General features: G+C 57.1%; 48 protein-coding genes, 1 pseudogene and 1 riboswitch (1 of these 50 running past the window's edge). Of the genes and pseudogenes, 18 read left to right on the top strand and 31 right to left on the bottom strand.

Going from position 1 to position 57,671, the window contains the following annotated elements; all coding sequences use genetic code 11:
- The 5 genes in view from QCD69_RS11615 to QCD69_RS11595 are tightly spaced (at most 28 nt apart) and all read right to left on the bottom strand, a layout consistent with a single transcriptional unit that may run on beyond the window.
- Positions 1 to 610 carry the beginning of a phospholipase D-like domain-containing protein gene (locus QCD69_RS11615; protein ID WP_301252113.1) on the bottom strand. The gene continues 653 nt to the left of window position 1, outside the view, so only the first 610 of its 1,263 coding nucleotides appear in the window; the start codon lies at positions 608 to 610; its stop codon lies beyond the left edge, outside the window.
- Positions 603 to 1,235 (bottom strand): MotA/TolQ/ExbB proton channel family protein, encoded by a 633-nt coding sequence (locus QCD69_RS11610; RefSeq protein WP_301252111.1) that lies wholly within the window; start codon positions 1,233 to 1,235, stop codon positions 603 to 605. The genes QCD69_RS11615 and QCD69_RS11610 overlap by 8 nt, the downstream gene beginning before the upstream one ends.
- A gap of 17 nt (positions 1,236 to 1,252) precedes the next feature.
- Positions 1,253 to 3,496 carry a TonB-dependent receptor family protein gene (locus QCD69_RS11605; RefSeq protein ID WP_301252109.1) on the bottom strand — a complete coding sequence of 748 codons (2,244 nt, stop codon included), beginning with the start codon at positions 3,494 to 3,496 and terminating at the stop codon, positions 1,253 to 1,255.
- A 28-nt stretch (positions 3,497 to 3,524) separates the two neighbouring features.
- On the bottom strand, positions 3,525 to 4,277 hold the full coding sequence (locus QCD69_RS11600; protein ID WP_301252108.1) for an energy transducer TonB family protein: 753 nt from the start codon (positions 4,275 to 4,277) through the stop codon (positions 3,525 to 3,527).
- Between the two features lies 1 nt (position 4,278).
- A complete protein-coding gene (locus QCD69_RS11595) occupies positions 4,279 to 4,686 on the bottom strand; it encodes an ExbD/TolR family protein (protein ID WP_301252107.1) in 408 nt (135 codons plus the stop codon).
- Between the two features lie 359 nt (positions 4,687 to 5,045).
- On the opposite strand from QCD69_RS11595, the gene gstA reads away from it, so the two are divergent.
- The 7 genes and pseudogenes from gstA (at position 5,046) to QCD69_RS11560 (ending at position 9,421) form a co-directional block, all read left to right on the top strand.
- The gene (gene gstA, locus QCD69_RS11590) at positions 5,046 to 5,648 is read left to right on the top strand and encodes a glutathione transferase GstA (protein WP_301252106.1); all 603 of its coding nucleotides are present in this window, start codon (positions 5,046 to 5,048) and stop codon (positions 5,646 to 5,648) included.
- Positions 5,649 to 5,851: 203 nt separating this feature from the next.
- Entirely contained in the window at positions 5,852 to 6,769 is a 918-nt protein-coding gene (locus QCD69_RS11585) for a pyridoxal-phosphate dependent enzyme (RefSeq protein ID WP_301252105.1), read from the top strand.
- Positions 6,770 to 6,848: 79 nt separating this feature from the next.
- Positions 6,849 to 7,316, top strand: a complete 468-nt coding sequence (locus tag QCD69_RS11580) for an OsmC family protein (protein WP_253456158.1) — start codon at positions 6,849 to 6,851, stop codon at positions 7,314 to 7,316.
- A gap of 33 nt (positions 7,317 to 7,349) precedes the next feature.
- Entirely contained in the window at positions 7,350 to 7,730 is a 381-nt protein-coding gene (locus tag QCD69_RS11575; protein WP_253456161.1) for a DUF4440 domain-containing protein, read from the top strand.
- Between the two features lie 53 nt (positions 7,731 to 7,783).
- Positions 7,784 to 8,191 (top strand): annotated as a pseudogene (locus QCD69_RS11570) (class I SAM-dependent methyltransferase); the annotation flags it as partial.
- 238 nt (positions 8,192 to 8,429) lie between these two features.
- Complete coding sequence (locus QCD69_RS11565; protein ID WP_301252103.1) at positions 8,430 to 8,963, top strand: hypothetical protein; 534 nt, start codon at positions 8,430 to 8,432, stop codon at positions 8,961 to 8,963.
- Positions 8,964 to 9,031: 68 nt separating this feature from the next.
- On the top strand, positions 9,032 to 9,421 hold the full coding sequence (locus QCD69_RS11560) for a hypothetical protein (protein WP_301252102.1): 390 nt from the start codon (positions 9,032 to 9,034) through the stop codon (positions 9,419 to 9,421).
- A 120-nt stretch (positions 9,422 to 9,541) separates the two neighbouring features.
- Here QCD69_RS11560 and cspE read toward each other — a convergent pair whose 3' ends face one another.
- Complete coding sequence (cspE, locus tag QCD69_RS11555) at positions 9,542 to 9,754, bottom strand: transcription antiterminator/RNA stability regulator CspE (protein WP_125290184.1); 213 nt, start codon at positions 9,752 to 9,754, stop codon at positions 9,542 to 9,544.
- A 382-nt stretch (positions 9,755 to 10,136) separates the two neighbouring features.
- Between cspE and QCD69_RS11550 the strand changes: the two genes are divergently transcribed.
- On the top strand, positions 10,137 to 10,895 hold the full coding sequence (locus QCD69_RS11550) for an SDR family NAD(P)-dependent oxidoreductase (protein WP_253456167.1): 759 nt from the start codon (positions 10,137 to 10,139) through the stop codon (positions 10,893 to 10,895).
- Positions 10,896 to 11,080: 185 nt separating this feature from the next.
- On the opposite strand, the gene QCD69_RS11545 is transcribed toward QCD69_RS11550, so the two are convergent.
- Positions 11,081 to 12,010 carry an alpha/beta fold hydrolase gene (locus QCD69_RS11545; RefSeq protein ID WP_301252101.1) on the bottom strand — a complete coding sequence of 310 codons (930 nt, stop codon included), beginning with the start codon at positions 12,008 to 12,010 and terminating at the stop codon, positions 11,081 to 11,083.
- 414 nt (positions 12,011 to 12,424) lie between these two features.
- Between QCD69_RS11545 and QCD69_RS11540 the strand changes: the two genes are divergently transcribed.
- On the top strand, positions 12,425 to 16,228 hold the full coding sequence (locus tag QCD69_RS11540) for an NAD(P)-binding protein (RefSeq protein WP_301252100.1): 3,804 nt from the start codon (positions 12,425 to 12,427) through the stop codon (positions 16,226 to 16,228).
- A gap of 95 nt (positions 16,229 to 16,323) precedes the next feature.
- Here the strand turns inward: QCD69_RS11540 and QCD69_RS11535 are convergent, their stop codons facing one another.
- Positions 16,324 to 16,866, bottom strand: coding sequence for a single-stranded DNA-binding protein (locus QCD69_RS11535; RefSeq protein WP_253456176.1), 543 nt, complete (start codon positions 16,864 to 16,866; stop codon positions 16,324 to 16,326).
- Positions 16,867 to 17,176: 310 nt separating this feature from the next.
- On the opposite strand from QCD69_RS11535, the gene uvrA reads away from it, so the two are divergent.
- Entirely contained in the window at positions 17,177 to 20,008 is a 2,832-nt protein-coding gene (uvrA, locus tag QCD69_RS11530; RefSeq protein WP_253456179.1) for an excinuclease ABC subunit UvrA, read from the top strand.
- 248 nt (positions 20,009 to 20,256) lie between these two features.
- On the top strand, positions 20,257 to 21,309 hold the full coding sequence (locus QCD69_RS11525; protein ID WP_125290177.1) for an NAD(P)-dependent alcohol dehydrogenase: 1,053 nt from the start codon (positions 20,257 to 20,259) through the stop codon (positions 21,307 to 21,309).
- Between the two features lie 62 nt (positions 21,310 to 21,371).
- Here QCD69_RS11525 and QCD69_RS11520 read toward each other — a convergent pair whose 3' ends face one another.
- The 6 genes from QCD69_RS11520 to dnaB form a co-directional block, all read right to left on the bottom strand.
- A complete protein-coding gene (locus QCD69_RS11520) occupies positions 21,372 to 21,701 on the bottom strand; it encodes an MmcQ/YjbR family DNA-binding protein (RefSeq protein ID WP_301252097.1) in 330 nt (109 codons plus the stop codon).
- A gap of 1 nt (position 21,702) precedes the next feature.
- Complete coding sequence (locus QCD69_RS11515) at positions 21,703 to 22,119, bottom strand: secondary thiamine-phosphate synthase enzyme YjbQ (protein WP_301252096.1); 417 nt, start codon at positions 22,117 to 22,119, stop codon at positions 21,703 to 21,705.
- Positions 22,120 to 22,234: 115 nt separating this feature from the next.
- Positions 22,235 to 23,428, bottom strand: coding sequence for an amino acid aminotransferase (locus QCD69_RS11510; RefSeq protein WP_253456185.1), 1,194 nt, complete (start codon positions 23,426 to 23,428; stop codon positions 22,235 to 22,237).
- Positions 23,429 to 23,506: 78 nt separating this feature from the next.
- Entirely contained in the window at positions 23,507 to 24,121 is a 615-nt protein-coding gene (locus QCD69_RS11505; RefSeq protein ID WP_125290174.1) for a YitT family protein, read from the bottom strand.
- A gap of 232 nt (positions 24,122 to 24,353) precedes the next feature.
- Positions 24,354 to 24,818 (bottom strand): Lrp/AsnC family transcriptional regulator, encoded by a 465-nt coding sequence (locus tag QCD69_RS11500; protein ID WP_253456188.1) that lies wholly within the window; start codon positions 24,816 to 24,818, stop codon positions 24,354 to 24,356.
- A 268-nt stretch (positions 24,819 to 25,086) separates the two neighbouring features.
- Positions 25,087 to 26,502, bottom strand: coding sequence for a replicative DNA helicase (dnaB, locus tag QCD69_RS11495; RefSeq protein ID WP_125290172.1), 1,416 nt, complete (start codon positions 26,500 to 26,502; stop codon positions 25,087 to 25,089).
- 92 nt (positions 26,503 to 26,594) lie between these two features.
- Between dnaB and QCD69_RS11490 the strand changes: the two genes are divergently transcribed.
- On the top strand, positions 26,595 to 27,575 hold the full coding sequence (locus QCD69_RS11490) for a quinone oxidoreductase (protein WP_253456191.1): 981 nt from the start codon (positions 26,595 to 26,597) through the stop codon (positions 27,573 to 27,575).
- 240 nt (positions 27,576 to 27,815) lie between these two features.
- Here QCD69_RS11490 and pspG read toward each other — a convergent pair whose 3' ends face one another.
- The 3 genes from pspG to QCD69_RS11475 all read right to left on the bottom strand — a co-directional run bounded on the left by pspG (position 27,816) and on the right by QCD69_RS11475 (position 30,642).
- Positions 27,816 to 28,046, bottom strand: coding sequence for an envelope stress response protein PspG (pspG, locus tag QCD69_RS11485; protein WP_253456194.1), 231 nt, complete (start codon positions 28,044 to 28,046; stop codon positions 27,816 to 27,818).
- A 248-nt stretch (positions 28,047 to 28,294) separates the two neighbouring features.
- Positions 28,295 to 29,290 carry a tRNA dihydrouridine(20/20a) synthase DusA gene (gene dusA / locus QCD69_RS11480; protein WP_253456197.1) on the bottom strand — a complete coding sequence of 332 codons (996 nt, stop codon included), beginning with the start codon at positions 29,288 to 29,290 and terminating at the stop codon, positions 28,295 to 28,297.
- 113 nt (positions 29,291 to 29,403) lie between these two features.
- Positions 29,404 to 30,642 (bottom strand): conjugal transfer protein TraF, encoded by a 1,239-nt coding sequence (locus tag QCD69_RS11475; protein WP_253456200.1) that lies wholly within the window; start codon positions 30,640 to 30,642, stop codon positions 29,404 to 29,406.
- A 438-nt stretch (positions 30,643 to 31,080) separates the two neighbouring features.
- Here QCD69_RS11475 and zur point away from each other — a divergent pair, with 438 nt between their 5' ends.
- The gene (gene zur / locus QCD69_RS11470) at positions 31,081 to 31,596 is read left to right on the top strand and encodes a zinc uptake transcriptional repressor Zur (protein WP_253456203.1); all 516 of its coding nucleotides are present in this window, start codon (positions 31,081 to 31,083) and stop codon (positions 31,594 to 31,596) included.
- Between the two features lie 147 nt (positions 31,597 to 31,743).
- Here zur and QCD69_RS11465 read toward each other — a convergent pair whose 3' ends face one another.
- From QCD69_RS11465 to QCD69_RS11455, 3 genes are all read right to left on the bottom strand, one after another.
- Positions 31,744 to 31,953: a CsbD family protein gene (locus QCD69_RS11465; protein WP_125290167.1), complete on the bottom strand. Its 210-nt coding sequence runs from the start codon at positions 31,951 to 31,953 to the stop codon at positions 31,744 to 31,746.
- Positions 31,954 to 32,602: 649 nt separating this feature from the next.
- Positions 32,603 to 33,211, bottom strand: a complete 609-nt coding sequence (lexA, locus tag QCD69_RS11460; protein WP_253456205.1) for a transcriptional repressor LexA — start codon at positions 33,209 to 33,211, stop codon at positions 32,603 to 32,605.
- Positions 33,212 to 33,308: 97 nt separating this feature from the next.
- On the bottom strand, positions 33,309 to 33,683 hold the full coding sequence (locus tag QCD69_RS11455) for a diacylglycerol kinase (RefSeq protein WP_301252092.1): 375 nt from the start codon (positions 33,681 to 33,683) through the stop codon (positions 33,309 to 33,311).
- Between the two features lie 128 nt (positions 33,684 to 33,811).
- Here QCD69_RS11455 and plsB point away from each other — a divergent pair, with 128 nt between their 5' ends.
- Positions 33,812 to 36,241 (top strand): glycerol-3-phosphate 1-O-acyltransferase PlsB, encoded by a 2,430-nt coding sequence (plsB, locus tag QCD69_RS11450; RefSeq protein WP_253461154.1) that lies wholly within the window; start codon positions 33,812 to 33,814, stop codon positions 36,239 to 36,241.
- Between the two features lie 60 nt (positions 36,242 to 36,301).
- Here plsB and ubiA read toward each other — a convergent pair whose 3' ends face one another.
- The 8 genes from ubiA to pgi all read right to left on the bottom strand — a co-directional run bounded on the left by ubiA (position 36,302) and on the right by pgi (position 44,953).
- A complete protein-coding gene (ubiA, locus tag QCD69_RS11445) occupies positions 36,302 to 37,180 on the bottom strand; it encodes a 4-hydroxybenzoate octaprenyltransferase (RefSeq protein WP_301252090.1) in 879 nt (292 codons plus the stop codon).
- On the bottom strand, positions 37,181 to 37,708 hold the full coding sequence (ubiC, locus tag QCD69_RS11440) for a chorismate lyase (RefSeq protein WP_253456214.1): 528 nt from the start codon (positions 37,706 to 37,708) through the stop codon (positions 37,181 to 37,183).
- A gap of 602 nt (positions 37,709 to 38,310) precedes the next feature.
- On the bottom strand, positions 38,311 to 38,709 hold the full coding sequence (gene psiE / locus QCD69_RS11435; protein WP_253456218.1) for a phosphate-starvation-inducible protein PsiE: 399 nt from the start codon (positions 38,707 to 38,709) through the stop codon (positions 38,311 to 38,313).
- Positions 38,710 to 38,857: 148 nt separating this feature from the next.
- Positions 38,858 to 40,945, bottom strand: a complete 2,088-nt coding sequence (locus QCD69_RS11430) for a YjbH domain-containing protein (protein WP_253456221.1) — start codon at positions 40,943 to 40,945, stop codon at positions 38,858 to 38,860.
- On the bottom strand, positions 40,945 to 41,694 hold the full coding sequence (locus QCD69_RS11425) for a capsule biosynthesis GfcC D2 domain-containing protein (RefSeq protein ID WP_253456224.1): 750 nt from the start codon (positions 41,692 to 41,694) through the stop codon (positions 40,945 to 40,947). Before QCD69_RS11425 ends, QCD69_RS11430 begins: the two co-directional genes overlap by 1 nt.
- Positions 41,691 to 42,332: a YjbF family lipoprotein gene (locus tag QCD69_RS11420; protein ID WP_253456227.1), complete on the bottom strand. Its 642-nt coding sequence runs from the start codon at positions 42,330 to 42,332 to the stop codon at positions 41,691 to 41,693. Before QCD69_RS11420 ends, QCD69_RS11425 begins: the two co-directional genes overlap by 4 nt.
- 79 nt (positions 42,333 to 42,411) lie before the next feature.
- A complete protein-coding gene (gene yjbE, locus QCD69_RS11415; protein WP_125290158.1) occupies positions 42,412 to 42,660 on the bottom strand; it encodes an exopolysaccharide production protein YjbE in 249 nt (82 codons plus the stop codon).
- A gap of 643 nt (positions 42,661 to 43,303) precedes the next feature.
- Complete coding sequence (gene pgi / locus QCD69_RS11410) at positions 43,304 to 44,953, bottom strand: glucose-6-phosphate isomerase (protein WP_301252087.1); 1,650 nt, start codon at positions 44,951 to 44,953, stop codon at positions 43,304 to 43,306.
- A 213-nt stretch (positions 44,954 to 45,166) separates the two neighbouring features.
- On the opposite strand from pgi, the gene QCD69_RS11405 reads away from it, so the two are divergent.
- The 4 genes from QCD69_RS11405 to panS all read left to right on the top strand — a co-directional run bounded on the left by QCD69_RS11405 (position 45,167) and on the right by panS (position 50,767).
- On the top strand, positions 45,167 to 46,969 hold the full coding sequence (locus tag QCD69_RS11405) for a cation:proton antiporter (RefSeq protein ID WP_253456233.1): 1,803 nt from the start codon (positions 45,167 to 45,169) through the stop codon (positions 46,967 to 46,969).
- Positions 46,970 to 47,021: 52 nt separating this feature from the next.
- Positions 47,022 to 47,215, top strand: a riboswitch (Lysine riboswitch).
- 94 nt (positions 47,216 to 47,309) lie between these two features.
- On the top strand, positions 47,310 to 48,662 hold the full coding sequence (gene lysC / locus QCD69_RS11400) for a lysine-sensitive aspartokinase 3 (protein ID WP_253456236.1): 1,353 nt from the start codon (positions 47,310 to 47,312) through the stop codon (positions 48,660 to 48,662).
- Positions 48,663 to 48,989: 327 nt separating this feature from the next.
- The gene (gene aqpZ, locus QCD69_RS11395) at positions 48,990 to 49,682 is read left to right on the top strand and encodes an aquaporin Z (RefSeq protein ID WP_253456239.1); all 693 of its coding nucleotides are present in this window, start codon (positions 48,990 to 48,992) and stop codon (positions 49,680 to 49,682) included.
- Between the two features lie 167 nt (positions 49,683 to 49,849).
- Positions 49,850 to 50,767 (top strand): ketopantoate/pantoate/pantothenate transporter PanS, encoded by a 918-nt coding sequence (gene panS / locus QCD69_RS11390; RefSeq protein ID WP_253456247.1) that lies wholly within the window; start codon positions 49,850 to 49,852, stop codon positions 50,765 to 50,767.
- Positions 50,768 to 50,800: 33 nt separating this feature from the next.
- On the opposite strand, the gene QCD69_RS11385 is transcribed toward panS, so the two are convergent.
- From QCD69_RS11385 to metA, 3 genes are all read right to left on the bottom strand, one after another.
- Positions 50,801 to 52,426 (bottom strand): Na/Pi cotransporter family protein, encoded by a 1,626-nt coding sequence (locus QCD69_RS11385; protein WP_253461156.1) that lies wholly within the window; start codon positions 52,424 to 52,426, stop codon positions 50,801 to 50,803.
- Between the two features lie 196 nt (positions 52,427 to 52,622).
- A complete protein-coding gene (metH, locus tag QCD69_RS11380) occupies positions 52,623 to 56,303 on the bottom strand; it encodes a methionine synthase (RefSeq protein ID WP_301252086.1) in 3,681 nt (1,226 codons plus the stop codon).
- 106 nt (positions 56,304 to 56,409) lie between these two features.
- Positions 56,410 to 57,339: a homoserine O-acetyltransferase MetA gene (metA, locus tag QCD69_RS11375; RefSeq protein WP_253456254.1), complete on the bottom strand. Its 930-nt coding sequence runs from the start codon at positions 57,337 to 57,339 to the stop codon at positions 56,410 to 56,412.
- Positions 57,340 to 57,671: the final 332 nt, after the last annotated feature.

The raw sequence follows: 57,671 nt of genomic DNA, 5'->3' as shown, positions 1-57,671 counted from the left end.
GCACCTTTTCGCCCGCCTCCAGCAACGGCTGCGCGGCCCAGTCGTGATTAAAGATGGCGGCAATTTGCGCTACAACAGGTGCGTCGTTAATCAGCAGACCGGTTTCCTGGATATGCTCCAGCGCCCGCCAGTCGAAGTTCTGGCTGCCGACAAAGCTCTGCTTACCATCCACCAGCAGGTATTTTGCATGAATAATACCGCCAGCCAGGCGGGCGAAAGGCATAATGCGCAAGGTCAGTCCCGGAATGGCTTTCAGCTGCGCCAGCGTTTCCGGCGTGCTGAGCTTCAGCCCCTTTTGATCCATTAAAAAACGAATTTTTACGCCGCGTTCGCCAGCCTGCCGCAGCGTCTGGATCACCTTATCCAATCGCGAACCCGGCTCGTTGGCCACATAGAATTGTGCAATATCGATCTGCGTACGGGCGCTGGCGAACATCTCTTGCCACACCACGGCACTGCTGCGCAGATCTGACGCCGTCAGGGTGGTTTCGGCGGGCGCATCATAAACCAGTTCATAACCCGCGATGGCGAACTTTGCCTCACCGAGCGGGCTGAACAGCAGCAGCCCGCCGCACAGCAGCCGTTTGCACCGCTGCGCAAGATCACGCATAGCGGCGCACGCCATTGTCCTGCGGCCCGGCAACAGGCTCGGCCCACTGTACGGGCGTAGCCGCCCGCAACAGCAGCACCTTAAGTAATTCATTAATGCGCTCCATACGGTTCTGCAAAAAGTTATTGCTAACCAGGCAAACCAGCGCGATAGCGATGCCTAATCCGGTGGCGTACAGCGCGGTGCCCATCCCGGCGGAAACCTGGCTGGCGTCCGACACGCCTGCCGCCGCCAGCGCTTTAAACGTGTCGATAATTCCCATTACCGTGCCCAGCAGCCCCAGCAGCGGCGCGGCGGTCACCACCGTTTCCAGCAGCCACAGGCCGCGCGTCATGGCCGCTTTGCTCAGCAGATACTGCGCGTCGACCTCGTCGCTGAGCGCCTCGGCGGAAGCCTGCGCTTTACGTGCCAGTACGGGCTGCACTGCGCGCAGCGGCACGCTGCTGCGTCGGGTTACGCTTTCCGGCAGCGCGTGCGTTTCCGTCGTCAGTACCGCCGCCAGCTGGCTGGCCTGCCGCCGCGTCCACGCAAACCAGATAGATCGTTCAATAATAATCACCAGCGCTGCCGCCAGCGAGAAGTACATGACATAAAAGATTGCATCGTGCATCAGGGTTGCATTCATCTTCTTCTCTCTTTCGGTTAAAAAGTGGCTTCCAGCGAAACGCTGTAGGTACGCTCTACGCCAACATTGTAATAAGGCGTGGCGGCGCTAAGACCGTTACGCGCATCGGCGTTAAATACCGTAGTGCGCGCCGACGTCAGGTATTCCTTATCGAGCAGGTTGAGGATGCCGAACCGCAGCGCGGCGCTTTTGACGATCTTTTTATCCACTGGCAAATAAACGCCTGCCGCCAGATCGAACACCGTTCTGCCGCCCACTTTTTCATCGTTGGTCATATCGCCGTAAAACGCGCCGACATATTTTCCGCTGACGCTGCTGTAGTAGCGGCCATCATCGTAGCCCAGCGTCAGGTTCAACAGATTTTTGGGCGAGTTGGGCAGCTGCTTGCCGCTGGTCGGCAGAGAGATATCTTCCCGCGTGACGTTATCTTTCTGCTCGGAGTCGGTATAGGTGTAAGACGTGTAGTAGTTGAAGTTATAGGGCAGCTTGCCGCTCCACTCGACCTCCAGCCCCCGGTTTTCCACCTTGCCGACGTTCATCATCTCGTAGTCGCCATCCGGGTTGGTGGTGGAAATCTGACGGTCGGTATAGCGCAAATAGAACAGCGTGGCGCTGAGCAGCATATCGTCTTGCTGAAAGCGCCAGCCCAGCTCATGGTTCCAGCTCAGCTCCGGTTTAGTATTAATCGAATCGCCGACGTTATAGAGCACGTAGTTTTGCGGCGTACGCATATTGCGCGTCAGGTTGTAAAACACCTGATTCTGCTGATCGAGCCGATAGCTGGCGCTGAAGTTCGGCAGGAACTTGTGATAGGTGGCGTGGCGATGCTCCGGCGCGTTTTCCAGGCTGCCTTTGTTTTCGCCGCGACGATCGACGTGCTGCCAGGCCAGACCGCCGACCAGCGTCCAGTCGGGCGTGATGAACCAGCTATCCTGTAGCCAGATTTTTTGCGCGGGCGTGATGGTATACTGGTTGCGGCCCTGCACGGTGTTGCCGTTGGCATCCTTTACCTGTCCGGCACCGTTCGGATCGCCCCACAGATCAGCTGGATTACCGTCGCTCTTGATCGCCACATAAGGCTGCGTTTGTAGCTGGCGAGCGCGTTCATACCAGTAGCCCAGATCCAGACTGTGCTGCTCGTTGATATCCCACTTCAGTTTAGTCGTGATGCCGGGCCGCCAGGTTTGTGTCCACGACGGGCGGTAATAAGTATTGCTGGTCAGATTGCTGAGATCGTACTGGCCCGCCTGATCGGACGTTGGCCCCAGCGTGCTGGCGCTCTGGCCGGTAAAGCTGCCGCCGTTGCCCCAGTAATAGTAAGGCTGCAACGTCAGCGACAGGTTATCCTGCAGCTGGAGTTTCTGCGTAAAGCTGAGGGTGAAATTCTCGAACGGGTTACGGTTCAGCTTGTAGTATCTCGACAGCTGACCACGGCTATTGTACTGCGGCGTAGCGGGATAATCGTTGGCGTAGCGTCCGTCCTGTTCAAACTGCGCCTTGCTTAACGTATTGTAATTGGCGTTTTCCTGACGGTTATACTTCATAATCAGGTTGCTGCTGTTGCCATTTTCCGCCTCGAAGAGCGAGTTCATCTCAAATTTATTGGAATATAAGCGTCCTTCGCCGCGCCATTTTTTCGCTTCGGTATGCGAATAAGAGAGCCAGTTACTGAAGCCGTTATATTCGCCGGTTTCCAGACGGGCGAATGTTTTACTCAGATTGTTACTGCCCAGCGTCTGCTTCACAAAGCCGCCGAAATCTTTTGCGGGTCTTTTGGTCACCAGACCGATATTGCCGCCGCTCGATCCAATATGGGGGCCGTCTGCCTCGGACGAGCCCTGCGTCACAAACACCTCTTCGATATTTTCCGCGTCGCCCACCAGATTAGGGTAAACCGCGTAGTTGCCGGAGTCGTTAATTGGAATGCCGTCGATCGACAGGCCAATCTGATCGGAGTTCATGCCGCGCATGGTGTAATCAACGCCGCTCAAACCGCTGGCGTCGTTGCTGTTAACGTTCAGGCCGGGCGTATATTTCAGTCGATCCAGCGCGTTTCCCGCCATATCCGCCTGCTTCTGCATCGCCTCTTTAGTAATGGTAGAACGTGCTTTCGCCGACTCTTCCTGCACCATCATGCCGCCGCCCAGCGTCTCGCCCTGAACATTAATGGCACCGACATCGGTACTCTCTGCTGCCTGTGCCGCCATTGATAAGGCCGACATCACCGCAAGGCACACCCCGGAACGTATAAAAATGCTCATTATTATTTCCTGTTTTGATGTTGGGCGTTCACGGCGCCCGATAATTCAGCGTGGCGGTAAAGCGCCTGCTGTTTTGTCCGGCGAAGGCGTCGGCCGGGAACGGCTTGACCTGCCTGATATTTTGTAAGCTGCCCAGCGCGGCGCGATTAAGCAGCATATTGCGAGCTTTACTGCTGATGCCGGAAGCCAGTACGCGACCGCTGCGATCGACTTCCAGCCAGATTTCCACGCTGCCTTCCGGGCGTTCCAGCGAGGCCTGACGGCCGGTGGGATAGCGTTTTTGTGCCTCCAGATCGTGACGTAGCTCTGCGATCCAACCGTTTTCGATGGCGCCGCTGTTGACGCGCGGCGCGACGGGTTTGGGCGTGGCGACCGGCGACGCGGCGGGTATCGGCCTTGCAACGGCGGTAGGTTTAACCGAAGTACTGGCTGGCTCGATCGCCTTTTTCGGTTTTGGCTTTGGCTTCGGTTTGGGCTTCGGCGGCGGCGCAACGGGTTCAGGCGAGGAGAGCGTAGGTTCCGGCGGCGTTTCCACTACGGGCTGAGGCTCGGGTTCCGCTGGTGGTTCGGAAGGCGTTTCAACCGGCGGTGTCTCAACCGGCGGTGTCTCAACCGGCGGCGTTTCAGCCGATGGGGGTTCCACCAGCGCCAGTTCCATGGTTGATTCGTCGTAGCGCGGTTCAATTTTCAGCGTGGCGTGCTGGTTCATCAGCACCCAGCCAGCCGCCATCAGCACGGGCAGCCAGCTAAAAGCATGGCGAAAACGATAGACGGCGTACATGTCATAGTTTCCGTGTTGCGATAGAAATAGCGGTAAAGCCGCCCTGCCGCAGGCTGTCCATTACGGCAATCAGCCGCTCGACGGGCACGCTTTTATCGCTGTTAAGCACGATCGCCGTTTTCTGGCTGTCTTCCTGCTGCGCTTTCAGCCGGTTAACAAGCGTTTCTGGCGTCACCGGCTGTCCGTCCAGCTCCAGACGGTTATCCGTGCCCAGCGTAACGATGGCGTGCTGCTGCGGTTTTAACTGCTGCGCGCTGGCCGCGCCCGGCAGCTGGGTTTTCATTCCCTGGGAAGGAATAACGTTCAGGCTGATCAGAACAAAAAACACCAGCAGGAACATCATCACGTCAATCATCGGGATCAGTTCAATATGGGCTTTATTTTTGACAGGTTCATTCCAGCTACGCATCAGGCTCCCCCTCTTTTTGGAAGGCCAATATAGAAGCGGAATGTTTATTTTTAGTTACACTTTTAAGATAAAACGGTGGATCATTACGATTAACTTACATATTAGTGACGGAAGGAAATTAAAAACGGGTGAACGGGGGGTTTTGCGAGGGGCATCTGAAATCGAAAAGAATTATCTCTCAGAATACAGGCTTAAAGAAGTGAACGCAGTGCAAATGTAATAATTAAACTATTGATAATAAAGTTATTAATGAAAAAACCGCGCGTAAAACTTAGCGCTTTGCCAAAGCCGAAAGGCTTGTTATCACTCTCTGGCGGGAGTAACGTCATCAGGCCATTCATTACCATTTAAGGAAGAATATGAAACTCTATTACTCTCCCGGCGCCTGCTCGCTGGCCCCGCATATCGTCCTGCACGAAACTGGCCTGGCGCACGAGCTGGAGACGGTGGATTTAAAAACCAAAACCACCCGCAGCGGCAAAGATTTTCGGGCCATCAACAGCAAAGGCTATGTGCCCGCGCTGGCCCTGGACAACGGTAGGGTGATGACTGAAGGCGCGGTGATTTCACAATACCTGGCGGATTTAAACCCCGAAAGCGGCCTGCTGCCTGCGCAGGGCGAAGCGCGCTACGCCGTGCTGGAGTGGATGAGCTTTATTTCTGCCGAGCTGCATAAGACGCTGGCGGCGCTGTTTAACCCGGCGGTAAAAGGCGAGTGGAAAGATGCGGTGGTCGCGCAGCTGACGCGCCGACTGAACTGGCTGGAAAATGAAATCGACGGTAAAACCACGCTGACCGGCGACCGCTTCACTATTGCCGACGCCTATTTGTTTACCGTGCTCGGCTGGAGCAAAGTGGTTGGATTTAGCCTGGACGACTGGCCTGCGGTGCAGCGTTACCTTGCCAACGTCGCGGAACGGCCCGCCGTGCAGGCCGCGCTGAAGGCGGAAGGCCTGATCTGAATAGCTGCGCGGAGCGAGGTTAACCTGCGCAACCCGCGTTCATCCGGCCTTTTGCGTACGGCAAAAGGCCGGGCGGACAGCGCTACGCAGGTTTCCCGGCCCGTTCGGTCGCAGGCAGCAAGCTGGCCTTCAATCTGGATGTAGAAACAGAAGTCCGGGCCGTATCTGCCGCTGCCTATCTTCGTTAGCCTTCAGGAATAAATATGCACCTACACCAAGCAACGCCGCTTATCCCGTCACGTGCGCTCAGCCTGCTGGCCGGACGTGACGTCTGGCTAAAAATGGAGGCGTTTCAGCCGCCCGGCTCTTTTAAAATCCGCGGTATCGGGCTGTCCTGCCAGCACTATTTACACCAGGGTGCCGAACGCTTTGTCTCTTCTTCCGGCGGCAATGCGGGCATGGCGGTCGCCTGGGCCGGTCGCCAGCTGGGCGTACCCGTTATCGTCGTCGTGCCTGAAACCACTTCCGCGCGCGCCGTTGAGCTGCTGCGTCAGGAGAACGCAGAGGTTATCGTACACGGCGCGTCCTGGCAGGAAGCCAACCACTACGCTCAGTCGCTCTCAGGCAGCAAGGATGCTTTTCTGCACCCGTTTGACGATCCGTTGCTGTGGCAGGGCCATGCCACAATGATCGATGAAGTGGCCGCTGACGGCTGTAAACCTGACGTGGTGATCCTGTCTGTTGGCGGCGGCGGCCTGCTGAACGGCGTGGTGGAAGGGTTGCAGCGCAACGGCTGGCACGATGTCCCCGTGATAGCGGTGGAAACTGAAGGCGCAGCCTCCTTTCATGCGGCTCTGCAGGCCGGTCATACCGTGGAGCTGGCCGCTATTAACAGCGTGGCCGGTTCGCTGGGTGCAAAGCGCGTCAGCGAGCAGTCTCTACGCTGCGCCGCTACGCATCCGATCCACAGCGCGCTGGTTACCGACAGCCAGGCTATCGCCGCGTGCAGCCGCTTCCTGAACGATCATCGCGTGCTGACCGAGCCAGCCTGCGGCGCAAGCCTGGCGGTTATTTACGATAGCCATCCGCTGCTGGCGGCGTTCCGGAAACCGCTGGTGATTGTCTGCGGCGGCGCTACCGTTACGGCGGAACAGCTGTGGCATCTGTCCGAAAAGCGCTAAAGGCTGTAAATGCGTCTGGTAATGCGGGCAGAAAACGCTAATCTTCTGATTTTGTTAATAACAGGACAGAAGAAGCGCTATGGCAGATCGCGAGCATGACTATCAGGTGACCGTGGAGTGGACCGGCAACAAAGGCCAGGGCACCGAAAATTACAAGGCCTACGACCGCCAGTTTAAGGTGGTAGCCGACGCTAAAGCAGAGATAGCCGGCTCCGCCGATCCCGCTTTTCTGGGCGACGCCAGCCGCTGGAATCCCGAAGAGATGCTGCTGGCTTCCGCTTCCGCCTGCCATAAACTTTGGTATCTGCACCTGTGCGCCGAGGCGGGCATTAGCGTGCAAAGCTACTGCGACAGGGCGGAAGGCACCATGCTGGAAGCCAGACGCGGCCGTTTTACCCGAATTGTCCTGAAGCCGCAAATCACGCTACGCGCGGGTGACGATATTACCCTGGCGGCAGCGCTGCACGAAAAAGCACATGAGCAGTGTTTTATCGCCAACTCGCTGAACTTTCCGGTACTTTGCGAGCCGACTATCAAACACGCCTGAGTGAAAAACGACGTTAACCCAACCGGAGAAGTCATGAACCCTTATTTTACGGAAGTTATCGCTGCCCACGTGGCGATTGAAAACTGGCTTGGTCAGGGTAGCGGCGACATACAGGCGCTTTTAAATCGCTTCAGCGCGGACTTTGTGATGATCCCTCCTGCCGGTCGCTGCATGGATATGGCCAGCGTGAGCGACTTTTTTCTGGCGCAGCGCGGCGGCAGGCCGGGGCTGGCTATCGTGCTTGAGGAACTGACGCTGGTGGAAAGCTGGCCCGGCGGCGCGGTAGTACGCTATCTTGAACGGCAGACCCGGCCAGACGCAGCCGCCACCGCGCGCTGGTCAACGGCGGTGTTCCGGCTGATCGACGGCCATCCACAGTGGGTTTCCCTGCACGAAACCTGGCAGGGCGCGTAACCAGCGCGCCTTAGCTCGCGCTTTGGCAGTCCGCGTCCGGGATCGGCATAAATTCCGCGCATCACCGGTACGACGTCGGCCAGGCGCTGCACAAGGTAAAACGCGTCCTGAAGCCGGGCGGTAAATTTATCATGATGGATACCGCCTCGCCCGGTCAGCCGGTACTGGATGTCTGGCTGCAAACGGTGGAGATGCTGCGCGATCCTTCTCACGTACGCAATTACTCGCAGGGTGACTGGCTGAAGATGGCGAACAAAAGCAGGATGATCGTTAACCGGCTGGTGATGGATCGTCTGGATCTGGCGTTCGCTTCGTGGATCGAAAGAATGCAAACGCCGCAGACGCTGACGCAGGCGATCCTTTTGCTGCAGGAAAAAGCGTCCGCCAGCGTGAAGCGCCATTATGCCCTCCAGCCGGACGGATCCTTTAGCACCGATACCCTGATGTTTCAGGCACAATAGCCCTGTTCTGCTTTGTTTATCCTCAGCTTGCTGATGCGTTTGATCGGCATTTTTTCATCTGCCCGCCAAAACGCATTACGCTGCAGCCTTGCAAACGCCGCGTGCCGGTCAGCTTTTGCGCTTTTTATAACCGTAGCAGGCTCATTCAGCCACGGTTTTCATCTTTCACCGCATCGCTCTGGCGGGCCTGGGGTAATCAGGCCATAGTTATCGGACGCTGTCTTCGAGGAAAAATAGAATGAGAATTGCCTGTTTGGGTTGGGGATCGCTTATCTGGAAATCCGGCGTGCTGCCGGTCGAGGGCGAATGGCATAAAGATGGGCCGCCTGTGCCGATAGAATTTTCCCGCATCAGCGACGGCGGCGAGCTGGCGACGGCTATCTGTATCAACGCCGATCCCGTTCCTGCGCTGTGGGCATGGCTGACGGTTGATGACCTCGCGACGGCGTGTGAACTGTTGAAAGCCCGCGAGGCCATTCCGGCACAGCGTAGCGACGGCATCGGCTCGCTGATAGTGACCGACAGGCCAGCAGGCGCGCTGGCTGAATGGGCGCACGACCGGCATATTGATGCGGTGATCTGGACGGCTCTGCCGCCGTGCTGCGATAAGATTGAAAGCCGTACGCCTTCTTTAGAGGCGGCGCTGGCCTATCTGGACAGCCTGACGGGCGAGACGCGGGAACATGCTAAAGATTATATCTGCCGGGTGCCGACGCAGATCGACACCGCTTACCGTCGGGCCATTGTAGAAAGCTTAGGCTGGACTGACTAAACGCCCGTCTTGTTGCACGTTATGCTTTTCCGGTAGCGTGTCGTGAGGTGACTTTACAGGGAGGTACGATGCGCAGGTTCTGGAAGCCCCTTTCTTACTTTATTACGCTTTTATTGGGCGGCGTGCTGACGCTGGCCTGCCTGGCGGCGCTGATGATTTACTCACGCGTTGCGCCTGCCGATGAGGCTTTTCAGCAGGCCTGTCCGCGCTTTACGCCGGAAGAGGTCCGCGAGGAATATATTCGGTCGTGGCTGCGTTCGGCTGGAGAAAATGAGCGGAAAGCGGCTATCGGCCTGGACAGCCTGAGTTTTAATACCGCCCCGACTTTCGGGAACAAGATGTGGTTCGGCAAGCTCCAGGTCAGCGGCAGCAAAGGCAATGATGAAGCTTACGTCATTCTGGACTGCCGTACGGGAATGTTCGATTATTCGGGAACTGAACTCTCCTCCGGACGGTGACTTTCTTTTCCACAGACGTAAAAAAACCCGCACGAGGCGGGTTTTTTGTCACTGTTATTATTTTCCACTTAACTGCTCAGGCTGCTGCCTTCATCGCTATCGTAAGTGTGGTAATAATATTTACAGTGCGACGACGTTTGCAGCTGAAGGGCCTTTAGCACCATTTTCGATGGTGAATTCTACCTTCTGGCCTTCGTCCAGCGTTTTGTAGTCATTACCCTGGATTGCAGAGAAATGTACAAATACGTCTTTGCTGCCGTCCTGCGGAGAAATGAAGCCGAAACCTTTATCCGCGTTAAACCATTTTACTAAACCAGTCATTTTACCAGACATCGATACTTCCTTAATTTTGAGCCACTTAAATTGGCGTGAAGGCCTGTTTCCAGAGCATAACTTATTGGGCACTTAGAAGAAGATCAGGAGGAAGGATATCGTTGGATAACGCTTGCGCTGAGGACTGCTTTACTAAAACTGCTTTCATAAGGTCTGTATTCCAAACCGATGACGCTATTAAGTCATGCCTGACTCAGTTAAGCAACGTTTATTTTTTATATTTTATTCGCGCCGGGTTTTTTGGCCGCCGGTTTAGAAACCAGCCAGCGCCAATACGCTATGATTTTACGCTATTGCGCTGGCCCGCTGCGGCAAAAAAGACGCTGGCGCTTTCGTCTGTTTTCATGCACTTAACTCAAATCCGCCTCCGGAGACGCGTTTAATGTTAAACGAAACTTACACTCGCTATAGCAGCCTGCAAAATAAGACCATCATCATCACCGGCGGCGCAAGCGGGATCGGCGCAGATCTGGTTGCGGCTTTCGCTCAGCAGCAGGGCAAGGTGCATTTTCTGGATATCGATCGCAGCGGCGAAGCGCTGGCAAAGCAGCTCGGCACAACTTTTCACTACTGCGATTTGCGTGACGGCGCGGCGTGTCGGGCGATTATTAACGATATCGCCAGCCAGGAAGGTGCGCTGGACGTGCTGATCAATAATGCCGCCAATGACGATCGCCACGATTTCTTTAGCGTGGAGCCGGCATACTGGCGCGATCGGCTGGCGGTGAATCTGGATCACCAGTTTTTCGCCAGCCAGGCGGCGGCGGAGATTATGCGCCGACAGGGATCGGGGAATATTCTACTGACCAGCTCAACCTCGTTTATGAGAGGCCGCCCCGGGATGGTCGGTTACACCACGGCCAAAGCCGCCGTTATCGGGCTGACCCAGACGCTGGCGCGTGAGCTGGGCCAGTACGGTATCCGGGTCAACTGTCTGGTACCCGGCGCAATCGCCACGCCCAGACAGCAGGCGCTGTGGCGCACGCCGGAAGCGCAGGCGGAAATTCAGGCCGCGCAGGCGCTGAAGATAGTGCTTCAGGGTCGCGACGTGGCCGCAATGGCGCTGTTTGTGGCCTCCGATGAGGCGCGAGGCTGCACCGGCGCGCAGTTTATGATCGACGCGGGTATCCGGCTCGCCTGACCTGGTCGGCGTCGCGGCTTCAGAAGCCGTCGCAGGCAGTCGAGGTTCGGCTACTCGTCTTTCTCAGGCAGGCGGCCACCGATAAACAGACGCGGCTACTCCTCCCTCTCAGGCAGGCGGCCACCGATAAACAGGCGCGGCTACTCTCCCTTCACAAGCAGGTGGGCACCGCTGAGCAGGCGCGGCTATTCCTCATCCTCAGCCAGAAAAGGCAGCAGCGTCGCCAGCACGTTTTCCGGCACCTCCTCCTGAGGCGAATGCCCGCACGGCAACGCCTCGCCGCTGACGCACAGGGCTTTTTCCTGCCATGTGGCGACCACGTCGTAAAGCTGGCCTACCGTGCCCTTCTCGCCCCACAGCAGCAGCAAAGGGCAACGGATACGTTGATCGCTGTCCGCCGCATCGTCTGCCAGGTCGATTGTCGCCGAGGCACGATAATCTTCGCAGACCGCGTGGATCATCGCAGGATCGCGGTAACAGCGCAGATAATCGGCGAAAATTTCCGGCTCCGTGGCGCCAGGCGTTTTCAGCTGTCCTTCAATATGCTTTTGCAGGAAAAAAGCCGGATCGTTGCCGATCATTTTTTCCGGCAGCGGCTCGGGCTGGATCAGGAAAAACCACCAGAAATAGCGGGTTGCAAACGCTTTGTCGGTCTGCGCATACATGGTTGCCGTCGGCGCAATATCGAGAAAAACGCAGCGCTCCACCCGATCAGGATAATCAAGCGCCAGCCGGTGTCCGACGCGGCCGCCGCGATCGTGGCCGACAAAAGCGAAACGGTCATAGCCCAGCGCGTCCATCAGCTGGGCCACATCCTGCGCCATCACTTTTTTGGAATAGCAGCGGTGATCGGCATCGCCTGGCGGTTTATCACTGTCGCCATAGCCGCGCAGATCCGGCATCACCACCGTGTAATGCTGGCTCAGCGCCGGCGCAATCTTCCGCCACGCCAGATGGTTCTGCGGATGTCCGTGCAGCAGCACCAGCGGCTTACCCTGCCCCATAACGGCAACGCGCAGCGTTATCCCGTTTGGCAGCTTTACGTCCTTAAGCGAGCAATCCGCAATAAACGGAGATGCGCCTCTTGCGGTTTCAACCTGTTGATCTGTTGCCATTTCACGCTCCCGTAATATCATCCCCTGTGTATAAGACGGCGTTTCTGTTTTCGGGCCGCCTTCTCGTCGGAAAGTTTAGCGTGCTTTTACAGCGCCAGAACTTTCCTGAAAGAGACGAAAATCACATTGCATTTCCGGATGCTGTCTATAATCAGTACAAAGTTTCGCCGCCTGGCTGAGTATGGCCTGCGGCGCGGCGACTTGTGCGGTTCAGTCTCCAGCCGCCTTTTCTTCTGCTCCTCACTGATTTTACCGCTTTCCCCCGTTCGCCAGCTTACGGCGGATATTGCCTTTTTTACGGCGTGGAAACGGTTTTCGGACCGATCGTAATCGGCCTGCACAGCTGCTATCCAGCCGTCGGCACCCTGACGCTGGCGGGAAAATATTCTCTTTTAAACGGTAAGGGAATTTTGCATGGCGCCATTTCGCAGTTTTTGGCAGGCGGGTTACGAAGGAGCCGATCACATTAATCCGCAGGGCCAGCGCCTGTCGATGAATGCGATTACCGACCACCTGACGCAGGCCCGACAGGATTATGCCCGGCTTAAACATTTTAATATTTCCACCGTGCGCGAAAGCGTCGGCTGGCGGCTCGCTGAAACGGCAAAGGGCTACGATTTTTCTTCCGTCGCGTTGCGAATGCAGGCCGCACGCGAACACGATATACAGATCTCCTGGACTCTGTGCCACTACGGCTGGCCTGAATACCTGAGCCTGTTTTCTTCCGAATTTATCAGCAGTTTCGCTGCATTTTGCGGCGCATTAGCGGAATTTCTGGCGCCGTTCTATGCAGGATCGGAAGCGCCGGTTTACGCGCCGATGAATGAGATTTCTTTCCTCAGTTGGGGTATCTCGGTCGGCCTGTTCGCCTGTGCGGGCGGCCCGGAAAATGACCGCGCGCTTGCCGCCAAGCGCCAGCTGGTGCGCGCCACGCTGGCCGCCTGTGACGCCATTCGCCTTGCCGATCCCCGCGCGCGCTTTCTGCACTGCGATCCCCTGATCCACGTTATCGCCGATGAAGAAAACGAAGCCTGTCGGCAGGCCGCCCGCAGCATAACTGAATCCCAATATCAGGCCTGGGATATGATCGCGGGCCGCTGCGAGCCCGAACTGGGCGGCGCGCCGCACTATCTGGATCTGATTGGCGTTAATTATTATCACGACAATCAGTGGGAAGCGTTTTCCGGCCGTCGGCTCTACTGGCATCTTGGCGACGCACGCCGCAAGCCGCTGCATGCGCTGCTGCATGCGCTGCATAATCGCTACCAGCGGCCGCTGCTGCTGGCCGAAACCAGCCATGTCGGCAGCGGGCGCGGCGCCTGGATCGCGGAGATCGGCTCGCAGCTTGCGCAGGCGCAGCTGGCTGGCGTCACCATCAGCGGCGCTTGCCTTTATCCGATTATCGATCGACCGCTTTGGGAAGACACCGCTTTCTGGACCCGCAGCGGCTTGTGGGATCTCGATCGGCAAGGCCCCGATCCCTGTGCACGCCAGCTCCAACACCCTTATGACCATGCTCTGCTCCTGGCGCAGCGTACGATGCGCCGTTTTCATTCCTTTATCACGTCGGCCAGGGAAGCCCGGGAGAATAATATGAAAATACCAGTCCTGATTGTTTTCAGTCATCTGCGTTGGGGATTCGTTTTTCAACGCCCTCAGCATCTGCTGACCCGCCTCGCGCAGCACTACCGCATCCTGTTTGTCGAAGAGCCGATTTATCAGGCGGGAGCGGAAGAGATCCATACCAGCAGTCCGGCGCCTAACGTGACGGTGGTGCAGCCGCATACCGACGTCAACGCGCCGGGTTTTCACGACAGCCAGATCGCGCCGCTTCAGCTTCTGCTCGCCACGCTGATTGATGAGGATGAGCAGCCGCTGATTTGGTTCTATACGCCTATGGCGCTGCCTCTGCTGACGGGCCTGAAGCCGCGCGCCATTATTTACGACTGCATGGATGAGCTGTCGGCGTTCGATCAGGCACCGCGCCAGCTCCAACAGCGTGAATCCGCGCTGATGAGCCGGGCCGATCTGGTGTTTACCGGTGGCACCAGCCTGTACGAGGCGAAAAAAAGCAAGCATCCCCACGTACACTGTTTCCCCAGCAGCGTAGACGCGGTGCATTTTGAGCAGGCGCTGGATCGCAGCAACGGCCATCCTTTGCAGGAAAATTTGCCGCCGCTGCGCCTGGGCTACTATGGCGTGATCGATGAGCGTCTGGATCTGCCGCTCATTGCGGCGCTGGCCGACAGCCATCCGGACTGGCAGATCGTTATGGTCGGGCCGGTGGTGAAAATCGATCCGGCTACGCTGCCGCAGCGCGGCAATATTCACTGGTTCGGGCAGCAGCCTTATCAGGCGCTGCCGCAGTTTCTCGCGGGCTGGGATGTCTGCCTGATGCCCTTCGCCCTGAACGCCTCCACGCGCTATATCAGCCCAACCAAAGTGCTGGAGTATATGGCGGCTCGTCTGCCTGTCGTCAGCACGGCTATCGCCGACGTGCAGCGACACTACGCGGGGCTGGTCGAAATTGCCGATAGTCACGCGGCCTTTATCCATGCCTGTGAAAAGATGCTGAAACTGACGCCGGACGCTCGCCAGATGCTCGCCGCGAAGATGCGCACCAAAGTGGCGGAGACTTCCTGGGATCGCACTGCAGATCGAATGCACGAGCTGATGACACAGGCTGTCGTCGCCCACTCCGCGCCGTCAGCCGTCGACGCAGCCGTTAAGGCACAGGATGTCGCCTGGCTTAACGTGCAGGCCGAAGAGGCAGAGAAGGTTCCCTGTTTGATTATCGGCGCCGGGCCGACCGGGCTGAGCGCGGGCTACCACTATGGCGAAGGCGCCGTGCTGCTGGAAAAAAACGCTGCGCCCGGCGGCTGGTGCCGCTCGGTCGAACACGCCGGTTTCACCTTCGATTACGCTGGCCATATTATGTTTTCCCAGGATCCCTACGTGCTGCAGCTTTATGAGATGCTGCTGGGCGATAACCTGCACTGGCAGGATCGGGAGGCCTGGGTTTACAGCGAGGGCGTGCACACCCGCTACCCTTTCCAGTCCGCGCTGCATGGGCTGCCGCCGGAGGTGATCAAAGAGTGCATCCTTGGCGCTATCGAAGCGCGCTATGGCGAGGCCGAAGCGCAGGCGGTGCCGCTTAACGCCGCGGCCGCCAGGGATTTGCGCCGCACGGAGAACCGTCTTAGCCACCGCGACTGCTGCGCGGATGGATCGGTGCCCGATGAAGCGTGCGCACTGACCGCCGGCAAACCGGAAAATTTTGAGCAGTTTATCCTGCATACGTGGGGAAAAGGCATCGCGCGTTATTTTGCGCTGCCCTACAACAACAAGCTGTGGAAGCTGCCGCTGAGCGAAATGGAAACCTCATGGCTCGGCGGCCGCGTGCCCTTACCGGATTTGGATCAGATTATCGACGGCGCGCTGAAGCCGCTGGCGAAGCCGGTCGGCCCAAACGCCCGCTTCGGCTATCCGCTGCGCGGCGGTTTTCAGGCGCTGATGTCCGGTTTTTTACCCCATCTGAAATGCAGGCTGGAAACCAATGCTGCTATCGTCAAGATCCTGCCGCAGGCGCGCACCGCGCTGCTGGCCGACGGGCGGGCCTTTCGCTATGAGCAGCTGATCAATACTATGCCGCTGCCGGAACTGATCGTTCTGATGGGCGATGAAGCGCCGCAAAACGTGCAGGCAGCCGCCAGGCATTTGCGTCATGTTTCAGTGCGCTGCGTCAACCTGGGCATCGGCCGCGCTAACCTTAGCGAGAAACACTGGATTTACTATCCGGGCGAGACGATCTTCCACCGCATTTTCCTGCAAGGCAACGCCAGTCCGTTTAATAACCCGAAAGATGGCTTTGGCCTGACCTGCGAGATCAGCTATTGCGCGGAGCACCCTTTGCCGCTGAAAGGCGACGCGCTGATAGCCCGCTGCGTGGAGGATTGTATTCGGGTTGGTATTATCCGCGCTGACGATCCCGTGATTACCGCCAGCGAGGTCGATATGCCTTACGCCTATGTGGTGTACGACCATCACCGCCAGGCGAACGTCGCGTTAATCCGCCAGTGGCTGCTGACCCAGGATATTCATCTGTCGGGTCGCTATAGCGAGTGGGAGTACTACAATTCGGATCACGCGTTCCTGGCCGGTAAACGCACGGCAGAGAACGTAAAAAGCGAGAGCGTCGCCACCAGCACGCTGGGTTAATCCGCTGCGGCTATAAAACTGCGGCCATAAAAAAACCCCGTATAAACGGGGTTTTTGCTGTTTAGTCTGCCCAGGCCTTGGCCCGGCGAGAATAATCAGAACGGGATATCGTCATCGAAATCCATTGGCGGCTCGTTGCCCGCCGGCGCGCTGTTCTGCTGCGGCTGTGGACGAGACTGCTGCTGCTGGCCGCCGCTGAACTGGTTGCCGCCCGCAGGCTGCTGCGGCTGGCCCCAGCCGTTGTTGTTGTTCTGACCCTGGCCGCCGCCAGCCGGTGCGCCGCCGCCCTGACGGCCGCCCAGCATCTGCATGGTGCCGCCAACGTTAACCACAACCTCGGTGGTGTACTTCTCCACGCCCGCCTGGTCGGTCCATTTACGGGTTTGCAGCGCCCCTTCGATATAAACCTGAGAGCCTTTGCGCAGGTATTCGCCCGCCACTTCCGCCAGCTTGCCGAACAGCACTACGCGGTGCCATTCCGTTTTCTCTTTGGTTTCGCCGGTCTGCTTGTCACGCCAGCTTTCGGACGTGGCCAGCGTAATGTTGGCAACGGCGCCGCCATTCGGCATATAGCGGACTTCCGGATCCTGACCCAGATTTCCCACCAGGATTACTTTATTTACGCCTCTGCTGGCCATGTTCGTCTCTCCGATAAATGTTCTTAGCTTAAGGATGAAATTCTAACACGCCCTACCCATAGATTATACCTTCGGATCCGGGTTTCAGAGGCGGATCGCAAAGGGTCGCTTTCAGGCGCAGCCTTTCGGCAGGCGGGGCGGGCAGGATCGCAAAATGCCCTGGCGCCGCCTGGCAATGCCAGGATCCCGTGGCGTATTATACAGCAAAGTACTGTATATCCATTCAGCTTTTTTTGTGCCATACTAACAGGCTTAATTCTGGCCGTGCCGGACAGGCATGGTGACGTCCGTGTTAATCCGGGAATTGTGAATGGATAAGATCGAAGTACGGGGTGCCCGCACCCATAATCTGAAGAATATCAACCTGATCATCCCGCGCGACAAACTGATCGTTGTCACCGGCCTGTCGGGTTCGGGTAAGTCCTCGCTGGCGTTTGATACGCTGTATGCCGAGGGGCAGCGCCGCTACGTGGAATCCCTTTCCGCCTATGCGCGTCAGTTCCTCTCGCTGATGGAAAAGCCGGATGTCGATCATATAGAAGGGCTGTCGCCAGCTATCTCGATCGAACAGAAATCAACCTCGCATAACCCACGCTCTACCGTCGGCACCATTACGGAAATCCACGACTACCTGCGCCTGCTGTTTGCTCGCGTGGGCGAACCGCGCTGCCCGGACCACGACGTCACGCTGGCGGCGCAGACGGTCAGCCAGATGGTGGATAACGTGCTGTCGGAGCCGGAAGGCCGCCGCCTGATGCTGCTCGCGCCTATTGTTAAAGAACGCAAGGGCGAGCACACCAAAACGCTGGAAAACCTGGCTTCACAGGGCTATATCCGCGCGCGCATCGACGGCGAGGTCTGCGATCTCTCCGATCCGCCGAAGCTGGAGCTGCAAAAGAAACACACCATCGAAGTAGTGGTGGATCGCTTCAAGGTGCGGGAAGATCTGAAACAGCGCCTGGCGGAATCTTTTGAGACGGCGCTGGAGCTTTCCGGCGGCACCGCCGTGATCGCCGATATGGACGACGCGCAGGCGGAAGAGCTGATCTTCTCCGCCAATTTCGCCTGTCCAATCTGCGGCTACAGCATGACGGAGCTGGAACCACGCCTGTTCTCGTTCAACAATCCGGCCGGCGCCTGCCCGACCTGCGACGGTCTGGGCGTACAGCAATATTTCGATCCGGATCGCGTGGTGCAAAACCCGGAGCTGTCGCTGGCAGGCGGCGCTATCCGTGGCTGGGATCGCCGTAACTTTTACTACTTCCAGATGCTGCGCTCGCTGGCCGAGCACCTGGATTTCGACATCGAAGCGCCGTTTGATTCGCTGAGCGACAAGGCTCGCAAAATCATCCTGTACGGCTCCGGCAAAGAGAGCATCGAGTTTAAATACATCAACGATCGCGGCGATACCTCCGTGCGTCGTCATCCGTTCGAAGGCGTGCTGCATAATATGGAGCGCCGTTACAAAGAGACGGAGTCCGCCGCAGTGCGCGAGGACCTGGCGAAGTTTATCAGCAACCGCGCCTGTGCGACCTGTGAAGGCACGCGTCTGCGCCGTGAGGCGCGCCACGTCTACGTTGAGAACACCACGCTGCCGACTATTTCGGATATGAGCATCGGCCATGCAATGGCGTTCTTCCAGAACATGAAGCTGAGCGGCCAGCGCGCCAAAATCGCCGAGAAAGTACTGAAAGAGATCGGCGATCGCCTGAAGTTTTTGGTTAACGTCGGCCTGAATTACCTGTCGATGTCCCGCTCTGCTGAAACGCTGTCGGGCGGCGAAGCACAGCGTATCCGTCTGGCGAGCCAGATCGGCGCCGGGCTGGTGGGCGTGATGTACGTGCTGGATGAGCCTTCTATCGGCCTGCACCAGCGCGATAACGAGCGCCTGCTGGAGACGCTGGTACACCTGCGCGATCTGGGCAACACCGTGATTGTGGTAGAGCATGATGAAGATGCGATCCGCGCTGCCGATCACGTGATTGATATCGGGCCGGGCGCGGGCGTGCACGGTGGCCAGGTGGTGGCGGAAGGCACCGTTGACGACATCATGGCGGTGAAGGAGTCGCTGACCGGACAGTACCTGAGCGGCGAGCGCGGTATTCAGGTGCCGGAAGAGCGCGTCAAAGCCGATGCCAGCAAAGTGCTGAAGCTGAGCGGCGCAAAAGGCAACAACCTGAAGGACGTAACGCTGACGCTGCCGGTTGGCCTGTTCAGCTGCATTACCGGCGTGTCCGGTTCCGGTAAGTCGACGCTGATCAACGATACGCTGTTCCCTATCGCGCAGCGCCAGCTGAACGGCGCCACCATCGCCGAGGCGGCGCCCTACCGCGAAATTACCGGCATGGAGCATTTCGATAAGGTTATCGATATCGACCAAAGCCCGATCGGGCGTACGCCGCGCTCCAACCCGGCCACCTATACCGGCATCTTTACGCCGGTGCGCGAACTGTTTGCGGGCGTGCCAGAGTCGCGCACGCGCGGCTATACGCCGGGCCGCTTCAGCTTTAACGTACGCGGCGGACGCTGCGAAGCCTGTCAGGGCGACGGCGTGATTAAGGTGGAAATGCACTTCCTGCCGGATATCTACGTGCCGTGCGACCAGTGTAAGGGCAAGCGCTATAACCGCGAGACGCTGGAGATTAAATACAAAGGCAAAAGCATTCACCAGGTGCTGGAGATGACTATCGAAGAAGCGCGCGAGTTCTTCGATGCGGTGCCTGCGCTGGCGCGTAAGCTACAAACGCTGATGGACGTGGGCCTTTCCTATATCCGTCTGGGGCAGTCGGCCACCACGCTTTCCGGCGGCGAGGCGCAGCGCGTCAAGCTGGCCCGCGAGCTGTCGAAGCGCGGCACCGGTCAGACGCTCTACATCCTGGATGAGCCGACCACCGGCCTGCACTTTGCCGATATCCAGCAGCTGCTGGCCGTGCTGCACCAGCTGCGCGATCAGGGCAATACCATCGTGGTGATTGAGCACAACCTGGACGTGATCAAAACGGCTGACTGGATTGTCGATCTCGGCCCGGAAGGCGGCAGCGGCGGCGGCGAGATCCTGGTCTCCGGCACGCCGGAAACGGTGGCGGAGTGCAAAGAGTCGCATACCGCACGCTTCCTTAAACCGCTACTGGCAAAGAAATAGTTTGCCACGAAGGCGCGAGTCGTTAACGGCTCGCGCCTTTTTTCCCTCTGCACTGCCGTTATCGCTTCCGCCATTTTCTTCCGCGTCTGCAATAAAACTTTCTTATTAGCGCCTGTTTTTTGTCATTTTCCCCTAAAACTTGCAGGATCAGGCAAGATTTAAACAGGTTCCGGCATACCCCTGCGCGGAACGGGCCACTATCCTTAATGAGCCGTGAGGCACACGCCATTCCATTATCAGGAGAGTCCATGAATATTACCCATGCTTATGCCGCTAAAAGCGCCGATGCGAAGCTTGCGCCTTTTGAATTCCAGCCGCGCGAACTGCGTGAGCACGACGTACAGATTGAAATTCTTTACTGCGGCGTCTGCCATTCCGATTTACACCAGGCCCGCAACGAGTGGAAAAACACCATTTTTCCCGTCGTACCGGGACATGAAATCGTAGGTCGCGTGACCGCCGTCGGCGGCCATACGCACAAGTATAAAATCGGCGATTTAGTCGGCGTCGGCTGTCTGGTTGATTCCTGCCGCACCTGCGACAGCTGTAAAGAAGACCTGGAGCAGTATTGCGAAAACGGCTTTACCGGCACCTATAACGGTGAAGATCGCGAAACCGGCGACATCACCTACGGCGGCTACTCAACGCAGATCGTCGTCAATGAAGACTTCGTGCTGCGCGTGCCGGAGAATCTGGATCCCGCAGGCGCCGCGCCGCTGCTGTGCGCCGGCATCACCACCTATTCGCCGCTGAGCCACTGGGGCGCAGGCCCGGGCAAAAAAGTCGGTATCGTCGGCCTGGGCGGTCTGGGCCATATGGGCGTGAAAATCGCACACGCGATGGGCGCGCACGTCGTGCTGTTCACCACCTCGCCTTCTAAGGTAGAAGATGGCAAACGCCTGGGCGCGGATGAAGTGGTGATTTCTAAAGATCCTGAGCAGATGGCACAGCACGCCAACAGCTTTGATTTTATCCTGAATACCGTGGCGGCTCCGCACGATTTGAACCCGTTTATCACGCTGCTGCGTCGCGACGGCAACATGACGCTGGTTGGCGCGCCGGAACACGATCATCCATCACCGCAGGTGTTTAACCTGATTTTCAAACGCCGCAGCATCGCCGGTTCGCTGATTGGCGGCATCAAAGAAACGCAGGAAATGCTGGATTTCTGCGGCAAGCACAACATCACCTCGGATATCGAGATGATCAAAATGGACGAAATCAACGAAGCCTACGAACGTATGCTGAAAAGCGACGTGAAGTACCGTTTTGTGATTGATATCGCCACGCTGCGCGGATAAACGTTCTTCAGGCATCCTGAAGCCCGATGGGTATCAGGGTGCCTGAGCCGCGTCTTCTTTCACTACGCCGTTCGCGTAGCCAGCGCCTGCTGAAGCGAGGCGTCGATCAGATAGTAAATCTGCGAATCCTTCAGCGAGCCATCCAGCAGCACGGTGCTCCAGTGCGTTTTATTCAGATGCGCGGCGGGCACCACATCGCTGTGCTTTTCCCGCAGTAAATCCGCCAGCGCGGGCGTCGTTTTCAGCGTTACCGCAGGACGACCGTCCACTTCATGTACCATCGCAAACAGCACGTCGTCCACTTTTATCTGGGTCGCTTTCCAGTCGTTATGCACGACCTGCTCCGCGCCCGGCTTGTCCATGCAGTAAGAAAGTAAATCCGATACGTTCATGTCATTCCCCCTGTAGCGTGGCGATAATACGGCGGCTGCCGCCGTGATTGCGATGCTCGCCCAGCCAGATGCCTTGCCAGGTGCCCAGCAGCAGCTTGCCACGGCTCACCGGCAGCGTCAGCGACACGCCCAGCGACGAAGATTTTATATGCGCAGGCATATCGTCCGCGCCTTCGTAATCATGCTCATAGTTCGCCTTTTCCGGTACCTGCCGCAAAAAATGGTTTTCCATGTCGCTTCTCACCGTGGGATCGCAATTTTCATTCAGCGTCAGCGAGGCGGAAGTATGCTGAAGCAGCAGATGCAGCAGGCCGACCTGCACATCGCCAAGCCGCCGCAGCTCCTGGACGATCTCGTCCGTTACCAGGTGAAAGCCGCGGGATTTGGGATCCAGGGTGATTGTCTGCTGATACCACATCGTTATGCTCCTTAGCTGAATACGTTCCGTTAAGTGTGCAGCATGATGGGAAAAGGTAAACCTGCGGGGAGAAAAAAGAGTGAAAAAGGCCGGACGGGCGTCCGGCCACAGCGGCTTACATGACCGCAGCGAAGGCTTCGGCAACCTGATGCACGTTTTCGTTGTTCAGGCCCGCCACGCACATACGGCCGCTGGCAATCAGATAGATGCCGAACTCGTCACGCAGGCGATCGACCTGTGCCGCGCTCAGACCGGTGTAGCTAAACATGCCGCGCTGCTTCAGCAGGTAATCGAAGTTTTTTCCCGGCACCGCCGTAGTCAGCACGTCCACCAGCGCCTGACGCATGGTGGAAATGCGCACGCGCATCGCCTCGACTTCCGCCAGCCACTGCGCTTTCAGCGCCGCGTCGTTCAGCACGCAGGCCACCACCTGAGCGCCAAAGTTTGGCGGGCTGGAATAGTTGCGGCGCACGGTGGCCTTCAGCTGGCCCAGCACGCGGGAAGCTTCTTCCGCATCTTCACAGACCACGGAAAGACCGCCGACGCGCTCGCCGTACAGCGAGAAGATTTTTGAGAAAGAGTTGCTGACCAGCGCCGGTAGACCTGCGGCGGCAATCGCGCGGATCGCATAGGCGTCTTCTTCCATGCCTTCGCCAAAGCCCTGATAGGCAATATCCAGGAAGGGGATCAGATCGCGCTCTTTCAGTACCGCCGTCACGCTGTCCCACTGCTGGTTAGTCAGATCGGCGCCGGTCGGATTATGGCAGCAGGGATGCAGCAGCACGATGCTCTGCGGCGGCAGCGTCTTCAGCGTGGCGATCAGCTCTTCGAACTTCACGCCGTTGGTCGCATCGTCGTACCACGGATAGGTGTTTACCTGGAAACCCGCGCCGGAAAAGATCGCAATATGGTTTTCCCAGGTTGGGTTACTGACCCAGACCTGAGAGCCGGGAAAATACGCCTTGAGGAAATCCGCACCGACCTTCAGCGCGCCGGAGCCGCCAACGGTCTGGATGGTGGCGATACGCCCGGCCTGCAACATTGGATGCGCCTGACCAAACAGCAGCGGCGCAACCGCGCTGCGGTAGGACGGCAGCCCTTCCATCGGCAGATAGAGAGAAGCATCGTGCGCCTGCGCGTTCAGACGCGCTTCCGCTGCGGCTACCGCCTTCAGCTGAGGAATAACGCCCTGGCCGTCGTAATACAGCCCGATGCTCAGGTTAACCTTGTGGGGGCGCGTATCCTGCTTGTAGGTTTCCATCAGGGAAAGGATCGGATCGCCAGCATAGGCATCAACGTTTTGAAACACGGTGCAAATCTCCATTAATTAGTTGGTCGGGCGCTGTGGCGCTCGCGGCCTTGCGCGACAAAGGGCGCCGCACCTGGTTCAGACAGCGTAACGGCCAGGGCGGTGGTTCATGGCGATAATCAGGTTAAGGATCGCCGCGCCCGCAACCGAGGCCGCCAGCATCGGCAGCGGCACCACAAACAGCGAGGCCAGTACCACGCAGGTATCGACCGCCATCTGTAATTTTCCGGCACGGATACCGTAACGATCCTGTAGCCATAACGCCAGAATATTCACGCCGCCCAGGCTGGCCTTATGGCGGAACAGTACTATAAACCCAATCCCCATAATGACGTTACCGAACAGCGTGGCGTAAAAGGGATCCAGCGCGGAAAAATGGATAAAAAGCGTATGCAGATGGGTAAACAGCGACACCAGGCCGACGGCGCTGAAGGTTTTAAGGGTAAACGCCCAGCCCATGCGCTTTACCGCCAGCCAGTAAAAAGGCAGGTTGATCAGGAAAAAAGCGAGGCCGAAAGAAGCGTGCGTCAGATAGCTAAGCAGAAAAGCGATACCTGCGGTGCTGCCGGTCAGGGCGCCTGCGCTTTTTAACAGCATTACGCCAAACGAGACCATCAGCGTTCCAAACAGCAGCGCCAGCGCATCTTCGATAAAGGTATGGGGGACTTTAACAGGCTGAACGACGTTATCCATAAGGTTGATTCTCTGAGAAATAAACGCTGACTCAGCAAGAATCGCACCACTCTTTTGCCATTCGGGTGATGGCGAGACAAGTGATTGACTGGAAAGAATTAACCTTGTGCGCATTTACGGGGTAAAAGCATCAATATATGCATGAATAAGAGGAAACACGCTTATATCTCGCATGGCATACCCTGACCATGCACTAAATTGATCCACATCTGCACCAAAAAAGGGCTATTGGTCAGCCAGGCGTCATCATGCCGTTTTCTTTCAGGCGGGTGAGCACGACAGAGGTCTTAACATGCGACACGCTTCGATGTCCCGCCACCAGCTGGCTAATCAGCGCGCTCAACGCGGGCAAATCGGCGACGGCGACCTTCAGCAGGTAGTCGGCATCGCCGGTGGTTTTCCAGGCATCGACGATAGCCGTTTCTTCAGCCACCATGCGGGTAAAGCTGTCCACGTATTCAGCGGTGTGGTTAATCAGGCGGACTTCAATCAGGCCGATCAGGCCCAGCCCTACCGCATTAGCTGAAAGCCGTGCGTGATAGCCGAGGATCAGCCCCGCCTGCTCAAGGTTGATGCGGCGGCGGGAGCACTGCGAAGCGGAAAGCCCGACCAGATCGCTCAGCTCCTGGTTAGTCAGGCGGCCATTGCTTTCCAGCAGCGTCAGTATTTTGAAGTCATAATCATCGATCTGGGTCATCATTTATCCGGCGGCTAATTATTTTTCCTGCCGGACAGGTAAGCGCAGTTCCCGCCTCGTTGTCCAATACTATTTTCCGAAGGGAAAAACCGCTGCCGGGTAAACGCACGCTTATTGGTAATGGCTTTCTTGTCAGAGATTAATATTCAAAAAAATTACGAGAAGAACAGCAGGAGAGAATAAAGGGTTAGCGTATTGATATGCCTGAAGGCAATGAAAACCCTCTTCCAATAACGGCCGCTACCGGAAGAGGCAAAGAAAGAAGAGCTTATTCGTCGTCGTACTGCGGGCCGGCGTAGTTATCAAAGCGCGACCACTGGCCGTTAAAGGTCAGGCGCACCGTGCCGATAGGGCCGTTACGCTGCTTGCCCAGAATGATTTCCGCAATGCCTTTCAGATCGCTGTTTTCGTGGTAAACCTCGTCACGATAGATAAACATGATCAGGTCGGCATCCTGCTCGATGGAGCCGGACTCACGCAGATCGGAGTTAACGGGACGCTTATCGGCACGCTGTTCAAGAGAACGGTTAAGCTGCGACAGCGCCACGACCGGCACCTGCAGCTCTTTTGCCAGCGCCTTCAGCGAGCGGGAAATCTCGGCAATCTCCAGCGTACGGTTATCGGACAGCGCCGGGACGCGCATCAGCTGCAGGTAGTCGATCATAATCAGGCTTAACCCGCCGTGCTCACGGAAAATACGTCGCGCGCGCGAGCGCACTTCCGTTGGCGTCAGGCCGGAAGAGTCATCGATAAACATGTTCTTCTTCTCCAGCAGGATGCCCATCGTGCTGGAAATACGCGCCCAGTCTTCGTCATCCAGCTGGCCGGTACGAATACGGGTCTGGTCAACGCGGGAAAGGGAGGCCAGCATACGCATCATCAGCTGTTCGCCGGGCATTTCCAGGCTGAAGATCAATACCGGTTTATCCTGCAACATCGCCGCGTTTTCGCAGAGGTTCATGGCAAACGTGGTTTTACCCATCGACGGACGCGCCGCCACGATAATCAAATCCGAGCGCTGGAGACCTGCGGTCTTCTTATTAAGATCCTGATAGCCGGTGTCAACGCCGGTTACGCCATCATGCGGCGTTTGGTAAAGCGATTCGATCCTGGAGATCGTCGCTTCCAGGATCTGATCGACGCTTTTCGGCCCTTCATCCTTGTTGGCGCGATTTTCGGCGATCTGGAAAACGCGGGATTCCGCCAGATCGAGCAGATCTTCGCTGGTGCGGCCTTGCGGATCGTAACCGGCATCGGCGATCTCGTTTGCCACCGCGATCATTTCGCGTACCACCGCTCGTTCGCGTACGATGTCGGCATAGGCGCCTATGTTCGCCGCACTTGGCGTATTTTTCGATAATTCAGCCAGGTAAGCGAAGCCGCCGACCATGCTGAGTTCACCTTTGGTTTCCAGCGACTCGGAAAGCGTGATCAGATCGATTGGCTTGCCCATTTCCAGCAGCCGCTGCATTTCGCTGAAGATCATGCGATGCGGACGACTAAAGAAGTCCTGCGCCACCACGCGCTCAGAGACGTTATCCCAGCGCTCGTTATCCAGCATCAGGCCGCCCAACACGGACTGCTCCGCTTCCAGCGAATGGGGCGGCAGCTTCAGCCCTTCCATTTGCCGGTCGCGCGGCTCACGGTTTTCATTGGATTTGTTGGTGGGTTTATTTCCTGCCATAGTGATGTAATACCTTGTGTGGGGACGCGCCAGTATACCCGTTTGACGGCCTTTCGTCCTCCATCAATCACGCGCAATCAACAGGAGTGACCATGCCAAAACGCATACAAATCAGTCAGCACGGCGGCCCGGAAGTGATGCAGATTATCGATGCGGCCATCCCGGAACCGGCCGCTGACGAGGTTGTGGTTGAGAACAAAGCGATAGGCATTAACTACATTGATACCTACGTGCGCAGCGGGCTTTATCCGGCTTCGCTGCCTTCTGGCCTGGGAACGGAAGCGGCTGGCGTGGTAAAGAGCGTGGGCGAAGGCGTGACTACGGTTAAGGTTGGCGATCGCGTGGTTTATGCGCAGTCGGCGCTGGGCGCCTACAGCGAATATCATGCCGTTTCGGCTGACAAGCTGGCGCTGCTGCCGGACGCCATCTCTTTTGAGCAGGCGGCGGCCTCGTTTCTGAAAGGGCTGACCGTGCATTACCTGCTGCGGCAGACCTACGTGGTACAGCCGGACGAAACCTTTCTGTTTCAGGCGGCGGCGGGCGGCGTAGGGCTGATCGCCTGCCAGTGGGCGAAAGCGCTGGGCGCGCATCTGATCGGCACCGTCGGCTCGGCGGAAAAAGCGGCAAGAGCCAAAGAGGCCGGCGCCTGGGAAACCATTAACTATCGCGAAGAAGATGTGGCAAAGCGCGTGCTGGAACTGACCAACGGCAAGAAAGTGCGCGTGGTGTACGACTCGGTAGGCAAGGATACCTGGGAAGCCTCGCTGGACTGCCTGCAGCGGCGCGGCCTGATGGTCAGCTTCGGCAACGCCTCCGGGCCGGTGACCGGGGTGAATTTATCGACGCTCACCCAGAAAGGATCGCTGTACGTGACCCGCCCTTCTCTTAACGGCTATATCACCAACGCCGATGCGCTGACGCAGGCCAGCAACGAGCTGTTTTCGCTGATAGCCAGCGGTGCGATTAAGGTAGAGGTGCCGGAACAGCAGAAGTTTGCGTTAACGGACGCGCAGCAGGCGCATAAAACATTGCAAAGCCGTGCCACTCAAGGCTCCTGCCTGCTGATCCCCTGACGGCAAACGCGCCAGGCCTGTCAGAAATAAGTGGGGCTTCCCGTAGGAAGCCCCTTTTTCTTTTTTATAGTTCGCGCTGGTTGTAGGGTCAGCGGCGATGAATTTCGGCAATTCAGTAAAATCATCCTGACAGAATTCATAAGTAAAAAATATGTTTAATTGCAAATTTGTCTGTGCGATCTGCCAAGTTGTGATCGACTCCGCATTACCTTTTGCAAACCTGGCGTCAACGCTCTGAAATTAGCGAGATATCCAGCGTGCTGTTTTTGACGGCGGTTTACGGTATGCGCGATAAATCCATACCGCAGCGACCGCCAGCGCCAGCCAAGGCAGCATTTTAATGACCACCATCAGCAAACCGGCGAACATCATCACTACGCTGGCGACAAACAGCGCCAGGATAATCCCCAGCAGCGAAACGCCCGTCAGCAGCAGCATGACAAAAAAGCCAAGCACGAAAAAGATTTCCATCAGCGTTCCTCCCGTTAAAGATGCTGTAGCACTATTACAAGATCCGTGCCAGAAATGCAGTTCATCTAAAGCTTTGAATTTAATGAGAAAGGATAAAAGAACCGCACGGAGGGCCTGGTCAATATCGCTATTACCTGGCGCGATATTGACCAGGTAATAGCGAGCCAGCAGCAGGCCGTGCTTTACAGGCGGTCATTCGAGGATTTCTGCCGGCCGCCGCTTACTGATAGCGCCTTTGGCCCGACGGCTTATACCGCTGTCGGTACCTTGTCGGCCACCAGCGCCAGCGCGGCTTCCAGCGTCTCTACGTTCGCACCCGGCTTGTGGGCATTTTCACTCAGATAACGACGCCACTGGCGTGCGCCAGGGATCCCCTGAAACAGCCCCAGCATATGGCGAGTGATATGGCCCAGGTAAGTTCCCTGCGCCAGTTCGCTTTCAATATAAGGGTACATTGAGCGCACCACCGCCACCGGATCGACCGCAGGACGATCGCAGCCAAACAGCTCCCGATCAACCTCTGCCAGCATTCCCGGATTTTGATAGGCTTCGCGGCCTACCATCACGCCATCCACATGCTGCAAATGCGCTTTGGCTTCCGCCAGCGACTTGATGCCGCCGTTAATCGACAGCGTCAAATGCGGAAAATCACGTTTCAGTTGATAAACGCGCTCGTAGTCCAGCGGCGGGATCTCGCGGTTCTCTTTCGGGCTGAGGCCGGAAAGCCAGGCTTTACGCGCATGGATAATAAACATGTCGCAGCCGCCCTGTTCCGATACCTGACGGATAAAATCGCAGAGAAACTCATAGCTGTCCTGCTCATCAATGCCGATACGGGTTTTTACCGTGACCGGAATCGACACGCGATCGCGCATGGCCTTCACCGCGTCCGCCACCAGCGCGGCTTCTCCCATCAGGCAGGCGCCGAAGCGTCCGTTCTGCACGCGGTCGGAAGGACAACCGACGTTCAGGTTGATCTCGTTATAGCCGCGAGCCTGCGCCAGTTCGGCACATTGCGCCAGCGCAAGCGGATCGCTACCGCCAAGCTGCAGGGCGACCGGCTGCTCCTGCTGGTTCCAGGCCAGATAGTCGCCTTTGCCATGAATAATGGCGCCGGTGGTGACCATCTCGGTGTAAAGCAACGCCTGACGGCTCAGCTGACGGTGAAAGTAGCGGCAGTGGCGGTCGGTCCAGTCCAGCATTGGCGCAACGGAAAAACGGTGGGCAGGTAAATTTTGGGTCATAAAGCGCAAAGACTCTGATTAACAAATGACGATAATGTGCGCAATGATAGCATGACTGCCCGCAATCGCTAAACGGGCTGTAAGGGCGCACGGTGATGCGCCCCTGAGAGAAATCAGAACGTGAAGTTAAGCTGGGCTACCGCGCCCCAGGTATTGTCATTGCCCCGCATTCCGGCCAGGTCCAGATGTACCTTGTTAAACGGCGACACGCCAAAACCGGCGGTGACCACGTTGGTATCGTTAGACTTCATATCCGCACGATAACCTGCACGCAGCTGCAGCCAGTCCAGTACGCGATACTCCGCGCCCACGCCTGCATACTGGCTGTCTTCCACCGTTTTAAACCGTTTGGTCGGCGTGGCGTCCACATCCAGCGCCGCCGTCAGCCGCTCGGTATGATAAGAGACGCCAGGCGTCACTACCGGGCGGATCTGGTAAGTATCCTTGTAGCCGTTCACTTCGCGGGTATCGATATCGCGGGCAATCAGGTTCTGCGCGCTGACGCCCAGCGTCCAGTTATCGTTCAGATCGGTCGCCGCACCGGCATCCATGTTGAAACCGGTATTGGAATTTTTATAGCGCCCTTTGGTGAAATCCGACTTGTCGTAGTTATAAACGGAGGCGCTATAGTTATAGAGATAAGTCTTCTGGATCTTCGGCGTGATGCCAAACGAAACCGGATGACCGGCAATATTGAACTCATGCGCCACGGCAACGCCGTAGTCATAAACTATGGCGCCGCGCCCCAGCGCTGACGAGGTCAGCGAGTCCTGCGCGCCCGGCCGTGGAAAATCGGTGCCGTCGGCAATGCGCTGTAAATAGTCGATATCGCCCTGGCTGACGTTCGCCGTCACGTGCGCCGTACCGTAAGCTTTCGCCACAAAGGCAAAAGGCAGCACTTCGTTCGGCACGGTCACCGCCACGGCCGCGCCTGCCGTAGCCCAGGCTTTGTTGCCCTTGATGCCGCGCAGCTGGCTCGCCAGATCGCCGGCCGCCGCCCGCACGCGTGGATAATTCAGGCTGATGGGATCCTGCTCGGCAATGTCCTGATAGCGATCAACGCTGTCGCTCAGGTCATCCACTTTATCGATGAGCTTGTGCTTATCCGTCAGCTGCGCGCCAGCGGCCGGAAGAATAATACTGACATCGTCTTCCGGCTGGGCTTTCGTCATCAGCGCCGGGTTAGCCAGCACCGCCGTGCCATAGGTTGAAGAGGCTACGCCCGTGCCACCCATCGCATCGTTGCGAGCGTCGTAGTAGTTGCCAGCGGCCAGAGCGCTTAGCGGAGCCAGAAACAGCACGGGAAATACAACCGGTCGGGTGAATCTGTTCAGCTTAAATTTTTTGACCATTTACTTCTAACCCTTCAACAAAGGAGACAGCGCCTGAAGCGCGACAAGTGTGATTGTCCGTATAATGGGCCGAACGGCGCTAAGTCATTAGCCTGAACTAAGTCAAATTACCGGGGCTTTTCTGCTCATTGCACGGCTTTTAATCTGCTAGCTGGCTTGAAAATAAGCCGTGTTTTCAACGTCTGCTGTGGAAAGGTTTACAAATATTTAAGTAAATGTAGCCAAAACATTTCAGAGTGCAACCGTTATTGACGGTCTTCTTTAGTAATGAATGGTACAACGCAGTTGATGACAAAGGTGAGCTTCCGCTCTTCGGATTTGACTGAAATTTTTTGCGGGCATAGCGATGAAGGGAGACGCTCAGGCGGGAAGCCGGAAGCGCGGCGTTTTTATCGGCGCTGTGATAATATAACGTGCTAAGCCAGCCTGGGGAGATCTATGAACATTAACAGTCCTGAAAATATTCTGTCGCAGGCGGAAGCTATCTGTCAGCAGCGCAACGTCAGGCTGACGCCTCAGCGTCTGGAGGTGCTGCGGCTGATGAGCCAGCACCACGGCGCGATCAGCGCGTACGACCTGCTGGACCTGCTGCGCGCCAGCGAACCGCAGGCCAAACCGCCCACTATCTATCGGGCATTGGACTTTCTGCTGGAGCAGGGATTCGTGCATCGCGTGGAGTCCACCAACAGCTATGTCGTCTGCCATCATTTCGAAGAGCCTGCGCATACCTCGGCGATGCTGATCTGCGACCGCTGCGGCGGCGTAGCGGAGCAACATGCGGAAGGCGTGCAGGATATTCTGAAGTCCCTGTCGCGGGCAGCGGGCTTTGCGCTGACCAACAGCGTGATTGAAGCGCACGGATTGTGCCAAAGCTGCGTTGAGGTGGAAGCCTGCCAGCATCAGGATGCGTGCCAGCACGATCATACGCTTGGGACAAAAAAGCGCGGTCGTTGAAACGGTCAACCATCAGAATAATTTAAGCGGCGGGATCGCGCCAGACAAAACAACAAGGGCAGCGCCAGAAGCGCTGCCCTTGCTTTAGAAGGCTATCCGGAGAGTCGGCCCTGGCAGTGCCAGTCAGCCTTTCCGGAGGCTATCTTATCAGAAACGATGGTTGTTGCTGGTTTCCCAGTCGCCCAGCTCTTTCTCAGCCTGGTCTTTGGTGTAGCCATAACGTTCCTGAATTTTACCGACCAGCTGATCGCGTTTACCTTCTACGACGGTCATGTCGTCATCGGTCAGCTTGCCCCATTTTTCTTTAAATTTACCTTTTAACTGTTTCCAGTTACCGCCGGCTTCGTCTTTATTCATCTTGTTTCTCCTTAACCTTAGGTGATAACAGCTTATCGTTACAGCAAAACCACTGACAGCAACATAAAACGCTGCCCAAATGCCTAACGTACAGATAATTGTAGTAGAAGATGGCAGGTTTGCACGGCGAGGCGGCGTATTTTTCTAAAAAAAAGCGAAGCGGCACGGGCCGGGCAGCAAAAATCGCGCGGGCTCGGATACTTAAGAAGCGGGAGAACAGAAGCGCTGAGGCGATTTTGCCGGTTCGATCGGCGGGGTTCAGGAAAAGACGGATGCAAACAGAGAGTAACTGCCCATACGGAATGCCAACACACAATAAACGCCAATGCGGAATACCAACAGGCAGTAAATATCATCGTGGGATACGAAAAGATAATAAACGCTAAATACGAACAGGAGCGGGCATCGATATATGTCGGACAGAACTACGATGGCTTGCGCTCCACAGAAGACATTCAGGCACGTTCAGACAATATGGCAGGGGCAGACAACAACCGTAGGTGCGGTCAGACAATATGGCAGGGGCATACAGCAGAAGGATTCAGACAATATGAGAGGTGCGAAATAAAAGCCGTAGGCGATACGCCCGCCGGTAGAAGCAAGCCTCTGCGTCATCGCAACGACGCAGAGGCGGCACGGCGTCTGGCTATTACAGCCAGCTACCGTTGCGGATCACGCCGACGGCAAGCCCTTCGATAGAGAAGGTATGCTCACGCAGATCCACCACAATCGGCTGGAACTCGCTGTTTTCCGGCAGCAGCTGCACAATGTTGCCCTGCTTTTTCAGGCGCTTGACGGTGACTTCATCATCAATACGCGCTACCACGACCTGGCCATTGCGCACGTCCTGGGTTTTATGAACCGCCAGCAGGTCGCCATCCATAATGCCGATATCCTTCATCGACATGCCGCTAACGCGCAGCAGGAAATCCGCGCCCGGCTTAAACAGATCGGGATCGACCTGGTAATGGCCTTCGATATGCTGTTCCGCCAGCAGCGGTTCGCCTGCCGCCACGCGGCCAATCAGCGGCAGGCCATCGACTTCTTCCATCATCAGGCGGATACCGCGTGATGCGCCGGAAACGATCTCGATAACGCCTTTACGCGCCAGCGCCTTCAGGTGTTCTTCAGCCGCATTCGGGGAGCGGAAGCCGAGCTGAGCGGCAATCTCTGCCCGCGTCGGCGGCATGCCGGTCTGGTTAATATGCTGGCGAATCAGGTCATAGACCTGCTGCTGCCTTGCCGTTAGTGCTTTCATCCCGCCCCCTGGTTGTTTATACAGTCGACTGTGAGTATATACAGGTATTTCGTCAATGAAAACCTCAAGCCGGATAAAAAACCATGGTGATAGCTATTTAGCCCGGCGGCTGGTGAGAAAGCAGAATCGTCAGCCAGACAAAAACCGCTAACAGAATAGCTAACAGCACGGCAGCTGAGCCCATATCTTTGGCGCGCCCGGAAAGCTCGTGGAACTCATTGCCCAGCCTGTCGACCACGGCTTCTATCGCGCTGTTGAGGATTTCCACAATCACCACCAGCGCGACGGAGCCAATCAGCATGACTCTGGCCAAAGGCGTCACGTCCAGCCAGCAGGCGATAATAATCGCCACTACCGCCGCAACCACTTCCTGGCGGAAAGCCGCCTCGTGTTGCCAGGCCGCCCGTAATCCTTTCCAGGAATACCCCGCAGCTTTAATGATCCGCGTTAAACCCGAGGCGTTATTTGCCATAATCAGGGAACCCTTTGTTCTGTTTAGCGTCAATGTCAGGGTAGCGCACATTTTGCAACACCACAGATCTCATGCAAGGATTCTGGTATGCTTGCGGCGCTTTGCTAACAAGAGGCTTTATGTTGTCTATGTCAGGTTGGCGTAACTTATATTACAAATTATTGAATTTACCGGTAAAAATGCTGGTAAAAAGTAAAGCGATCCCTGCCGAGCCGGTCGTTGAGCTGGGGCTGGATACGTCGCGTCCTATTATGTATGTGCTGCCATACGATTCAAAGGCCGATTTGCTGGCGCTGCGTGAGCAGTGTCGCAAAGAGGATCTGCCCGATCCTTTAGACCCGCTGGAGATCGACGGCACGCTGCTGCCCCGCTACGTCTTTATTCATGATGGCCCGCGCGTATTTCCTTATTACGCGGCCAATCCGGAATCCGTAAAGACGTTTCACGACTATCTGGATCTCCATCGCAGCAACCCGCTGCTGGACGTGCAGATGGTGCCCGTCTCGATTATGTTTGGTCGGGCGCCGGGGCGTGAAGTTCAGGGCGAAAGCCAGCCGCATCTGCGCGTGCTGAACGGCATTCAGAAATTTATCGCCGTCCTGTGGCTGGGCCGCGACAGCTTTGTGCGTTTCTCGCCGATGGTGTCGCTGCGCCGTATGGCAACCGAGCACGGCACCGATAAAACCATCGCCCAGAAGCTGGCGCGCGTGGCCAGAATGCACTTTGCCCGTCAGCGCCTTGCCGCAGTCGGCCCGCGTCTGCCTGTGCGTCAGGATCTGTTCAACAAGCTCTTACAGTCCAAGGCTATCGCCAAGGCCGTAGAGGACGAAGCGCGCAGCAAGAAAATCTCCCATGAGAAGGCGCAGCAGAACGCCATTGAGCTGATGGAAGAAGTTGCCGCAGATTTCTCCTACGAGGCAATCCGTCTGACCGACAGGATCATGGGCTGGACGTGGAGCAAGCTCTATCAGGGCATCAACGTCAACGGCGGCGAGCGCGTGCGTCAGCTGGCGCAGGACGGCCATGAAATCGTTTACGTGCCGTGCCACCGCAGCCATATGGATTACCTGCTGCTCTCCTACGTGCTTTATCACCAGGGCCTGGTGCCGCCGCATATCGCTGCGGGCATCAACCTGAACTTCTGGCCGGCCGGCCCGATTTTCCGTCGCCTGGGCGCGTTCTTTATTCGCCGCACGTTTAAGGGCAACAAGCTCTACTCCACCGTTTTCCGCGAATACCTGGGCGAGCTGTTCACCCGTGGCTATTCCGTGGAGTACTTTGTGGAAGGCGGCCGTTCCCGAACCGGACGCCTGCTCGATCCAAAAACCGGCACGCTGTCGATGACCATTCAGGCGATGCTGCGCGGCGGCAACCGCCCGATTACGCTGGTGCCGATTTACATCGGCTACGAGCACGTCATGGAAGTTGGCACCTATGCCAAAGAGCTGCGCGGCGCGACCAAAGAAAAAGAAGGCTTTATGCAGATGGTGCGCGGGCTGCGCAAGCTGCGCAATCTGGGCCAGGGCTACGTCAACTTCGGTGAACCGCTGCCGCTGGTGGCTTACCTGAACAAGCACGTGCCGGAATGGCGCGACGCTATCGACCCGATCGAATCCCAGCGTCCGGCCTGGCTGACGCCAGCGGTCAACGATATCGCCCAGCGCGTCATGGTGCGGATCAATAACGCGGGCGCGGCCAACGCCATGAACCTGTGCGTTACCGCGCTGCTGGCTTCCCGTCAGCGTTCGCTAACCCGTGAGCAGCTGGTGGAACAGCTGGACTGCTATATTCAGCTGCTGCGCAACGTGCCTTATTCGCCGGACGCCACCGTGCCGGACATGACGCCGGAAGCGCTCCTGGATCATGCGCTCAGCATGAACAAGTTCGAGATCGAGCAGGATAATATCGGCGAGATCATCGTGCTGCCGCGCGAGCAGGCGGTGCTGATGACCTATTACCGCAACAACGTTCACCACATGCTGGTGATGCCGTCGGTGATTGCGGTAATTTTGATGCAGCATCAGGAGCTGACGCGCGCCGAGCTGCTGCGCCAGGTCAGCGTGATCTATCCTATGCTGAAAAGCGAGCTGTTCCTGCACTGGGAAAAAGACGAGCTGCCGGGCGTGCTGGATCCGCTGGTCAGCGAAATGGCGCGTCAGGGTTTGTTGACCGCCGACGAGCAGACGCAAACGCTACGCCTCAGCCCTGCCCGTTTCCATACGCTACAGCTGCTGGCGGCCGGTGTGCGGGAGACGCTACAGCGCTACGCCATCACCTTTTCTATCCTCAGCGCCAATCCGTCGATCAACCGCGGTACGCTGGAGAAAGAGAGCCGCACCATGGCGCAGCGCCTGTCGGTGCTGCACGGCATCAATGCGCCGGAATTCTTCGATAAGGCGGTGTTCTCGACGCTGGTGCTGACGCTGCGTGATGAAGGCTATATCAGCGATACCGGCGATGCGCACTATGAAAGAACGCATAAGGTCTATCAGCTGCTGGCCGATCTGATCAGCCAGGAAGTGCGGATGACCATTGAAAGCGCGCTGACATACGAGTAGGTAAGAGATAAAAAAAAGGCCGGCGTGAGCATCACACCGGCCTTTTTTATTGGCTGTCGATCAGCCAGAAAACGGCGCACAGCTCAAAGCGATGCCGACAAACAGGATCAGCCCCACATAGTTGTTATTCAGAAAGCCACGAAAACAGGCATCACGTTCGCGAGCGCTAATCAGCTTTTGCTGATAAATAAACAGCGTCGCCGCCGCCAGCAGCGAGCAGTAAAAAGGCGTACCCAGCTGCATCAGCCAGCCGATGGCGGCCATCAGCCCCAGCGTGGCCAGCTGCAACAGGCCGATAATCAGCTTATCAAAACGGCCAAACAGGATGGCGGTGGATTTGACGCCGATTTTTAAATCGTCATCCCTGTCCACCATCGCATACTGCGTGTCGTAAGCGACCGTCCAACAAATATTGGCGAAAAACAGCAGCCAGCAGGCCAGCGGCACCGTTTCGCTGACCGCCGCCCAGCCCATCGGAATGGCCCAGCCAAACGCCGCGCCCAGCACCACCTGCGGCAGATGGGTGTAGCGCTTCATAAACGGATAGATCCACGCCAGCGCCAGGCCGCCAAAAGAGAGCAGGATGGTCATCAGATTCATGGTCAGCACCAGGCAAAACGACACCAGCACCAGACCGCCAAACAAAAATTTCGCCTCCGTCGAGGTGACTGCGCCGCTCGGTAGCGGCCGCGATCGCGTGCGTTTGACGTGTCCGTCTATCTTGCGATCGGCAAAGTCGTTAACCACACAGCCCGCCGCGCGCATAAAAAAGACGCCCAGCGTAAACACCACCAGCACGTTGAGCGGCGGCACGCGCAGCCCGGCCAGCCATAGCGCCCAGAAAGTCGGCCACAGCAGCAGCAGCGAGCCGATTGGCTTATCAATCCGCATCAGGCGACTGTAGGCCTGAAGCTTACTGACAGGTAAAGATTTTTCCATCTACTTCTTCCTTTCGGCCTGAACGGCGTGATAAAGCGGCGCAGGCGGTAAAAACAGTTCGGTCAGCAGCAGCGGCTTGCCGGAAAGGCGCAGCAGCGAGCGGCGACCCCACAGGTCGTGGCTGCGTCCCGGTTCGATAAAATCGCGGCTGAGCGTCGACGAGGCGAAAAGATAGCGCCCCAGCGGCTGGCTGCCAAGCTGTTGCAGCTTCTGCTCCGGCCCTTGTAGCGTGGATTCCGGCAGGATGGTGCGGGCCGCCAGCCAGGCTTCGCCATCGCCGCACAGCAGGATTTCCCGCAGCCAGTAGCGCGGCTCTTCAGGCAGCAGCAGCGCATCCGCGCCGGCCTCTTCCGCCCCGATAAAGCCCTCGCGCAGGATCTCAACGGTAACTTTTTCGCAGTGGCGTTCAAAGCGGCGGGTCATGGAATCTTCTTCCATCAGCCAGTCAAGCAGCGACGGCGTCAGCTGGGGCGAAGAGAGTGGAAGCCATTCGATAGCGTGCAGCTGCGTCAGCGCGCGGTTGGTCATTGCGCTTCTCCGGACAGTAAAATGGGGCTAGCGTAGCACAAGGCAAAAGGCGTTAAACAGAATTTTAACAGGATAGCGAAGCGGAAAGCCGCCCCGGTAGGACGGCCTCCTGGCTTACTTGCCTGCTGCGTTAACGATCACCGTGATGGAATTATGGGACAGCTCCCACTTCCCTTCTCCGGATGACCACAGCGCACCAGAAACAACGAGCACGATACAAAGATACCGTTTCATTGTGCGGCCCTGCTAAAGGCCGCTTCGCAATGCCACCACCGGAGATGTAACTGCGAATGCAAGCACTTGGGAGTACTTGCGTTTACGGCCGTTGGAAATCCTTTTCCCAATCCGGTGCCCGCTTGCTTAAGACGGCGAAAAGGCCCGCCCGCATTGTACGCTAAACAAGCAGTTTGTACACTTGACAGACATTCTTCAAAAGGACATTCTATGAGCACTTGGGAGTGCTTGCGTTAAATCAGCAATCAACCTGCTGGCAAGGCCGCTTACCTGGCCAGCGCAAAAAAACCGCCGTTAAAGGCGGTTTTTTTGTTTCTGCCCTTGGGCGAAAAGCTGCCGCTTCGTCAGCCCACAAAGCGTCTTCCTGCCTATTCGCGTTTCAGGCGGTTGCTGTTCGCCAGCCACAGCGTCACCACCAGGATCAGGATCGCGACAGAATAGGCCAGCGTGTCGAGCGGATTCTTATGATCGACGATGATCAGGCGGATAATAGCCGTGATGCCGATATACACAAAGTAGCGCAGCGGGAAGTGGTAGCCGGACTGGAAGTACTTCACAATCAGCGCAATAAATTCAAAGTACAGAAAGTAGATCACAATCCCTTCGATCAGCAGATACGAAGAGGTCTGCTCGCCGGTATTCAGCAGCACGTTGGCCAGATGAAACGTCTCTTTTCCTAAAAAAACGGCCAGAATACCGGCCAGTGAAATCAGGCCTACGTTCAGCACCATCTGTAAAAACCAGGCAATACGCGTGGCGTTAATCATTATCATCCTCTGCAAATACGATTTCCCGTCAGATCATCCTGACCGCCACAATATGCTTTAGTGTGAGCTGCTTCACAAGTTTTCCGCAGGCCAGCCGCCCGCAACAGGCATAAAAAAAGGGGCGAAAATTCGCCCCTTGCTGTGCACCCTAGCGGAAGTCTTTGTCCCGATCGGTGGTCATATCGTAAAGCTGATACTTGCGGCCCAGCATCTGACCGCCGTCGCGCGTCAGCGGCGTCCAGTTGACCTGCGCGCGTCCACGCGTCGGCGAAGCGGTAAACAGATCCATCGGAATAGAAATGTAGAAGCCTTTGGTGAAGTCGCCTTCGCCATACTCCTCCGCCGAAACGTTGGTTTTGGTGGCGTAAGCGCCGACGATCACGCCACTGTCGAACTGACGGGAAACGTCCAGCGTCGCCCCTTTGTCCTCGGCCAGATACTGACCCACGCTCGCCTTCACCAGCACCTGATGGTTAAAGAAGGAGGGACGCCAGTAGGCGGTCAGATTACCGACTTTCGCATTGTAGTCGGTGAACTGCATCATGTTGTCCCAGTCGCGCTGCTTGACGTAGTTAGCGTCAACGCCGAACGCCCAGTCGGAATCAAGCGGACGATAAAGGAGTTCGCCGCCCACGCCGCCATACATCGTTTCCAGATAGCCGCCGTAAACCTGCCCGTAAAAGCCGTTGCCCAGGGAGTGCATATAGTTGGCTTGCAGGTTATTTACGTAGACGTTGTTGTCAACATAGTCGCGGATATGGGTACGGACGCGCGGCAGCGAGGAATCGGCCGGCGCGCCGTTATAGGTGAACTTATCGTAATTGTTCGCCAGGTTGCCGAAGACGCTGCCGTCCACCAGCAAATGATCGGTCAGCCAGTAGTTGGCGCTGGCCATCACGCCGACCTGGTACAGATAGAAGCTTTCCGGCCCGCCGACGGACTGGTTCAGCACCGGTGACAGGCTGGCGTTAAAGCGATCCGCGTCGATGTAATAGCCCTGCTCGGTATGGCCAGGATCGGACGGGTTAACCCGCTTCTGATCCAGCATTTTTTCTTTGCCGAGCGGATAGCCTTCCAGCTGCTGACGCAGGCTGTCGGTGCTGGTTTCCGTAGTGACCTGCGGCATATTGTTGCGCGTTTCGGTCACGTTCAGTTTTTCGATGTTCTGCGGCAGCGCATTCATCATGATCACATTGGCGCGATCGATCCCTTCCTGGGTATTGCGATATTTTACCTGCTGACCGGAAACATAAAGCGTGTCGCCCTTCACCTGAATTCTTGGCCCCACCAGGCCCGCATTATATTTCAGGTCGGTCAGCTGGTTCGCCACCACCGTCGGCTCGAGGAATTCGCCCTGCGGCTGTGGATTATAAGCTGGCTTAGGCGCATCCACCGAGGCGGTATGCAGATCGTTGAAGTTGGTGCGCAGCGTAAAGCCCGCCATCAGCGTGTTGCCACGCTCGTAGCTGACGTTAACGTCGGCCCAGTCGGTAATGCGATAAATAGCCCCAACGTTGACTTTACTTTTCTGCTCCAGGCGACCGGCAAAATCATCCTGATAGTCGTTGCCTTCGTATTCCACCTTCAGACGCAGCGGCTGCCATGGCGTCTGGTATTCAATGCCGCCGAAAATAGCCGCCGGGCCTTTAAACAGATCTTTGTCGCTGACCGAACCGGCGGTGCCGTTGGTGTTGGAGCGGTAGCAGTAGCTGCTGTCCGCCTCGCAGAACGGGTTTTTGACCGTGCCGCTGTTGCCGAGATAGCCGAAGCCCAGCCCGACGGTGAAGTCAAACGGCCCCCAGGCTTTGCTGGCAACCATATATTCGCTGTCGAACAGTCCTGTACCGCCCAGGTCGCGCGCGCCGACGGAGACTTCCGGCAACCAGTAGCCTTCCTGCCACAGTCGCGCTTTAAGATCGAACGCCTTGTCTTTATAGGACTGGCTGCCGCTGAAGCTTTCCACGGCGCTGTAGCGACGGGTTTTCACGTCGGTATAGCGGATGGTGGCTTCCAGCCACGGGAAAAGCTGCACCGAGGAGGAATAGAAGCGGTACTGATCGTTATAGCGGTAGTTCAGGCTGAATTCGCCATCTTTCGCCATACGCGCCGTCGGCACCTGCAGCAGGCCCACGCCGCCAAAGTCGGACTGCGATGGCCCGACAGGATCCGCAGCCTGAGCCTGGCAAGCGCAGGCCACGGACATCGCCAGCAGGCTGAGAAGGTAAGTTTTTTTCATCAGTCAGGGATCCGGTGCGTCAAAACAGAAATAATTTGCTGGTTAAGATCCGGGCCGTCAGGCAGCGACCAGGCAGAAAAGCCAACGTAAATGATGCTGCCCGCGTCGGGTTCAACATCGCGGCGATTCCAGTAGGCGACCGGCACCTGCTCGGTTTTGCCGGTAGGCGCGATCAGCGTGACGAAATTGCGCTCGCCGCCGTCCAGACGCTCGTGGTCAGCCAGATAGTCAACCACGCTGCGGCCCGCCACCCAGGTTGTTTTGCCGCTGTTATTCGCCAGACCGGCGATCGTCAGGCTGCCGGGTTTTTGCAGCGTATAGACGCTGTATTCACCCTCCAGCCGACGGTTCTCTTCAGGGCGCAGGCGCACCCAGTCCGGATCGAGGTTCACAATCTGACGACCCGTGACCTTAATGGCGGCAATCTGCTGGTAAAGGTTATCGACAACCGCGGCTTTTTCGCCGTCGTCGTCGGCACGTAATTCCGCGCTCCAGCTTTTCAGACGCGCCAGCAGCTGCTGCTGTTGCTGTACCGCCGCTGCCGTCGCCAGCTTTTCGCTGATAACCGTGCCTGGCCACCAGGTACCTGCCAGCGCGGGGCTTGCCGTCAGCTGCGCCAGGTTCTGTGCATGGCTGACCAGCGCAGTTTCGCTGCGATCCGGCGAGAAGACGGTGACTTCGCTGTCGGCGCACACGTTCAGCGACACGCAGGCGGCGAGGCCTGCGAGGAGATAAGTAATATTTTTCATGATTTTGCAGGCTTCAGGATGGTGGTTTCAACGGAGACGTCGTCGCCGCCCAGCGTCTGCCGCGACTGGCGAACCTGGCCGGTAGTCGTGTCGATCCAGAAAATATTGCGCCAGGTTTTACCGTCGGCCGTGACCTCTTCCTGCCAGACGCGGCAGGCGACGCGGTGCCCTGTCAGGTCAAGTACCTCATCCTGCAAACGCGTAAAGCGCGATACCGCCGTCGCGGCGTGGAAGCGGCCCGCTGCCGACCAGGTCAGTTGGCGTGTCCAGCCTGCGCCATCGGTCAGATGCAGCGGATCGGCCAGCGGATCCTGAGCAAGGTTGCTCACCTCATGCAGGTTGTCCGCCAGGCCTAACGTTTTCACTACGCGGCCATGCTGCGTGACGATCATGGTGCGATCGCGCGTGATCCATTTTTGCTGGCCGTTTTCGTCAAAGCCCAGCACCACAAAAATACGCTGGCCGTTGTTAACGCGCAGATACATGCTGGCATAGGGCAGGCCTTCGACCTGCTCTGCCGTTACCTCGACGTCGTCCGGCCCGAGCAGAGCGAGTTTTACCGTCTCCCCCAGGCTTTTTTGTGTTTGTGTGCAGCCCTGGGCAAGCAGGCATAAAAGCAGCAGTGGTAGGTAGCGCACTGGTGTAAGTTCCTGAATGAAGTCTGAAAATATCAAAAAATAACCACACAAGCGTGTGGTTATGATTAATTTACTGCACTTAACGAGTGGTGCTGGTGGTGGTAGTAGTCGTGGTTCCGGTGTTGGAACCGTTACCGCCGCTGCTTGCTGCCAGCGCCACGCCAACCAGCGCGCCAAGCGCGCCCACACCCACTGCCGTGGTCGTCCCGGCGGAAAGGGTTCCCGCCGAGGCGCCCGCTGCGGCACCGGCCTCTTCAGGCGCGGCAAACGCGGCGGAAGCAGTCGCTAAGTACGCTACGGCTGCAGCAGCACATAAGACTTTTTTCATACAAAATCCTTCATAGAATGAATGGATAACTCGCCTGAAAGATTTCAGACCGGCTCATTATAAGGCAATAAATTACCAGAATTCAGGACGGTTAAACGCGCTGGCTGCTGCCGCTTCGCTGTGTGAAACAGAAACATTTTTGGAGGGATAAGGCAACAATTGGTCAATAAACTCGTTATATCGCTATTTATCGCTGCCATAACGCGACAAGTTAGCGCCATTCACTACCGATTGTGATTAAAACGGCCGTTTTATGGGCAGAAAATGCGGCAGCGCGCTTTTTCTGTTAAAAGTGCAGTTTTTCAGTGAGTTAAATGTATTTACTCAGCGTTTTAAGCGGATCGAACGAGAATACGTTTCGGACTATTCCTGCCATAAATTGACTTAGTGGCCTGAAATTTAAGAATTTCCTTAGTCAGGCAGCAGGTCATTCAGCAATTATTGGAAGAGGAATTAACCTTAAACTCTGTTACAGCGCCGCATTCGTCAGGGCCAGCGGGAAACCGCGTCGCTGTCAAACAGGACCACCAGTAGGTAAAGATGGATCTGATAAACGCATTATGCAGCTAAAAAAGGCCGGCGCGATGGCCGACCTTCAGACTTTGCGCTGCGCCAGCAGAGAGCCGGACGCGTGTCAGCTGTTTCAGCCGCGCCAGTTTTTGTAGCGGTTGATCAGGCCGTTGGTGGAGCTGTCATGGCTTGCCACCTGCTCGCCGCCGGAAAGCTCAGGCAGGATGCGGTTAGCCAGCTGTTTACCCAGCTCCACGCCCCACTGATCGAAGGTGAAGATGTTCAGGATAGCGCCCTGGGTAAAGATTTTGTGCTCGTACAGCGCAATCAACGCGCCCAGGCTGAACGGGTTGATTTCACGCAGCAGAATGGAGTTGGTCGGACGGTTCCCTTCAAACACTTTGAACGGCACGATATGCCCGACGGACTGGGCATCTTTGCCCGCATCAGCGAACTCTTTCTCTACCGTTTCGCGAGATTTGCCGAACGCCAGCGCTTCGGTCTGTGCGAAGAAGTTAGAGAGCAGCTTGGCGTGATGATCGCCCAGCTGGTTGTGGCTGACGGCCGGCGCGATAAAGTCGCACGGCACCAGCTTGGTGCCCTGGTGGATCAGCTGATAGAAGGCGTGCTGACCGTTGGTGCCAGGCTCGCCCCAGATGATCGGGCCGGTTTCATAGCTGACAGGGTTGCCGTTGCGATCGACATATTTGCCGTTCGACTCCATATTGCCCTGCTGGAAGTAGGCGGCAAAACGATGCATGTACTGGTCGTAAGGCAGGATAGCTTCGGTTTCGGCACCGAAGAAGTTGTTATACCAGATGCCGATCAGCGCCAGGATCACCGGCAGGTTTTGCTCCGCAGGCGTGTTGGCGAAGTGGTTGTCCATCGCGTGGGCGCCGCTCAGCAGCTGCTCGAAGTTATCGAAGCCAATGGACAGCACGATAGAGAGGCCAATCGCCGACCAGAGCGAATAGCGGCCGCCGACCCAGTCCCAGAACTCAAACATATTGGCGGTGTCGATGCCGAACTCGCCCACGGCTTTGGCATTGGTAGAGAGCGCGGCGAAATGTTTCGCTACGTGCTGCTCGTCGCCCGCCGCCTTCAGGAACCAGTCACGCGCGCTGTGGGCGTTGGTCATGGTTTCCTGGGTGGTGAAGGTTTTTGACGCGACCAGGAACAGTGTGGTTTCCGGGCTGAGATCTTTTACCGTTTCCGCGATATGCGTGCCGTCTACGTTAGAGACGAAATGCATATTCAGATGGTTTTTATACGGACGCAGCGCCTCGGTAACCATAAACGGCCCCAGATCGGAACCGCCGATACCGATGTTGACCACGTCGGTGATAGCTTTACCGGTGTAGCCCTTCCACTCACCGCTGATGATGCGATCGGAGAACGACTTCATCTTCTCCAGCACCGCATTGACTTCCGGCATCACATCCTTGCCATCGACCATAATCGGCTTGTTGCTGCGGTTGCGCAGGGCAACGTGCAGCACGGCGCGATCTTCAGTGCGGTTAATTTTTTCCCCGGAGAACATGGATTTGATAGCATCCTGCAGCTCGGTTTCTTTCGCCAGAGCCTGCAGCTTGTCGAGCGTTTCGCTGGTGATGCGGTTTTTAGAGAAGTCCACCAGCATTTGATCGTCGAAGGTGGCGGAAAATTTGCTGAACCGATCGGCATCTTTCGCGAACAGGTCGGCAATCTCTACGTCTTTCATCTCTGCAAAATGCTGCTGCAGCGCTTGCCAGGCAGCGGTTTGTGTCGGATTGATATTTTTCATAGCAACACACTCTTTTTATTTAAGAACCGTAAAACAGACCGGGCGCCATGTTACCTGTTACGCGTTTTTCGCACGCCTTTCCCTGCAACAGGTGACGGCTATCAGAGGAGAAGTTTTCCTCTCTTTTGCCCGGGGCTATTTATAATTCAGGCGGCGGGGTGAAACCCGATGCGTTTCAGTATGACTATTCTTGCCCTTTAAAGGAAAAATTTTATGGAGCTTTCTGCGCCACTCCTGTTGGTTATCATTGGATTAAGCTCGCTCGTGGCCCAGTGGCTGGCCTGGTTGCTGCGTTTACCGGCCATTTTACCGCTGCTTGTTTTCGGCATTCTCCTGGGGCCGGTCGGTCATGTTTTGCAGCCGGATGCGCTGTTTGGCGCTCTGCTGTTCCCGCTGGTTTCTCTCTCGGTAGCGATCATTCTGTTTGAAGGCGCGTTGACGCTGCGTTTCGACGAGATCCGTGGATTGGGCAAGGTAGTGCGCAATCTGGTCACAATCGGCATGTTTATCACTTTTCTGGCTATCGGCCTCACCTGCTGGCTGCTGCTCGACTTCCCGCCCGAGCTGGCGGCGCTGGTCGGCGCCGTCACGGTCGTCACCGGCCCGACGGTTATCGCTCCGCTGATGCGCGTGGTGCGTCCGAATAAGGCAATTAATCAGATCCTGCGCTGGGAAGGCATTGTGATCGATCCGGTCGGCGCTATTTTCACGCTGCTGGTGTTTGAATTCATTGTGCTACAGCAAAAAGCGGAGTCGCTGACCCATCTCTTCTGGACGTTCGGCCTGACCGTGGTGGTCGGCACCGTCGGCGGCGCGCTGTTCGGCTGGCTGATGGGCGTCGCGCTGAAGCGCGTCTGGCTGCCGGGCTATCTGCAAAACTTTGCGGTGCTGGCCGTTACGCTGACCGCTTTCGGCGCGTCGAACGCTATTGCCGACGAGTCGGGCCTGCTGACCGTTACCGTGATGGGGATCTGGCTGGCCAATATGCGCGATGTGGATTTGAGCGAGATTATCGCCTTTAAAGAGGAGCTGTCGGCGCTGCTGATCTCCGCGCTGTTTATTATTCTGGCCGCCAGGCTGGATCTCGGCGCGCTGCTGGCGATGGGCTGGCCGCTGCTTGGCCTGCTGCTGGTGGTGCAGTTTATCGCTCGTCCGCTCTGTATCGCGCTCTCCACGTGGGGTTCCTCGCTCTCCTGGCGCGACAAGCTGCTGCTGAGCTGGATTTCGCCACGCGGCATCGTGGCGGCGGCAGTCAGCTCGCTGTTTGCGCTGACGCTGGAAAAAACCGGCTATGAAGGCGCCAGCCGGCTGGTGACCGTGGTGTTTGCGGTGATTATCGGCACCGTGGTGCTGCAAAGCCTGACCAGCTCGTTCCTCGCCCGTGCGCTGCGCGTGCAGCAACGGGAGCCGCGCGGTATCCTGATTATCGGCGCGAACAGCGTCGCCCGCGCGCTGGCTGCCGCGCTGCAAAAGCTGGATCTGCCCGTGCTGGTGACGGACAGCAGCTGGGAATATTATCGACTGGCCCGTATGGAAGGCATTCCCGCTTACTACGGCAACGCCTGGTCGGATCATGCCGAAAACTTCCTCGACCTTAGCGAAACGGCCCAGGTGCTTGCCCTGTCGCCCAATCGCCATCAAAATGCGCTGGCCGTTTACCATTTCAGCCATATTTTTGGTAACAACAACGTGGCGGCTATTCGTTCGGGCGCCGCGCTGAAAGGCCGCCGCGACAGTGAAAGCCCGCGCTTTCGCCGTCATGAAGTGCTGTTCAGCCAGGAGCATACCTATGCCCGCCTCAGCAGCCTGCTGGCGAAAGGCGGCGTAATCAAAGCGACGGGCCTGAATGAAAATTTCGGCTGGGAAGAGTATCTGGAAAAGAATCAGAACGCGCTGTTGCTCTTTGTGCAGGACGAACAGGGCAAGCTGAAAATAGGCGACGGCCAGCCGCCCGCGCTGCCCTGTACGGTGATCGCTCTGGTACAAAATGAATCATCGGCCAGTTCCGGGGATTGACAGCAAGGCAATAACCCGGTATTTCTGGGCGGCTAGCTGCGCATCTGATGCGCAGGCCAGAAGAGGCGCGTCGCCCAGGCAGTGTGTTGGAGGAACCGAATCCGTAGAAAACACATCAGGGGGAGCGACGCCGAGGTACAAACCATGCGGTATGGGGCGTATCGGCTACAGGGGCTGAATCCTCTGGGTTGTCACCACGATCGTCCGCCGGGCGGACGGTTTGCAAGGTGGAGCGCTTCTGGGTGACTCGTAGTAATCCCTTTTCTACGTCTGCCCCGTTTCTGCTCTTCCCTTGTGCCAAGGCTGATAGATTTTAACCTGACACGAGGTATGTCAAGACATGTCCCAATCATTGATCGTGGCGAAGTTCGGCGGCACCAGCGTTGCCGATTACGCCGCCATGAACCGCAGCGCCGACGTGGTGCTGGCCGATCCGAATGTGCGCGTGGTGGTGCTTTCCGCCTCTGCGGGCGTCACCAACCTGTTGGTTTCCCTGGCGGAAGGCCTGGAGCAGGAGCAGCGTGCTTATCAACTGGATGAGATCCGCCGCATCCAGTACGCCATTGTTGACCAGCTGCCGCATTCTGAAGTGATTCGCGACGAAATCGATCGCGTGCTGGAAAACATCACCATGCTTTCCGAAGCCGCCGCGCTGGCTACCTCAACCGCGCTGACCGATGAGCTGGTCAGCCACGGCGAACTGATGTCCAGCCTGCTGTTTGTAGAGATCCTGCGCCAGCGCGAAGTGGCCTCCGAGTGGTTCGACGTGCGTAAAGTGATGCGCACCAACGACCGCTTTGGTCGCGCAGAGCCGGATGTCGCGCTGCTGGCGGAACTGACGCAGGCACAGCTGGCGCCGCGGCTGGGCGAAGCGCTGATCGTGACCCAGGGCTTTATCGGCAGCGAGCCGAAAGGCCGCACCACCACGCTGGGTCGCGGCGGCAGCGACTATACCGCCGCGCTGCTGGGCGAAGCGCTGCACGCAAGCCGTATCGACATCTGGACCGATGTACCGGGCATCTATACCACCGATCCGCGCGTGGTGCCGACGGCGAAACGCATTGATGAAATCACCTTTGGCGAAGCGGCGGAGATGGCGACGTTTGGTGCCAAGGTGCTGCATCCGGCCACGCTGTTGCCTGCCGTACGCAGCGATATTCCGGTGTTCGTCGGCTCCAGTAAGGATCCGGCCGCTGGCGGCACGCGCGTCTGCAACGAAACGCAGGATCCGCCGCTGTTCCGCGCGCTGGCCCTGCGCCGCAAACAGACGCTGCTGACGCTGCACAGCCTGAATATGCTGCACGCGCGCGGCTTTCTGGTTGAGGTTTTCACCATCCTCGCGCGCCATAATATCTCGGTCGATCTGATTACCACTTCGGAGGTAAGCGTTGCGCTGACGCTGGATACCACTGGCTCCACCTCCAACAGCGATGGCCTGCTGACTCAGGCGCTGCTGACCGAGCTCTCTTCGCTGTGCCGCGTAGAGGTAGAAGAGAATCTGGCGCTGGTGGCGCTGATCGGCAATCAGCTTTCCAAAGCCTGCGGCGTCGGCAAAGAGGTCTTCGGCGTGCTGGAGCCGTTTAACCTGCGCCTGATCTGCTATGGCGCAAGCAGCTATAACCTCTGCTTCCTGGTGCCGGGCAACGACGCCGAACAGGTGGTGCAGGCGCTGCATAAAAATCTGTTTGAGTAAGCGTGGAAGCCGGGCGGAAGCCCGGCTTCCAGATTGCTGACAAGCCTGCGGCGCCCTGCCGTTTTCGCAGCAGCAATGCCGCTTTTATCAGCCCAATGGTGGCCTGATAGCCTGAAGGCTTATTAGCAGCCTTGCCCGCTTTTTTACTTTTCTTGTTTTTCCCTTTCATCGCTTTACTCAGCGAGCGCTTATCTTTTGATCTGGCTCAAGCCAGTCGCTAATAAAGCCGCAGATCCGCCCGCAGACAGCATATTCTCCGTTCCGTTGATTTTCCGGTTGGACAAGCCAGGGATAATCGTGGCGTTAAATCAAATAATGGAGCAAAACATGCGTAGGTTAGTCGCTGAATCGCTGGGAACCTTTGTGCTGGTTCTCGGCGGCTGTGGTAGCGCGGTATTAGCCGCGGCTTTTCCCGAGCTGGGAATTGGTTTTGTCGGCGTATCGCTGGCGTTTGGCCTGACCGTCCTGACGATGGCTTATGCCGTAGGGCATATCTCGGGCGGTCATTTTAATCCGGCGGTAACCATAGGGCTGTGGGCCGGCGGCCGTTTTCCCGCGTCGCAAATCCTTCCCTATGTGCTGGCGCAGGTTGTGGGCGGCGCGCTGGCGGCAGGCACGCTTTATCTGATCGCCAGCGGCAAAGCCTCTTTTGACGCGGCAGCCAGCGGTTTTGCCGCTAACGGCTACGGCGAGCATTCGCCCGGCGGTTTCTCTCTGCTGTCCGGCATGATTGCGGAAGCCGTGCTGACCGCTATTTTCCTGATCGTCATCCACGGCGCGACCGACAAACGCGCGCCGAAGGGCTTTGCGCCCATTGCTATCGGTCTGGCGCTGACCCTGATCCATTTGATCAGCATTCCGGTGACCAACACCTCGGTTAACCCGGCACGCAGTACCGCCGTGGCTATCTTCCAGGGCGGCTGGGCGCTGGATCAGCTATGGATGTTCTGGGCGATGCCGCTCGTCGGCGCGCTGGTTGGCGGCCTGATTTACCGCGTTCTGCTGGAGGAAAAAGCGTAACGCCTGCCTGGCGGGCCGCTGCTGGCCCGCCCTTTTCCTGCGTCTTTCCCGCCGCTGTCCGCTCGTCCTTCCTTTCCCATCGGCTAATGCTATGATTCGACGACCGCTTTTCCCCCGTTCCGGGAAAACGGCATTCTGTAATCACAACATAAAAAGGAAGTCTGGCTATGCTCGCCACCGTTACCCGACTGTTCCCGTTATGGGCAGTCCTGCTTTCCCTTGCTGCCTGGTACACGCCAACTCCCTTTCTGGGTATTGGCCCCTGGGTCACTTATTTGCTGATGCTGATTATGTTTGGTATGGGCGTCACGCTGAATATCAACGATTTCAAACGCGTGCTGACCCGACCGGCACCGGTTATCGCCGGCACGTTTTTGCACTATCTGGTGATGCCGCTCGCCGCCTGGGCGCTGGCAAAACTGTTTAAGATGCCGCCGGATCTGGCAGCGGGCATGATCCTGGTCGGCAGCGTCGCCAGCGGCACCGCTTCCAACGTGATGATCTATCTGGCTAAGGGCGACGTGGCGCTGTCGGTGACCATCTCGTCCGTCTCCGCACTGGTAGGCGTGTTCGCCACGCCGCTGCTGACTAAGCTCTACGTGGATACGCATATTCAGGTGGATGTCGCCGGGATGCTGCTGAGCATCGTTAAAATCGTGGTGGTGCCAATTAGCATCGGGCTGATTGTCCATCACACGCTGCACGGCGTGGTGCGCCGCGTGGAGCCTTATCTGCCCGCTTTTTCCATGGTCTGCATTCTGCTGATTATCAGCGCCGTTGTAGCGGGCAGCCAGGGCTTTATCGGGTCGGTGGGACTGGTGACGATAGCCGCAGTGATCCTGCATAACGCTATCGGCCTGCTGGGCGGCTATTGGGGCGGCAAGCTGTTTGGCTTCGATGAATCCACCTGCCGCACGCTGGCGCTGGAAGTGGGGATGCAAAACTCCGGGCTGGCGGCGACGCTGGGCAAGCTTTACTTCTCACCGCTGGCCGCGCTGCCGGGCGCGCTGTTCTCGGTCTGGCACAATCTTTCCGGCTCGCTGCTGGCGGGCTACTGGTCCAGCAAACCCATCAGCAAAAAATAGCGTTTCTCCCCCGCATTGTCGCGGGGGCTTGCGTTATTCCTCATCCCTGGGATCGTCAGGCTGCTCCAGCACGCTGTAGGCAACCGCGCAAAATAGCGAGTTCAACCTTTTCATATCGCCCAGCAGGCCCAGATGCAGCGAACTGGTTTCTATACTCTGCACGTTTTGCTGATGCAGACGATCGACATGCTTATGCGAATAGCGGCGAGTTGTAATGCGGAAACGGTGCTTGGCGCGCCGCAGCCGCTTAGCGCTGGTTACGTCATGTGATAAAAATACCGACAGGCTCAGACGCAGGTTGGCGTTGAGCTGCTCAAGCAGCGCATCCAGTTCCGCCAGGCCCTCCACCGAAAAAGCACGGCGCGCATTCAGCGATTTATCCACCACGTCGCCGCTCATGCGCTCCAGAATATCGCCCGCCATTTCCAGGTTCAGCGCCATTTCGATGATTTCCGCCCAGCGCCGCGAATCCTCTTCCGGGAGATCTTCTTTCGGCATCTGCGCCAGATAGAGTTTGATCGCGGTATAAAGTATGTCAACGTCGTCGTCCAGCCGCCGGATTTCCCTTTCCTCTCGCAGCTCGCCGTGCATCACTTTACTGAAGCTGGTCAGCATCTGTTCCAGCACGTCACCCATGCGCAGCGTCTCTCTTGAAGCGTTCGCCAGCGCCAGCGCGGGCGTATCCAGCGCGCTACTGTCCAGATGTTTCGGCTTCAGGCGCAAATCCGTTTCCGGCTCTTCACGAATAATTCGCTGGCACAGATCGGCCATCAAATCGGCGAAAGGCACCATCACCAGACAGCGGATCAGGTTGTAGAAGACGTGGAAAAAGATCACCAGCTCTTCGTCGTTAACCGGCAGCTTTTGCAGCCAGTCCGCCAGCAGATCGATGAAAGGCAGCACTATCAGCGAGCCGATAAATTTGAACAGCAGACTGCCCAGCGCCACCTGTTTCCCTGCGGCATTGGAGCCGCTGTTGTTCAGCATCGCCAGCAGGCCGCTGCCCAGATTCGCGCCGATCACCAGGCACAGCGCCACTTTAAAAGAGATAACGCCGGTCGCGGTGAGCGTGGCGGTGATCAGCACCGCCGCCAGACTCGAATAGCTGATAATGGCAAATACCGCGCCAATCAGCGAGTCCAGCATTACGTCGCCGGTGAGCGAAGAGAAGATTACCTTAACGCCTGCGGCCTGGGTGATTGGCGTCGCCGCCGCGACGATCAGCTGTAGCGCCAGCAGGATCAGCCCCAGCCCGATGCTGGCGCGGCCAAGCTGCCCGGCGCGCGTCTGTTTGCGTCCCAGGAAAAAGACCACGCCAAAGAAAATAAACAGCGGCGACAGCCAGGAAAGATCAAAGGTCAGGATGCGCGCCATGAGCGCCGTCCCCACGTCCGCGCCCAGTATGATCACCAGCGCGGGCGTCAGCGCCACCAGCTCCTGCGCCACAAACGAAGTCACCAGCAGCGTGGTAGCATTGCTGCTCTGCACCAGCGCGGTGACGCCGATGCCGGCCACAAAGGCCATCGGCTTTTTCGCCACGCTGCGGCTGAGCACGCGGCGGAGATCTGCGCCGTAAACTCGCATAATGCCGGTACGAACAATATGCGTTCCCCACACCAGCAGCGCTACGGCAGAAAGTAAATTAAGCAGGGTCAGCACCGATATTAACCTCACGGATTTTCACGAATAAAAGCTTTAGTCCTGATGAGCGACCGTCGCCTTAAGTTTAGTCGCTCTGGCGAAAAAGCTTTTTTATCAGCGTCATATTATTGAAATGGCATCGCGCGACTGGCGCTGGCTGAAGAGCAGGCGGGAGAAAAGCAGGGCAGATCCTGTTATCTGCCCCCGGCATTGGTCAGTCGGCGTCATAACCCAGGTTTGAGGCCAGCCAGCGCTCAACTTCGCTCACCGACATCCCTTTGCGCTGCGCATAATCTTCTACCTGATCGCGTTGCAGTTGAGCGACCGCAAAATATTTGCTTTGCGGATGGCTGAAGTACCAGCCGGAAACCGATGCGCCCGGCCACATGGCAAAAGATTCCGTCAGCCTCATGCCGGTATGGGTTTCAACATCCAGCAGCTGCCAGATGGTCGCCTTCTCGGTGTGTTCCGGACAGGCGGGATAGCCGGGCGCGGGACGAATGCCCTGATAGTTCTCACGGATCAGCTCTTCATTGCTCAGGTTTTCCGTAGGCGCAAAGCCCCAGATGACCTTACGAACTCGCTCATGCAGATATTCCGCGAACGCTTCCGCCAGACGATCTGCCAGCGCTTTCACCATGATTTTGTTGTAATCATCATGAGCGGCGTCATAGGCTTCCGCCAGCGAATCTTCCTCCAGGCCGCCGGTAACGGCGAACGCGCCCAGATAGTCGGCTTTGCGGCTGGCAGCCGGTGCCACAAAATCGGCCAGGCAGTAGTTCGCAAAGTCCGTTTTTTCCGTCTGCTGACGTAAGTGATGGCTTACTTGCAGAACGTCGCGGCGTGCTTCGTCGCGATAAATATGGATATCGTCGCCGACGCGGTTAGCCGGAAAAATGCCTACTACGCCGCGCGGTGTAAGCGCCTGCTTCGCGCTCAGCTCGTCCAGCATCGCGTTCGCATCGTCAAAAAGCCGTTTCGCCTCAACACCCACCACTTCGTCTTCCAGAATGCGGGGATATTTGCCAGCCAGCGACCAGGTCATAAAGAACGGCGTCCAGTCTATATAGTGCCGCAGCGTTTCGATGTTAGCGCTTACTTCGCTTATGCCCAGCCGGTGCGGCACGGGCGGCGTATAATCTTCCCAGTCCAGCGCCAGGGCATTAGCCCTTGCCGTCGCCAGCGAGACCGGCGGCGTGCGCGGCTTTTTACGACCGTGCTGGATGCGCACCGTTTCATACTCTTTACGCGTGCGGGCCACGAAATCGTCACGCTGCGTGGCGGAAAGCAGCGCTGAAACCACGCCAACCGTGCGCGAGGCGTTTTGCACATAGACCGTTGGGCCGCTATAGTTTTGCTCGATTTTAACGGCCGTATGCGCTTTGGACGTGGTTGCGCCGCCGATCAGCAGCGGCAGCGTAAAGCCCTGCCGCTCCATCTCTTTCGCCACGTTGACCATCTCGTCCAGCGACGGCGTAATCAGCCCCGACAGACCGATGATATCGGCATTTTGTTCTCTGGCGGTTTTAAGAATTTTATCGCCGGGCACCATCACGCCCAGATCGACGATTTCGTAGTTGTTGCATTGCAGCACCACGCCGACGATATTTTTACCAATGTCGTGAACATCGCCTTTTACCGTAGCGAGCACGATTTTGCCGTTGGTGCGGCCCTTCTCTTTGCTCGCCTCAATATAAGGCTCCAGATAAGCCACTGCCTGCTTCATTACGCGCGCGGATTTCACTACCTGCGGCAGGAACATTTTGCCTTCGCCAAACAGGTCGCCGACCACGTTCATGCCCGCCATCAGCGGCCCCTCGATTACTTCAATCGGGCGACTCGCCTTCTGGCGCGCGGCCTCGGTATCCTCTTCAATAAATTCGGTAATGCCTTTAACCAGCGAATACTCCAGCCGCTTTTCCACTTCCCAGCTGCGCCATTCTGCCTGCGGCTTGTTTCCGTCGTCCGCCTTGCTGCCACGATATTTTTCCGCCAGCGTCAGCAGCCGCTCGGTGCTGTCTTCACGCCGGTTAAGCACCACGTCTTCTACCGCGTCGCGCAGATCTGGCGCCAGGTCGTCATAGATGGCCAGCTGACCGGCATTGACGATCCCCATATCCATACCGTTGCGAATAGCGTAATAAAGGAAAACCGCGTGGATAGCTTCACGTACCGGATCGTTGCCGCGAAAGGAAAAGGAGACGTTGGAGACGCCGCCTGAAATCATCGCGTGCGGCAGCTCTCGCTTGATATCTTCACAGGCGCCGATGAAATCCATCGCGTAGTTGTTGTGCTCTTCAATGCCGGTAGCGACCGCAAAGATGTTGGGGTCGAAAATGATATCTTCCGGCGGGAAGCCAACCTCTTCCGTCAGGATCTGATAGGCACGACGGCAGATAGCGATTTTGCGTTCGCGGGTATCCGCCTGGCCGATCTCATCAAACGCCATCACAACCATTGCCGCGCCGTAGCGCCGCACCAGACGGGCATGATGAATAAAGGCTTCGATGCCTTCCTTCATCGAAATGGAGTTAACGATGCCTTTGCCCTGAATACACTGCAGGCCTTTTTCAATCACTTCCCATTTGGAGGAGTCGATCATCACCGGCACGCGCGCAATATCCGGCTCACCGGCAATCAGGTTCAGGAAGCGTACCATCGCCGCCTCCGCATCCAGCATCCCCTCGTCCATATTGATATCAACGATCTGCGCGCCGCTTTCCACCTGCTGCAACGCCACTTCCAGCGCCTCGCTGTACTTCTCTTCTTTGATCAGACGCTTGAATTTTGCCGAGCCGGTAACGTTGGTGCGCTCGCCGACGTTGACGAACAGCGTTTCAGCGCTGATGTTCAGTGGTTCAAGACCGGAAAGACGACAGGCCACGGGCAGATCCGGCCGCTGGCGAGGCGTAACGCCCTCTACCGCGGCGGCCATTGCGGCAATATGTGCTGGCGTAGTACCGCAGCAGCCGCCGACGATATTTAAAAAGCCCGATCGCGCCCATTCACCTATCTGCTCCGCCATAATGTCCGCGTCCAGATCGTATTCACCAAAGGCGTTAGGCAGGCCCGCATTGGGGTGCGCGGTCACGTAGCTTTCCGCAATGCGCGACAGCTCCGCCACGTACTGACGCAGCTCGTCCGGCCCCAGCGCGCAGTTCAGGCCGAACGACAGCGGCTGCGCATGACGCAGCGAATTATAAAAAGCTTCGGTAGTCTGTCCCGAAAGCGTACGGCCGGATGCATCGGTAATGGTGCCGGAAATCATCAGAGGCAGCGTAATGCCCTGCTCGTCAAATTCGCTTTTTACCGCGAAAATGGCCGCTTTGGCATTTAACGTATCGAAAATGGTTTCGATCATAATAATATCAACGCCGCCCGCCATCAGCGCCTTTGTTGATTCACGGTAGGCTTCGACCAGCTGATTGAAAGTGATATTACGGAAGGCAGGATCGTTAACGTCCGGCGAAATCGAGCAGGTGCGGTTAGTTGGCCCTAAAACGCCTGCAACATAGCGTGGTTTTTCTGGCGTGCGGGCCGTCCAGGCATCGGCGCACTCACGGGCCAGCTTTGCGGCGGCAAAGTTGATTTCCGCCGACAGCGAGGCCATATGGTAATCCGCCATCGCAACAGGGGTGGCGTTGAACGTGTTGGTTTCCAGAATATCTGCGCCCGCCTGTAGATAGGCGTGGTGAATGTCGCTTATCACATCAGGCCGCGTCAGCACCAGCAGGTCGTTATTACCCTTTAAATCGCTCTGCCAGTCGGCAAACCGCTCGCCGCGAAAATCCTCTTCGCTCAGACGATAGCTCTGGATCATGGTGCCCATGCCGCCATCCAGCACCATGATGCGTTTTGCCAGCTGCTGATGCAGCGCTTCTGTTCTGTTGCCCACTGTTGCCTCTTTCTCACCTGCGGCACGATGCCGGCAATCCATACTGGCACAAGTTTTCATCACGTAGAAGCATCCGACTGGCGGTCTGGCAAAACGCCCTGCGCTACTATTCCAGCGTTGGGTTCATATGACGCAGATCGAACGGCGTGATCTGGTAAACGTAGTAGTTCAGCCAGTTTGAAAACAGCAGGTTGCCGTGGCTGCGCCAGCTGGCTCGAGGCGGCAGTTCCGGGTTGTCCTGTGGGAAGTAATTACAGGGTACCTCCGGATGCAGCCCGGCTTCGTAGTCACGATGGTATTCGCCGGACAGCGTCAGCGCATCGTATTCCGGATGGCCGGTGACGAAAGCCAGACGCTTGTCTTTGCTGGCGAACAGGTAAGCGCCCGTCTCTTCTGATTCGGCAAAAATTTCCAGATCCGTGTAATCGCGCAGCAGGTGCGTCGGGAAATCCGCATAGCGTGAATGCGGCGCCAGAAAAGTATCGTCGAAGCCACGCGTTAACAGAGCGTGCGGATGCAGAATACGATGCTCATAAACGCCCGATAATTTTTTATCACGCGTTTGTTTAGGGATGCCGTACAGGATATTCAAAGCAGCCTGCACCGCCCAGCAAACAAAAAGCGTGGAGGTAACGTGCTCTTTAGCCCAGTGGAGAACGCGCTGGATCTGCGGCCAGTACGCCACATCGTTAAAATCCACCAGGCCCAGCGGTGCCCCGGTAACGATCAGACCATCGTAGTTATTGTCCTGAATATCCTCAAAATTACAGTAAAAGTTGTTCAGGTGCTCCACAGGCGTATTGCGTGACTCGCGGCTGTCGACGCGCAGAAGTTGAATATCGATTTGCAACGGCGAGTTAGAAAGCAGGCGTAAAAACTGGTTCTCCGTCTCGATTTTTTTAGGCATCAGATTCAAAACCAGCACTTTTAACGGGCGGATTTCCTGAGTGCTGGCCCTTGTAGAGGTCATCACAAATACATTTTCATTACGCAGAAAATTCACGGCTGGTAATTCATCGGGTACCCTAATCGGCATCGTTTACTTCCTCGGCTAACCATTTATACGTTTAGACATCCAGACAGCCAAAGATAGCGGGTCAGGCGCTGAAAGTCGAGATGAGATGAAGTAGTTGAAAATGTTTCATCACAGACGGAAAGGTTAAGGAATATACCGGATGACGGAAATATAAGCGTAAAAAGGGAATGCCAGGCAGGAAGTGAGAGGGGAATAAAGCCTGTAGCTCTTGAATCGGTTACTAAAAAGTTTCCGGCCCACAAACGCAAAAAACCCCGACCGTGAGGTCGGGGTTGTTGCAATTTGATGCCTGGCAGTTCCCTACTCTCGCATGGGGAGGCCCCACACTACCA

It is taken from the genome of Erwinia sp. PsM31, assembly GCF_030433775.1.
GTDB classification, from domain to species: domain Bacteria; phylum Pseudomonadota; class Gammaproteobacteria; order Enterobacterales; family Enterobacteriaceae; genus Erwinia; species Erwinia aeris.
Note: the sequence above shows the minus strand (reverse complement) of the source record. Positions and strands in the feature narration are given on the sequence as shown.

Coding starts and splice junctions, on each gene's coding strand:
- aqpZ (WP_253456239.1), top strand. CDS start 48,990: ATGCGTAGGTTAGTCGCTGAATCGCTGGGAACCTTTGTGCTGGTTCTC.
- QCD69_RS11535 (WP_253456176.1), bottom strand. CDS start 16,866: ATGGCCAGCAGAGGCGTAAATAAAGTAATCCTGGTGGGAAATCTGGGT.
- QCD69_RS11430 (WP_253456221.1), bottom strand. CDS start 40,945: ATGAAAAAAACTTACCTTCTCAGCCTGCTGGCGATGTCCGTGGCCTGC.
- QCD69_RS11585 (WP_301252105.1), top strand. CDS start 5,852: ATGCACCTACACCAAGCAACGCCGCTTATCCCGTCACGTGCGCTCAGC.
- dnaB (WP_125290172.1), bottom strand. CDS start 26,502: ATGGCAGGAAATAAACCCACCAACAAATCCAATGAAAACCGTGAGCCG.
- lexA (WP_253456205.1), bottom strand. CDS start 33,211: ATGAAAGCACTAACGGCAAGGCAGCAGCAGGTCTATGACCTGATTCGC.
- pspG (WP_253456194.1), bottom strand. CDS start 28,046: ATGGAAATCTTTTTCGTGCTTGGCTTTTTTGTCATGCTGCTGCTGACG.
- QCD69_RS11595 (WP_301252107.1), bottom strand. CDS start 4,686: ATGCGTAGCTGGAATGAACCTGTCAAAAATAAAGCCCATATTGAACTG.
- QCD69_RS11525 (WP_125290177.1), top strand. CDS start 20,257: ATGAATATTACCCATGCTTATGCCGCTAAAAGCGCCGATGCGAAGCTT.
- QCD69_RS11475 (WP_253456200.1), bottom strand. CDS start 30,642: ATGGTCAAAAAATTTAAGCTGAACAGATTCACCCGACCGGTTGTATTT.
- QCD69_RS11565 (WP_301252103.1), top strand. CDS start 8,430: ATGAGAATTGCCTGTTTGGGTTGGGGATCGCTTATCTGGAAATCCGGC.
- ubiC (WP_253456214.1), bottom strand. CDS start 37,708: ATGACCAACCGCGCGCTGACGCAGCTGCACGCTATCGAATGGCTTCCA.
- lysC (WP_253456236.1), top strand. CDS start 47,310: ATGTCCCAATCATTGATCGTGGCGAAGTTCGGCGGCACCAGCGTTGCC.
- psiE (WP_253456218.1), bottom strand. CDS start 38,709: ATGATTAACGCCACGCGTATTGCCTGGTTTTTACAGATGGTGCTGAAC.
- QCD69_RS11505 (WP_125290174.1), bottom strand. CDS start 24,121: ATGGATAACGTCGTTCAGCCTGTTAAAGTCCCCCATACCTTTATCGAA.
- QCD69_RS11405 (WP_253456233.1), top strand. CDS start 45,167: ATGGAGCTTTCTGCGCCACTCCTGTTGGTTATCATTGGATTAAGCTCG.
- uvrA (WP_253456179.1), top strand. CDS start 17,177: ATGGATAAGATCGAAGTACGGGGTGCCCGCACCCATAATCTGAAGAAT.
- QCD69_RS11465 (WP_125290167.1), bottom strand. CDS start 31,953: ATGAATAAAGACGAAGCCGGCGGTAACTGGAAACAGTTAAAAGGTAAA.
- QCD69_RS11425 (WP_253456224.1), bottom strand. CDS start 41,694: ATGAAAAATATTACTTATCTCCTCGCAGGCCTCGCCGCCTGCGTGTCG.
- QCD69_RS11575 (WP_253456161.1), top strand. CDS start 7,350: ATGAACCCTTATTTTACGGAAGTTATCGCTGCCCACGTGGCGATTGAA.
- dusA (WP_253456197.1), bottom strand. CDS start 29,290: ATGACCCAAAATTTACCTGCCCACCGTTTTTCCGTTGCGCCAATGCTG.
- QCD69_RS11560 (WP_301252102.1), top strand. CDS start 9,032: ATGCGCAGGTTCTGGAAGCCCCTTTCTTACTTTATTACGCTTTTATTG.
- QCD69_RS11515 (WP_301252096.1), bottom strand. CDS start 22,119: ATGTGGTATCAGCAGACAATCACCCTGGATCCCAAATCCCGCGGCTTT.
- yjbE (WP_125290158.1), bottom strand. CDS start 42,660: ATGAAAAAAGTCTTATGTGCTGCTGCAGCCGTAGCGTACTTAGCGACT.
- QCD69_RS11455 (WP_301252092.1), bottom strand. CDS start 33,683: ATGGCAAATAACGCCTCGGGTTTAACGCGGATCATTAAAGCTGCGGGG.
- zur (WP_253456203.1), top strand. CDS start 31,081: ATGAACATTAACAGTCCTGAAAATATTCTGTCGCAGGCGGAAGCTATC.
- QCD69_RS11540 (WP_301252100.1), top strand. CDS start 12,425: ATGGCGCCATTTCGCAGTTTTTGGCAGGCGGGTTACGAAGGAGCCGAT.
- QCD69_RS11550 (WP_253456167.1), top strand. CDS start 10,137: ATGTTAAACGAAACTTACACTCGCTATAGCAGCCTGCAAAATAAGACC.
- QCD69_RS11600 (WP_301252108.1), bottom strand. CDS start 4,277: ATGTACGCCGTCTATCGTTTTCGCCATGCTTTTAGCTGGCTGCCCGTG.
- QCD69_RS11610 (WP_301252111.1), bottom strand. CDS start 1,235: ATGAATGCAACCCTGATGCACGATGCAATCTTTTATGTCATGTACTTC.
- QCD69_RS11490 (WP_253456191.1), top strand. CDS start 26,595: ATGCCAAAACGCATACAAATCAGTCAGCACGGCGGCCCGGAAGTGATG.
- QCD69_RS11605 (WP_301252109.1), bottom strand. CDS start 3,496: ATGAGCATTTTTATACGTTCCGGGGTGTGCCTTGCGGTGATGTCGGCC.
- panS (WP_253456247.1), top strand. CDS start 49,850: ATGCTCGCCACCGTTACCCGACTGTTCCCGTTATGGGCAGTCCTGCTT.
- QCD69_RS11520 (WP_301252097.1), bottom strand. CDS start 21,701: ATGAACGTATCGGATTTACTTTCTTACTGCATGGACAAGCCGGGCGCG.
- cspE (WP_125290184.1), bottom strand. CDS start 9,754: ATGTCTGGTAAAATGACTGGTTTAGTAAAATGGTTTAACGCGGATAAA.
- QCD69_RS11580 (WP_253456158.1), top strand. CDS start 6,849: ATGGCAGATCGCGAGCATGACTATCAGGTGACCGTGGAGTGGACCGGC.
- plsB (WP_253461154.1), top strand. CDS start 33,812: ATGTCAGGTTGGCGTAACTTATATTACAAATTATTGAATTTACCGGTA.
- pgi (WP_301252087.1), bottom strand. CDS start 44,953: ATGAAAAATATCAATCCGACACAAACCGCTGCCTGGCAAGCGCTGCAG.
- metA (WP_253456254.1), bottom strand. CDS start 57,339: ATGCCGATTAGGGTACCCGATGAATTACCAGCCGTGAATTTTCTGCGT.
- QCD69_RS11500 (WP_253456188.1), bottom strand. CDS start 24,818: ATGACCCAGATCGATGATTATGACTTCAAAATACTGACGCTGCTGGAA.
- QCD69_RS11545 (WP_301252101.1), bottom strand. CDS start 12,010: ATGGCAACAGATCAACAGGTTGAAACCGCAAGAGGCGCATCTCCGTTT.
- ubiA (WP_301252090.1), bottom strand. CDS start 37,180: ATGGAAAAATCTTTACCTGTCAGTAAGCTTCAGGCCTACAGTCGCCTG.
- gstA (WP_301252106.1), top strand. CDS start 5,046: ATGAAACTCTATTACTCTCCCGGCGCCTGCTCGCTGGCCCCGCATATC.